Consider the following 55,177-nt stretch of genomic DNA (forward strand, 5'->3'; position numbering starts at 1 on the left):
CTGAGAAAACGCGGCCAGATGCAGCGCTGACCCATGCGCTGCGGCGCCGGGCACCCGTCGCGTTTCATCGCGTGGCCCAGCCGCGTCGTGAGAATGGCCCCCATCGCGCCGATCGGGTGGCCATGGGCAATCGCGCAGCCATCGACATTGATGATGTCGAGCGGAAGGCCCAACTCTTGTGCCACAGCAAGCGGCACGGCGGCGAAGGCATCCTGGCCCCGGATCCGCAGACCCGGTTGACCGTCAGCACCGGAACCGTCACGGGCAGCCCCGCGCCGATGGCCGCCTGCCGCGCCGGGTTCATCCGGTTCCCGGCCTGCATGACATTGCCCATGATCACGCTGTCGATCCTGTCCGATGCGAGGCCCGCCCGGCGCGGCGTCTCACCGGTGGCGATGGCGCCGAGTTCGGTGCGAACGGGATGGACGAGGATGATCTGCGGCGTGGACATGGGCGGTTTCTCCGCTGTGATCAGGCGATGGGCGTGATGGACGGGCGCGGGGTGGTCAGCGCGACCACGACCTTGCCCTTTGCCCGCCCGGTATCGAGATAGGCAAAGGCGTCGTTGGTCTGGTCGAACGGGAAGATCCGGTCGATCACCGGGCGGATGGCGCCTGCCTCGATCAGCGCGGCCAACTGCGCCAATTGGCCACCATCGGCGCGCATGAACAGAAAGTCATAGCGGATGCCCCGCGCGCGCGCCTTGCGGCGGATGCCAAGGCTGAGCAGCCGCATCACCTGCTGCATCAGCCAGGTCATTCCCTGCCGTCTGGCAAACTCTGGCGTTGGCGGGCCTGAAATCGAGATCAACCGCCCGCCGGGCTTCAACACCCGCAGCGATTTCGCCAGCGTGTCGCCATCCAGCCCGCAGACCACCAGATCATAGCCCGACAGCACGGTCTCGAACGGCTCCTTGCGGTAGTCGAGGGCCAGATCGGCGCCCAAAGCACGCACCATGTCCAGATTGCCGGTGCTGGTGGTGGTGGCCACCGTCGCCCCCAGATGTTTGGCGAGCTGGATGGCGATGCTGCCGAAACCGCCCGATCCGGCGTGGATCAGCACCTTCTGGCCGGGTTGCACGTCGGCCAGTTCCACCAGCGCCTGCCATGCGGTCAGGCCGACAAGGGGGATGCCCGCCGCCTCAGCCATGGTCAGCGTCTGTGGCATCAGCGCGAGGTCGTCATGATCGACCGCAATCCGCTCGGCCAGCGTGCCGATGCGGCCGTCCCTTGGCCGGGCAAATACCGCATCGCCGGGCGCAAAGCCGGTGACGGCAGCGCCGACCGCCTCGACCACCCCGGCCAGATCATGACCAAGGATCAGCGGCAGCTTGTAGGGCAGGATCGGCTTGAACGCCCCATCGCGGATCTTGCTGTCCAGCTGGTTCAAACCCGCCGCATGGATGCGCACCAACACCTCCCGCGGGCCGGGTTGCGGATCGGGATGATCCGTCAGGCGCAATCTGGCCGCTTTGGCATAGGCGTCGAGGACGAAGGCTTTCATCGGATACTCTCGTGGACAGGGTCAGGCGCGGTAGCGGGCCGCGGGTTGGGTATTGCTGAAATCCGGCAGCATGGCCTGCCGCGCGGCCTGATAGGCATCCCACATCGCGGCATCGGACAGCGCGGGAATGGTGATCGCTTCGCCCGCATCGAAACCCGCAAGGGCCGCATCGACCAGATCGTTCACGTCCATCATCGGCGGCAGGGCGGCGGGATCGGCACCCGCGCGCGCCCACAGCTCTGTCCGGGTGGCGGCGGGCAGCACCGCCTGCACGAAGACACCCTTGGGGCCAAGCTCGAACGCCAGCCCCTGCGACAGGAAGATCGCAAAGGCCTTGGTCGCGCCATAGGCCGACATGCCGAATTCCGGCACCAGCCCGACGACCGAAGCGATGTTGATGATGGCGCCCTGCCCCTGGCGGGCAAAGCGGGTGGCGGCAGCATGGGCCAGCCGCGCAAGACTGGTGGTGTTCAACGTGATCAGCCGGGTGATCTCGGCGCTGCTCTGCTCAGCAAAGCTGCCGCTGAGGCCCGCCCCGGCGTTGTTCACCAGAATGCCGATGTCGCCATCTTCGCGCAGCCGGGCTTCGACCCGGGCAATGTCGGCATCCTGTGTCAGATCGGCGGGCAGGATGTCGATGGCAACGCCGGTCTCGGCGCGCAGCCTTGTGGCCAAGGCCTCCATCCGGGCGGTATCGCGGGCGACCAGCACAAGATCGTGCCCGCGCCGGGCGAAACGGTCGGCATAGGTGGCACCAATGCCGGTCGAGGCGCCGGTGATCAGGGTTTTTGCGGGCATAGCGTTGCACTCCGACAGGTTCACATCTACATTCATGACGATCATCATGATTGGTTCCAAATATGATGATCGTCATGAATATGTCAAGCCCTGAGAGGAACGAGGTCGCTGATGAAAGTCTCGCGTGAGCAGATGGTCGAAAACCGCAGCCGGATCCTGGCACAGGCGGCACGGCTGTTTCGGGAGAAAGGGTTCGAGGCGGTCTCGGTGGCCGAGGTGATGAAGGCCGCCGGTCTGACCCATGGCGGCTTTTACGGCCATTTCGCCTCGAAAGATGACCTGATCGCGCAGACCATGGCGCATGCGCTGGCCGGTGAAGAGGCGCAGGCACGCGGGTTTGACGCCTTCCTGTCAGCCTATCTGTCGCCCGCCCACCGCGACGCCCCGGCGACGGGCTGCCCGACCGCCGCCTTCGCATCCGACGCGCGCCGACAGACGCCAGACGCCCGCGCCGCGATGGCCGCAGGGGTCGGGGCACAGATTGCACGGATTGCAGAGTCGCTGGAACAGCAGGGCGCGGCCGATGCCCGCACCGCCGCAATCGGCAGCTGGTCTGCGGCGGTCGGTGCCATGATCCTGGCGCGTGCGGTCGAGGACAAGGCCCTGTCGGATGAGATCCTTGCCCAGACAAAAAACTGGATCACGGCGGCCCTGAACCCCTGACAGAGAGTCTGCTTCCCTTGGGTCAGCTGGGATGACACAGCGCGGATGATCCGCTGGGTGCAGCCTTTGTTCAGACTTCGAAGGCCGCCAGGATCGGGCAGGCGCTTGATGTGCCTGCGGCGCATTCGGACGCCAGCCGTTGCAGACTGTGGCGCGCACGTTGCAACTCGGCGATCTGCTCATCAAGCTTGGCCAGACGCTTCTCGGCCATCTCATGCGCACGGCGGTGATCATGCCCTGCGTCCAGTGCGATCAGTTCGCGGATTTCTTCAAGCGTGAAACCGGCCTGTTGCGCCTTGCGGATAAAACGCAGTCGCCGCAAGTCGTCGTTGCCATAGCGGCGGATGCCGCCAGCACGCTCCGGGGTCTCCAGAAGATCCTTGCGCTGATAGAAACGAATGGTCTCTACACCGACATGACCAGCCTCGGCGAGCTTTCCGATCGTCAGCATTTTTTCCTCTTGATACCGTACTATGGTACGGGACTTATATACATGCCGACCACTCCGAATCAAGGATGAGAAGGGGACATGACAATGTCGGAATCTGCCAAGACCACCCACGCCATGAAAACTGCGCAGCTTTACCGGATGGTGATGCCGGACCACAGCTGCCCCTATGGTCTGAAATCGCTGGACCTGCTGAAACGGGCGGGCTACGTGGTCGAGGATCATCACCTGACCACGCGCGCGGAGGTCGATGCCTTCAAGACCGCGCATGGTGTCCCGACCACTCCACAGGTTTTCATCGGCGGCAAACGCGTAGGGGGCCATGACGATCTGCGCCGCTTTCTGGGCAAACCCGTGGTGGACCCGAAGGCGACCAGCTATCGCCCGGTCGTTGCCTTGTTTGCCATGACCCTGTTGATGGCACTTGCCACAAGCGTCGCGGTTTACGGCACGCCATTCACCATCAGGGGGGCTGAGTGGTTCATCGCTTTCAGCATGACGGTTCTGGCACTGCTGAAGCTCCAGAATGTCGAGAGCTTCGCGACCATGTTCCTGAACTACGACCTTCTCGCCAAGCGCTGGGTGCCCTATTCCTACATCTATCCCTTCGCAGAGGGGCTGGCGGGTGTCCTGATGGTTGCCGGGGCTTTGACATGGCTGTCGGTCCCCGTCGCGCTGTTCATCGGCACCATCGGCGCGGCCTCGGTGGTCAAGGCAGTCTATGTTGACCGCCGCGAACTGAAGTGTGCCTGTGTCGGCGGCTCAAGCAATGTTCCCCTCGGCTTCCTCTCGCTGACCGAAAACCTGATGATGATCGCCATGGCGGTCTGGATGGCACTTGCCGCTTTCGGCCTGCTGCCCGTCTGGGCGCACGGGATGTAGTCCCGTCAACCCTCTTGCCCTCTACAAGACCCATGCCATGGGCACAGACAGCCTGCTTCGCTACCGGCGGGGCGGGCACTCGGCCTTCTCTTGTCCAATGCGTCCGATGACTGAGGCGGAGCTTCATCGGGCGCGGGGGGCAAGGCCTGTCAAAATGATCGCCTCAGGTGTGAAACCGCCGCCTGTATTCGCCCGGTGACAGGCCGACGATCCGCAAAAAGACTTTTCGGAATGCGCCGGGGTCGGAATAGCCGACCTCCCATGCGATGCGCTCGATGGGGTGCTGCCCGAATTGCAGCAACTCCTGCGCCTTCGCCACACGCAGCCGTTGGGCGTAATCTGTTGCGGTCAGTCCGGTGGCCTTCTGAAACCGCCGCAGGAAGGTGCGCTCTTCCAACCCCGCCCTTTCGGCAAGGGCACAGAGCCGTGCCTCGCGCCCCTCACTTGCATGCAGAACATGCTGGGCTTTCAGGATTGCAGTATCCCCATGGGTCAGCCGTGGCACGAAAGCACTGTAATACCGCTGTTCGCGCCCCGGCAGGTCGACCAGCATCATCCGGGCGGTGGCAGCCATTGCAACCGGACCCAGAAACCGTTCAACAAGTTTCAGGCCCAGATCGGACCAGGACATCAACCCACCTGCCGAGAGTATGTCACCGCCATCAATGATCAGCCGATCCGTATCGACCTGCGCTGCGGGAAACCGGTCCCGCAAGGCCTGCGCATGGGTCCAGTGGGTTGTCAGCGCGCGCCCTGCCAGCAGCCCGGTTTCCCCGAGAAGGAACGCGCCCGCGCAGATCGATGCCAGCGCGGCGCCCTCGGCGTGGCGCGCCCGCAACCATCTTGCGAAGGGGGCGGCGCTTTCCCGGTCCATCGGTGGCAACAGCGAGGGCGGCAGGATCAACACGTCATGGCGGCTGGCCTCCCCGGGTGCCGGATCACTGGAGAAAACGCCGCGGGCAACGCCGTGTTCAAGGCTCAGATGTCGCACGCACAGGCGGGGGACGACTGAGGTTGGCTGTTCGGCGATCCCATCAGCAATCAGAAACAGATCGGTCAGCCCCAGTACAGCTGACATCTGGGCACCGGGATAAAGCAGGATTCCGATCTCTGCCACCATTGTCGATATTGCCCCTATCTCTGTCGATTTCGCCAATAGCAGCGATCTGCACCTGCGCCGATATTCCTTTCAAGCTGGAACTGACACCGGAAGGAAATCTCTCATGTCGAAACGCGCCATTCTGGTCGTTGACCTGCAAAACGAATACTGGCCCAGCGGAAACTTCGCGCTTCAAGGAATAGAAACCGCCGCAGCCAATGCCGCACGCGTCATGGCGCATGGTCGCGCCATGGGGGATCTGGTGGTCAGCATCCGCCATGAAATGCCCGGTGGACCAATCTTCGTACCAGGCACCGACGGGGCGAGGATCCATGACACCGTCCTGCCGCAAGCCGACGAACCGCTTATCACCAAGAACTTCCCCAATTCCTTCCGCAACACCGGGCTGAAGGATCTGCTTGATGGGCACGGAGTCGCGGAGGTGATTGTCATCGGTGCCATGAGCCATATGTGCGTGGATGCCACCACCCGCGCCGCCAATGACTTCGGTTACAAGACCGTAACTATCCATGATGCCTGCGCCACCCGCGATCTGGAGTTTGCCGACGTGACCACCCCCGCCGCGCAGGTCCATGCCGCGCTGATGGCGGCGCTGGCCTTCGGCTATGGTGAGGTCATCAGCACGGACGCATTCCTGCACAGACCACGCCACTGAACCGCGCCGGGCTTTCAGACGACTGAGCCACGTCCCGGAGCGCGGACAGGATCAGCTGCTCGCCGTACCGCTTGGGGGTACAAGCCAGCTTGCGGGCTGTACTTTGTTGGGTGCAATGATGCTGTCATGTAACCCGGTATTCAGGCCATAGGTGCCGTAATATACGTCTTCGACACCGATCATGGTATTGCTGACCACAGTAATGCCGCTGGATGCCATTTTATAGCGTGTAACCTCATTCGCAATCAGAACACCTGCGGGCGGGCGCTTGTGGCGAAAGAAGGTCTTGTTCCCTGTCGACCCGATCGTATTGGCCTGAACATAGGATTTCGGAGCATTGTCCAGATAGATGTTCACGCTGAAATTGTCATAAACAACATTGCCATGTACTTTGACATTGCTTGACGACAACACGCCGATGCCCTCGCCATGGTTTTCATACACACGGTTTGCGCGCACGATGCTTTGATCCGAAACGGCAATGGCGATTCCAATCGGCCAACCGGAGTTTCGATTGCGTGCCCGGTTCATCCGGCAATTGTCGCGCACTATGTTGTATTCCACAACATTCTTGCCCGATCCGCCGCGACGGTCATGCCCGACCCAGATCCCTGCCCCCTGGCTGCCAACGACGACATTCTTTCGCACAACGGTATGGAAGGTTCCCCAGAGCCCGATCCCGGTGCGCGAGGCGTTCCGAACCTCAAACCCTTCAAAAATGATATGATCGCCGCCAATGTCGACCAAGGTGTCAACTTTGGTTCGGCTGCCATCAATGACCGCTCCGCGCTCGCCCTTGATGACGATGGGCGCGCCCAACCTGCCGCTTGTGTTGATCTTTACCTTCTCGCTGTAAACGCCGCGACGCACGAGAACCGTGTCCCCCGGACGGGCACTTTTGGCGGCATGGCTAATCGAATTGAACGGAGCAGTGATGCTGCCGGAGCCAGCGGTACTTGAAGCATCGACATACAAGGTGCGCGCCACGGATGGGCACGCCAGGATGGGCAGGAAGACCAGCGCCAGGAAGGCGTGCTTGAAGGATCCAAAGCAAACGAAGAGCACCTGCGCACATAGCTGTGCGAGAGTGCCGGTGCGGCCGCTCGTCATCGGTAAACTCCTGTATACTGCTTGCAGCTTTTGACTGTCTTGGCTCAACAATGCCCCAAAACTCGGGCGCAAACGTGTCAAAATCGGGAACAAGCGGCAGCGGAATCTTCCTGCAGACGAATTGTTGCATCTCGGTAACGGCAGGCCCGGGCATATCCCGGTGACAGGCCGCCAGAACGCCGATCCAACCCCGGCGAACCCGCGCAATCGTACCGGCGCGCTGATTTCATATTCCCCTTTGGGTGTCTATCGAATGATGCCGTACCCTTGTCACACCGGCAAAGGACCGCGCATAGGGCATGCTGAGATCAACGAAGGTCAGGCCAAGTGCCTTGCCACAATGCTGGCTAAACGCAATTTCCGCATATAGGCTGACACTGAGCGCGGGTTGCCCAGTCGGGCCCAGCCCCCGCTTTTGTCGAGGAGGAGAACCGGTGTATTGCCGCTCACTTATCGTGCTCGCCGCCATGGCCGGGCTTTGGCCGAACCTGCTGGTGGCACGGTCCTACTATGTATCCACCTCGGGAAACGACCAGTGGCCGGGCACGATCGAGAAGCCCTTCGCAAGCCTGAGCTTCCAGGCCGGTCGTCTTGCACCTGGGGCGGATGTGATCGTGATGGAAGGCACCTATCTGGGGCCGGTTCGCATTGATTTGGCAGGAACAGCCGCTAAACCGATCAGTATCAGTGCTGCAAAAGGTGCAACGGTCATCATAGACGGAAGCAAGACAGACGCCGAAACAGACCTAGTTGTCATTTCCGGCAAACATGTGGTTTTCGAAGGGTTTGAAGTCCGGAATGCGCAAGGCTCGGGAATTACATTGTGGGGCACAGAGCATGTAACCGTTCGCAACAATACAGTGCATGCCAGCCACAAAACAGGAATTTGGGTTGGCCATGAAACACGCGGCGTTTCGCAGAACAATCTTGTCGAATTCAATGTCGTTTATGGCAACGTGCTGGAAAACAAACAGCGCGACATGGAGCGTCTCTGGGCATCCGGTATCGAAATCTCTGCCTCTGACAACTCAATCGTCAGACGCAACAAGACTTACAAGAACTATGGAGAGGGCATCAGCGTCATGTCGTCCATAGAAGGGCTTGTTGAAGAGAACCTTTTTTACGACAATTACAGCGTCAATATTTATCTTGACAATGCGCAAGACATAAGAGTGCTAAAGAATACTGCCGGGACTTCCGCAGATGCCGCTTTTTATCGCGATGGCGAACCAGCCTATGCAGCCTCCATAGGAGACAAAGAGGCCCCGATCGTCTTGCCGTCGAAGGGCAATATCATTGCGGATAACCGATGGGTGGGTGGCCGCGGTGTATTTATTGAACCGGACCTCATCCCCGGGGGTGTACTTCTGGAGACAGGTCCGCCAAACAGAAGCCAACCTGGCTTGATCCGACTCGAGAACTAAGGGGAATGTCTGGCAAAGCGCGATGTCGCGTTCACATGCCGCATCGTAGGGCTTGCTGGCTTTGCGGCACCGCCGCAATCTCAGGTGGCCTGACGGCGCAAGCACTTCACAAAAGGACCTTTTCATATATCTGAAGTGCGGGATTAACGTCTTTGGCGCGGAATCAAACGTCGATTCGCACCGGCATCAAATCGTAAAGCGCGCTCTGGACGCCACACTAATACGTTAACGATTTTCCACCTTAGATTGAACATATAGAATTTAAGTCATGTCAGGGCTGCAACATTTTCTCGCTTTTTCACAATTTCAAAGTGAATCTGCAATGTTACTTGACTCAGACCCAGCCAAGGCAGCCAGTTAATGCTCAGTTGAATGCAGGATCGCAGTGCGTTGACCGGAGCATTTCAGGGGCCGCTTTCTTGACGCACTCTTTATATTTCAGGGGGGATCTTATGGTCCTTTTCAGTCTGTATCGGGAGCATGTTCTTGAGGTTTCCAGTCTGGTCTTCGGACCAGATCCGATACAATGTACCCCGATGCATCTTGAAGAACAGATTACTTCGACGTCAGCGCAGGATCTATGGAACAAGCCTGCAAAATCGGCTTCAGGAGATAAGTCTTGGCGGCGCAGGACTGTCTATGCGATCTTCGGAAAAAGAGTGCTTGATATCAGCCTGGTCGTTTTGATGCTGCCGATAATTGCAATCCTCCTGATCATCATGTTGCCGATTGTTATACGCGACAATGGGCCGTTTATCTACCGCCACCCGCGTGTCGGGCGCACTGGCAAGATGTTTGACTGCCTGAAGGTTCGCACCATGCGGACAGATTCCGCCGAACAACTCGCCAAGCTTTTGCAATCCGACCCGGAAGCCGCCCGCGAGTGGGCGGAGACCCAAAAACTGCGCAAGGATCCACGCATTACGCGGGCCGGACAGATATTCCGCAAAACCAGCTTGGACGAATTGCCGCAATTATGGAACGTCCTGCGGGGCGAGATGAGTTTGATAGGCCCGCGCCCCGTGACCCTGGAAGAAATCGAGCGATATGGGGATGCACGCAAAGACTATATTTCCGTGCGCCCGGGCATCACAGGGCTATGGCAAATTGCATCCTCGCGTTATGAGATGACCTACGACGAGAGGGTCGCTGTGGATGCGTCCTATGCAAAATCGGTCAGCTTTATTGGCGACATGCGGATTTTTTGGGGCACTGTAATCTGGGCAATGAAGCCTAACGGAATTTAATGGCGGTATTACGGTTTTTTTTGACATATACCAACTCACGGTAAAGCTGTGCAAGCCGTGATGCCGTTACCTCGATACTGTAATTGCTGACCACGACATCACGCGCGTGTTGTGCCGAATAACTTGGCAGGCCTTGCAATGTGGCGATCAGCGCCGACACCAGACCACTGTCGTCATCGACATCAACCAGACACCCCAATCCTTGCGACAAAAGTTCGGGCGCAGCGCCCACTTTGGTGGCTACGCAGGGCAAGCCTGTTGCCAGTGCCTCCAGCATTGCATTTGACAGGCCTTCCGCTTCAGACGGCAGAACAAACACATCCGCAGCGGCATACCAGTCGCACAGGTCAGCTTGTGCCCCGGCGAGGATAATACCTTCGGTCCGGGCAGCGGCCAGAGCGTGGGCAAGACTGCCCGTCCCGGCAACCACAAGCGTCGCCGCAGGGATCACAGACCGCACATGAGGCCAAAGGGCGACAAGGCGATCAATCCGTTTTTCCCGTTCAAGCCGTCCGGCGAACATGGCAATCGGGCCATCGGGAAGACCCAACCCTGCGCGGATGTGTATTTTCCTGTCCGGCTCAACGGGATGAAAACGCGCCAAATCAACGCCATTTGGGATAAAACGGCGTCTTTCGGACGGAACACCATGGTCGGCAAGTTCCGCATCAATTTCGCCGCTGATCACCGAAAAGGCATCGACCCGCTGCAACAGGCGCGACAGACGAAGGCGGCCGATCCGACTGCCCTCAAGGACCGCGATGTCGCCCAGACTGCCGCCGCGCAAAACCTTGGCTGCAACCGCCGTTCCACACATCACTTTATAGGCAATGGCCGTGGTGGTGGGTGATAGCAGTTCATGGGCGTGTACCACGTCTGGCCCAAAGCGGCGCAGCAGGCGCAGCGCTTGCGCGGTGTAACTGAGCGACGCAATCACCCGTGGACCATGAACATCAATACGATGAACCGGAATACCGTTGACCAGACTATAGGGCGGGCTGTCGTCGTGTCGGCGCGTGATGACGGTGGCATCAATGCCCAGATCGGGCAAACGCTGCAATACGGCAGAGAGTTGCTTTTCAGCGCCCCCTGTGAAGGGAATGTAGCGCTGTGTCAGCATGGCCACGCGAATGCGGTCCGGAACGGATTTCGCGCTCATGCCTGCGCCCCGGCGCCATGTTGCCGCAGCCAGGATTCCAGAATGAGAAGGCGCCAGAACTGGTCGCCGTAGTCACGCCTGCCTTCAATATGCTCTGTCAACAAGGCCTCAACGCCGTCAACCCGCCATAGCCTGGATATATTGGTCGACGGAGCCAAAAGCCGTTCACGTACAAACGCCGCGCCAGCGGGGGTGCGGATCCAATCGCCGACGGGCACACCAAAGCCACGCTTGCCACCTTTTGCAACCTCTGCTGGCAAGCGCCGTCTTGCCAACTGGCGCAACATCCGCTTGCCCTGACCCGCACGCAACAACAGGCGGGCGGGCAGTTTTGCCGCGAACTCTGCTACTCTATAGTCTAGAAAAGGGGATCGCGCCTCGGTGGAATATGCCATCGAGGCACGGTCAACCTTTACCAGCACGTCATCCGGCAAGTAATGCGCATAATCGAACATTCTTTGGCGTGAGAGAAGATCCTTGTGCGTCGTACCCGCCCAGGTGCGCCGGACCGAGGGAACAAGGTCACGCGTTGTGTTTTCCTCCATGTGGATCAGCTGACCCAAGGCCGGATCGCGCGCAAGTCCCAGCCCATCAAAGGCCGCACCCAACATGCTGCCCGGCAGCGTTGCCTTGGCAAGACGGTAGGCCTGTTGCGCGGACAGCCGTCTGCGACCCAAAGCCCAGATCATCCCGCGAACGCCATCGGGCAAGGCCATGATCGCGCGATATTTCTGGATCTCGACATAGCGGCGGTAGCCACCGAACGCCTCATCCCCGCCATCCCCTGTCAACAAGACGGTTGCATGCGCGCGCGCGGCTTCGCAGATATACAGCATTGGCAAGGCCGAAGGGTCGCCAAAGGGCTCATCATAGACCATAGCCACCCGGTCTACGCCTGCCAAGTCGCTTTCGGTCAAAGTCAATACCGCAACCCGCATCCCAACGTGTTCTGCAGTTTTGCACGCCAAATCGGATTCATCGTAATCCGCGCGATTGAAACCTGCCACCAGCCCAAGTGGTGCGCCCCCTGATTGCGCCATGTAAGACCCGACCAGACCGCTGTCGATCCCACCAGACAGTAGCAGCGCAACGGGGACATCGCTGCGCATCCGAAGGGCCGTTGCGTCTGCCAAAAGCACATCAAGCTCTTCCAGTAGGGCTTCCTCCTGCCCCATCAGCCGATGATCCGGGGCGATATCAAGCTGCCACCAGCATGTTGCAGCCATCACCGGGGTTTCAAGATCACCTGCGATGTAATGGCCGGGCGGCAGTTTGGTGTAGCCCTTGAATATGCACATATCGCCCGGCACATACCCAAGCGCCATATACTCGACCGCAGCGTCAGGGTCGATCTGCCTGTCTGCATCCGGCCACTGCAAAAGGCCACGCAGTTCGGAGGCAAAGCGTAGTGTCCCTCGGCCAAAGCGCAGATACAGTGGCTTCACGCCAAATCGGTCCCGGGCCAGAAGATAGCTGCGTTTTTTCAGATCCACATAGGCAAAGGCAAACATGCCGTTAAGGCGGTTCAGGGCTTTGGCCCCCTCCCGCATGAGCAGGCGCAAGACCACCTCGGTATCTGTGCCACTCCGAAAGCATTCGCCCTCGGCCTCAAGGGCTTTGCGCAGTTCCAGATAATTATAGACCTCGCCGTTAAAAACCAGAATATGCTGACCGTCTTCTGATCGCATTGGCTGATTACCCTCGGCTGACAAATCCAGAATTGCCAACCTGCGGAACCCCAGCATCCAGTGCTCGCCTCTTGCAAAACCGCTTGCATCAGGCCCGCGGTGCCGGATACTTTCCGAGATACGGTCGATTGCAGACGCATCCTCCAAGCAATGCGGACCGAATTCGCCGAACATTCCACACATGGACAGACTTTCGCTAGGGCCACAGCATTCTTCAGCAGGCTGGGCTACATCTCTCTGAAACGCAATAATTCAAATGACAACGCCCTCTTGTGCGCATCAGCTTGACCTTCGCTCCGGCATGGCATCAGCGCTTGATGGCAAGGCCCTATGCATTGCGCATTCACCATGACAGAGCTGGACCGCATGAGCCGGGCCATACGCAGCGGCGCCATGGTATCATATTTCGGCTTTTTCGCAGGCAAGCTGATCGCGTTTGCAACCATGGTGGTTCTGGCCCGCCTTCTGACGCCAGAAAATTTTGGTCTGGTTGCTATCGGTTTCCTTGTCCTTGCCATAAACGAGGCCTTGACCGAGGCCGGTGCCGGGGCAGTGATCGTCTGGCGCCGCGGCGATCTGAACGTCACAGCCGCTGTGGCGCTGTCGTTATCTCTGGCCTCGGGTGCGGCGATGGCGGGTGTGGTCTATCTGGCAGCCCCCATGTTGTCGATTTTTTTCAAGGCGCCTGACGTATCGGGGGTGATCCGGGCTTTTGCCTTTTGCATATTGCTTGGCAGCCCATCCGCCGTGTTTTCCGGAATTCTTCAGCGTCGGATGGAATTCGGGCGCAGAATCGTCCCGGAAATCGCGAAGGCGGTGACGAAGGCAATCGTCGGCATTCCGATGGCCCTGGCTGGCTTTGGGGTGTGGAGTCTTGTTTACAGCCATATTGCATCCATCGCCATTGGCCTGATTCTGGCGATGTTGCTCAGTGGATGGCGCCCACGCCTGTCGCTCGACCGATCCGAAACAAAAGCCATTTTGCCCTATGCCGTACAGATTGCAGCGATCGGCCTGCTGGGCGTCGCCATCAGAAAACTGGACGTAGCGATCGTTGGTTATCGCTTTCAGACCGAGATGCTGGGCTACTACACGCTGGCCTTTTCACTTGTTGAGCTGGTCGTTCTGGGCATCTGCTGGTCCGCCAGCCAAGCCCTGTTTCCTGCGCTCAGCCAGAGCGTGGATGATGTCGCGCGCCTCAGACAGGTCTTTGCCCGCGGGCTGACGGTGCTGTTGGCGGTCACCCTGCCCGTCGCCGTTGGTATGGCGCTGGTCGCGGAACCCTTTATCCTCTCGGTTTTTGGCAGCAAATGGGCATCTGCCGTGCCATTGATGCAGATCCTTGCATTCTATGCCCTGATCTATTCGACAGGCTTCAATCTAGGTGATATTTACAAGGCAACGGGCCGACCGCAGGTGCTGACATTGATCGGCGCATTTAATCTGGTGCTGGCAGTGCCGATCCTTCTCGCAGGATCCTTGTGGGGGGTGGCTGGTATTGCGGGGGGGCAAGTTTTGGTTGCCTGCGTGATTTCGGCCGTGAACTGGATTGTTGCTGGGCGGCTGATCGGCGTCGGCAGTGATGTCCTTTTTTCATCTTTGCTACGCCCATTCATCGCGACCGTTGGCGGGGCTCTTGGATGTGTGACGGCGGGTTGGGCTGTTCAGGGTAATGTGTCCGAGCCCATGCGCCTTGTGTTGATGTGCCTTGCAGGTGGCCTACCCTATCTGATGTTCCTGGCCCTGCTGATGACCAGAATGTCGCCATACCGGACACGCCCCCCGGCGCAGGATCGGCCATCGGGCGGGGCAGAAACCAAAGGACCGCAATGAGGCGTGGCAAGAGATACGGCGGTGCAATCACAGCATGACATTGGTCACCTTGATCATCTTGTCAGCAGTGATTGCTTGCGGGACCGTGGTTCTGGCCCTGCACTGGCCCATGCTGGCCGTCTGCCTGTTTCTTGGCATCACCTTGACCAACACACCCGCCATTCTTGTCCATGAACACGGGTTGCCATCAATCGGCACACTGCTTGTGCCCACCCTGACGGCCCTTTTGGCCGTCCGAACCCTGTTGCGCCGCGAGAAACCCGTCACCGCACTTCGGTTACTGCCACTGATGGGGCTTTTCTTTGTCGTCATTGCCCTGCGCATTCCCTGGGTCACCAATACTGAGGCCGCAATATCCGTGGCCAGCGAACTGGCCAAAAACCTTGTCATTTTTCTGGTTCTGGTGGGCTTTCTGACCACACCTGAAAGACTCCGCATGACGGCCCGAACGATGTCAGTGACCATCGGCGGTGTCGCTGCCCTTTCCGTCTATCAATACGCCACAGGGCGCTTTGACATAAATTTCTGGGGCTACGCAAACGCCGCTTACCTGCATATCCAGGGCGAAACCCATGGCTGGCGGTTGACCGGACCTTTGCCCGATGCGAACTTCTTCGCTCAACTGCTGCTGACCACGCTGCCCATTCCAATTGCCCTGATGATTTCGGATCAACGATGGGCCATGCGCGCCCTCGCCGCGATCTGCGCCGTTGTCATTCTGGTCAGCATCGTGCTGACCAATTCACGCGGCGCGCTTCTGGGGCTTGTGGTCGTGGCATTTGCCACACTGCTTCTGTCGCACCGCAGGACGTTCATATTACCTGGCTTTTTGGTTGGCATGGCATTGGTCGCACTTGTGGGGCCGATTGCCACTTTCGAGCGCGCCTTCGCCGGGATCGAAACCGCCCGCCTGTTGCTGGGTGACGAAGACATCACGGGCGATCCGGCGGTGATCCAACGGGTGTCGGTGATGCGGGCAGCGTTGCGCATGTTTGCCGACAACCCGTTTCTTGGGGTTGGTCCGGGGCAATTCGCCACACATTATGAAGTCTATGCGCTGCGCTATGCGTTGGACATGACTGCGCCCCCCGCCGCCCACAGCCTGTATCTGGAGATTGCTGCGGAACAAGGCCTTGTCGGTTTGATCCTGTTCATGGGCTTTGTGCTGACGGCTTTGACACTTGCAGCGCGGACATTGCGGCACGGTCACCAAGATCACGCTGCGCCCGACACCTACCTGTTGCGCGCCATCATGCTCTCGGTGATTGGCTATCTTGCCACATCCATTTTTCTGCATGACGCTTACCCAAGGTTTTTCTGGGCGTTCATGGCGCTTTTCATTGCCACTTTGGCAGTAACAGCGGCTGCCTCGGACAAACGCACCCCTCTATCAAGGAGTTCTGACATGCCTGAGCATTCGCAGGAAAGGGCTGTGTCACCTGCCATCCGCCAGCCCCATACGCTCCAGTCGGCGGCGGCGGCGGCACTGCGCAAATCCATGGTTCTTATCCTGCTGGGCGCAATTGCGTTTGGCGGCCTTGCCACCTATCAAACCCTGCAAACCCCGGTGCAATACAGCACGGACTCCAAACTGCTGTATCGGTTCGGTCGTGAATATTTCCCGATCACGCCGACAGAGGTTCGGCGCAATTGGGGTGAAAACATCACAGTGTCACTCGACAATGCGCTGGCCACCGAGTTGCAATTGCTGTCGTCACACAAAGTCGCGGAAATGACGCTCGACAAGCTGGAGAACCCCAGTCTGGCGCTGGAGCAGACGGCGCCTGAAGCGGAGATGACCGATGCAGAACGGGTCACCGCCTTTTCCAAACTGCTGGACATTCGGCGGGTTCAGGGAACCACGATGCTGGGGGTTCGCTTGACATACCCAGACCCCAAAATGGCCGATCAGCTTCTGCAAACCTTTCTGGAATCCTATATGCAACGGCGGGACATGCTGTTCCACGTCGATGCATCTGCCTATTTCAGCAGCCAGCAAGAAAGCCTGAAAGCAAAGGACGAAGCTGTTCAGGCCGAATTGAACAGACTGCGCGTTGAGCGTAGCGCAGTCGAATCTCAGGCTGACGTCACCGAGTGGACGCTGACCCCGAGGCTCGATCACATTCCGGTGGACATGGCGCAGATCACCAGACAACTCTTGTGGCTCGATGGCCTGATAGATCAGCAAGAAAAACGCAGCGAGGTGTTCCGAACACGCCTGATCGCACTGGAAGCCGAGCGGCAGGATTGGGAAATGTCACGCGCTTATACCCAGTTGGTGGGCCCAACGGTGGAGATCGCGGATCGCACACCGGCTGCACGGGTCTCCACCTCCACGCGCTCCATTGCACAGATCCTCTCTGCGGCGATCGCGGGTGCGATCCTGATCTGGGGTGTATTTGCCGCGCATCTTTGGCTGCGCGGTGCAAGAGAGGAGATCTTGTTCCGTCGTGCAAGGGCTGAAGCGAACCGCAAGCCCGATGCGTAACGCGACAGATCCGGCGGATCAGATTACGCCGCCCTGCCATGTGTCAAACTTTCTATGAGGTATGAGCCCAGCGTTAAGCTTGGCTCATTGCTGTGCCAAGGATCTGCCGCCAGGTCTGCGTCAACACCTCGGGACTATAGTGATTTTGCGCCCACATCCTTGCAGCCCGTGCCATCGCATCAAGATCATATGCGCCTTGCCGAAGCAGGCGAAGCTGTTCCGCCAACTCGGCACTGGTTTCCCAAGCCAGAACATCCACACCATGTTGAAGCCCCATGCCGTACAATGCCGTCCGATGCGCAACAACAATTGTTCCGTTCAATGCCCCGACAATTATTTTGGTCTTTACACCGCCCGGCACAACCTCTGGCACCAGCATGGCCCGATAGCTTTGCACGGCTGCATCCAGGTCGTCGACATACCCATCCAAAATCACCGCATCAGAGAACTGCCCCGATTTTCCCGCCGTATGGCCGATAACGTGCAGTGACAGATCTGCCTGTCCGACATTGGCAAGAGCAGGATAAATAAGCTTGTCGAATTGCAGTACACTTTTCAGGTTCGGCCCGTAATCAAGCCCCCCCACAAAAACGAGACCCTCTGAACGTCCGGTCAGAGCGGGCAATTCTGCCGGTCCCGGCACAGCCATTGGCGCATTCCAGACCTTGCACCCAGAGGCCTTCGTCAATGCTGCGGCTTCGGTGGTGCTGACCAGGGTCGTCACATTTGCGAGCCGTGCCACCTCGATTTCGCGCCGTTGGGCCGCCGCCGCCTCGCGCCGCAGCACAGATGGCATCAGCCGCGCGCCGAACTTGAGCACAACCTGTCCGAATCTTGACTGATAGTAGCCCAGAAGATTCGACTGTGCGGTGTACCCCTCGGCAAGGTTTGCATATCTGCGAGACAGCAGATCATCGAGATCGGCCACCCAAGGAAGACCAAGGCGGGCGCCGTACTGGGCCGTGCGCAGCATATCGGTAATCACAACATCGGCCTTGCTGGTGTGCGCCAGATGGATCAGGGCGGCTTCGGCGCGACGGCTGTGGTAAAGCGCTTCGTTCAGCGAGACCGACCCCACGAAAAGCCAGCGAAGCGCACCCGGCAGCCGGTCAAATAGTGACGGATGCGGTAGAGCAACGTAGGTATTCTGATCCGTATCTGGCCCCGCGCCATGGACCTCCGGCTCTCCGAAATAGGCAATCGTCACCTGATGCCCCAGCGCGACAAGGCTTTCGATGATCGTGCGCAAAACCATCTTGCGTCCGCTCATTCTCCCACGTGGATCGCGTGTGCAAACAAGCAGCACCTTGACAGGGCGGTCCTCCAGCCGTGGATCAGTTTCAGCCGTCATGACGCTGCCTTGCTTGGGCGTAGACAGTTTTCAACTCATTGACAAAACCTGCGACATCCGTGTGCTTTCGGCTGGCCAAAGATGCTGCCTTACCCATGCGCGCCCGCAAGTCCGCATCCCCGACCAGCCGCACCAGAGCTGTCGCAAGCGGCTTGGCCTCTCCTTGGTCAACCAGCAGGCCGCAGCTGTCATCCAGCAATGTTTCCACATCACCAACCCTTGTAGAGACAATGGGAAGCCCGGCAGAAAGCGCCTCGATCAAGACAAGAGGAAGCCCCTCATGGCGCGAGGACAGGACAAAGGCATCTGCAATCTGCAACATCTGACCCAGATCGGCAACCGGGCCAGGGAAACGGAGCCGATCCCCCAGGCCCAAGTCTTTTGCCTGCTGTTCCAGTGCCAGACGGTCAGGACCGTCACCGACAATGAAAAGCAATGCCTTGGGCGCGGCCTTTATGACCTCGGCGAAGGCAGAGACAAGGATATCAAAACCCTTTTGCGGCATCAATCGTCCGGCGGCCAGCACGAATACATCCTCGGGAGCGATCCGCGCCGCCTGGCGCAATGCAAGGCGTTGCATGGGTGGCAGCGCTGTCAAAGGCCTTACCCGGTTGGCAACCGTGATCAGCAAGGTCTTCCCGGTGCGGGTTTTTTGAATTTCTGCAATTCTGGGTCCGCAGGCGATGACAACCTCTGTCAGGTGACGCAGAACCATGCGCTCAAGCCAGCTTCTTGTCAGGTCGCTGACCCTGGCGGAGTCTGACCGTTCGTTGTGCAGGGTCGTGACATGCGGCACCCCCAAGGTACGGGCCATCAGCGACCCGATCAGAGTGGCATACAGCAGATGAGTGTGAATAAGGTCCGGTGCCCAATCCGCCAATTCCCGCCGCATCCTAACCAACGCTGCGACATCCTTGAGCTGGACCCCACCCTTCGAGACGACTTCGACACCATAGCCCGCAAGACTGCGCGCGAAATCCGTCTCCGGCCCAAGATTGACGATCCGCAGAGCATGCGTTCTGGTCATCTCTGCGACCTGAACCTCCAGAAGTTTCTGCGCACCACCCATGCCAAGGTTGTCGATCATGATGAGAAGCCGGGGCACATCATGGGCGTTTCGGTTCATGGCGGTCAGACCATGTTTCTTCTGGCCGGTAGCGTCTTGCGAATGTGATCCAGCAGCACCTTGGCGTTTTTCTTCTGATCAAACTCGGCCTCAACCAGGGCGCGGCCCGCATCGGCCCATTGCGCCGCGCGAGGCAAGTCTGCGGCCATGCGGGTCAGTGCTGCAGCAAGGCCAGCCTCGTCCTCCATTTCAAACAGCAATCCGGTGACTTCGTGCAGCACAATTTCGGGGATACCGGTCAGACGGGTAGCCACCACCGGCAGGCGCGCGGCAAAAGCTTCGACAATCACGGTCGGCAATCCCTCTGTCTGATTGCGCGCCCCGATGCGGCTGGGCACCACCAGCAACGATGAGCGCAGCATCGCCGACCGCACCGCCTCGTTGGATTGTGCGCCCCGGAAGACAATGCTGCCAGACAGTTCGTTTTTCTGTGCCATCGCTTCAAGGCGCGCACGTTCAGGCCCATCACCAACAATCTCAAGGTGCCAGTGCGGCTGCCGCGCCTTGGCAAACGCGCCGATCAGCAGATCGACGCCCTTTCGGGCTTCAAGAGACCCGACATACAGGATCCGGAAACCATCAATCTTTTCCAAAGGAACCCGGGGCGCGTCATCGCTCAGATATGTGCCGACATGGATCACTTCGGGGGGCCGGGTGGCGAGGTCAGGCACATGATCCAAAATAAACCGGCGATTGTAATGGCTGATCGTGCGCACCAGATCCGCCTCGGGCAGTTTCGTCGCCAACAGGGCCTGCGTTTCGAACAGATCATGGGCGTGGCTGCTGGTGCTAAACGGAATGCGGGTCATACGCTTCACAATCCAGGCTGTCGTGGCCGGATGACCGGCATAGGCGGCATGAACATGATCAGCCTGCCATCGCGTCAGCTCTCGCGCAATCCGCAGGGATTTTGGCAGAATGAACAAGGATTTCAGCAATGTGACGGGATCACGCACACTGCCGCGCAGAATATCGAGGACGATGCGCCCCAGCGCACCCGGCGACCGCCACAGGAAATGTGCAACGGCACCAAGCACATCACGCGACGCCAGATAAGCATAGTCTCTTGCCCAAGCCCGGGTCGGCTTGGCAAAGTCGTGCAGAAGATCGTGCTTGTTGAAATGCGTCAGTGAGAAAATCAGCAATTCACACCCATTATGACTAAACTCCATCACGTCGCGCATGATGAATGTCTCCGTCGTTTTGGGATATTCGGTAACGATGAATGCAATTCGAAGAGGTCGGATTTCAGACTGTGCGGAAAATTCCTCAGGTGTCATTGCATCCCGTCAATCGCTGGATCAGCTTTAGGTTGCCTACCTAATTATCCTGATTAATAGCAGCTTGGTCTCCAAATGGCAACATACACGTGCCCCTTCCGTTCATTCGGATGCCCCGCCATCTGGAGCGTTCCTGTCATTTCCGAATGTGCTGGGCACTAACTTTAGCGAAAGATCTCGCCCTTTATATCAAGGGCCTTATCCTTGGAAATCGCAGGGTGATGATGGGTAGGGCAGCGCCATTCTTCGCCAGCTTGCGCCCCTGCCCGCTTGGAGTGGAGACCAACACGCCGTCGCACTTTCAGGCACGCATGGTTGACAATCGGGGGCCGGTGCGGCCGAACATTTCTCTTGGTCGGGCGATGCCCGGCGCGACCGAAGCCGATCTGCTCGGGGCCTTGGAGATCGCAGTCGGCATGGGCGGTGAAGCAGCGATCATCTATCCTGGCAAGGCGCTGGTTGCCTTCGATCTCTCTGATCTGCGAAAGCCTCCTTGCATCCTCAGCCCCCGTTTCGGCTCAGCCCAGCTCTTCGCGCAGGCCGACGCGGATCAGATCGGCCAGCGTCTGCACCGACAGTTTGCGCTTGAGCAGCGCGCTGAGGTTGGCCGCTGTCTTGTAGCTGACCGACAGACCTTCGGCCACGGCACGCAGATCGCCGCCTTGCGCGAGGATTTGCAGCATCTGCCGTTCCCGCGCATTCAGCACCGGGGCGGGTTTGGGGGCGGGGGCTGCATTCAACAGCGCCACCCGCCGCGCCATCGCATCGTCCAGATAGATGTCATCGGCCAGCACCGCGCGGATCGCCTTGCGGAATTCCGCCGGCAGCGCCTCTTTCGACAGAAAGCCCTGCGCGCCGCGCTGCAAGGCATGGGCGGCAAAGACCGGCTTGTCATTCATCGAAAAGATCAGGATGCGCGCGCTTGGACTGGCCACCTTCAGCGGCGCGACCAGATCCAGCCCCCAGACCTCGCGCAGCGCCAGATCCAGCAGGATCAGGCCGGGCTGATGCGCCGTGGCCAGCGCCAGCCCCTCGGGGCCGTCAGAGGCGGCCAGCACGGTCTGGAACTGCTCGGCCAGCATCTGCTGACAGCCGACATGGATCGCGGGGTGATCGTCGATGACAAGGGCGGTGCTCATGCGGCCACCGGCAGCAACAGCCCCAGTTCCACCCCGCCGCCGGGCCGGTCGGTCACGCCGAACTGGCCGCCGATCGCCTCGGCCCGTTCACCCATGCCCATCAGACCGCTGCCCTTGCGCCAGCCCTGTGCGAGCCCGCGCCCGTCATCGCGCAGCACCAGACGGATCGCCTCCTTCTGATCATGCAGGGCGCGCTGCAGGCAGATCTGCACATGCCCTGCCCCGCCATGGCGCAGCGCATTGGTGACGCCCTCCTGAATGGCGCGATAGATGGTCAGGGCGATGGACTCGCCGCCCTGCGGCAGATCGGGCGCGACCGACAGGTCGATCTGCACATTGCGGTGCAGATCCACCAGATCGCCCACCAGATCGCGCACCACATCGGGCAGCGCCATCCGGTCAAGGGTGACAGGCCGCACCGCGGCCATCACTCGGCGGTTGATGCTGCGGATGCTGTCGACATGCGACAGGATCGTATCCAGATGCGGTTTCTGCTCTGGCAGGTCCGCGCGGGCGATGGCATCGGCGGCCACGGTCAGGCCGAACAACCGCGGCCCGAGTTCGTCATGCAGATCGCGCGCAATCTGGCGGCGTTCGGAATCGCGGGCATCCAGCAACCGGCGGGCAATCTGACGGCGCGATTGCTGTTCCATCGCCAGAGTTTCGGCCAGCGCATCAATGCGCCGGGCCATCGGGGCCAGCTCTGCCGTGCCGACCCCGCCCGCCCGCGCCGACAGATCGCCCGCCTCAAGGGCACCCAGCACGCTGTTCAACCGCTGCAAGGGCCGCAGCGCCTGCCCGACGATCAGCGCCAGCAGCGCCATCTGCACCAGCGCGGCAAGCCCCCAGACCACGCAGAGCGCCGTCATATCCTCCCAGACCTCGGCGGCCTCGTCATGGGGTTCGGCCAGAACAAGGATACGCCCCGCCGCACCCTGTGGCGGAATGATCTCGACCGGAGCAATTTCGGGCGCGACCCAGCGCAGGAACCAGTCCGGCGCGGCATCGGTGTCGATGGTGGCTGGGGCCGCATCCGGGGCCGGGCCATCGGGCAGCAGGATGCGCACATGGCGCGGCTGGGCCAGCCCCGCAAGCCCGGTCTGCGCCCCGGCGGCGAGGCTCGACTGGATCAGCGCCACAGCACTGTCGCGCGCAGCCAGAACCTCGGTCCGCACGGCGAATTTCGCGTTGAGCAACAGCACCGCCCCGGCGGCGATGAACACAAGCGCATTCACCACGCCGACCCACAGCAGGATTCGCCCCTTCAAGGTGACTGTGCTCATGCGCGCCTCCCGGATCTTGGCCAGAACCCTCCCGGCTGAAGGACATAGCTACCATGACGGCGGCGCGGACCGGATAAGACTTTGGTTGCATCCGGTCCGCCGCGGGCGGGGCCGGGCCATGCCAAATCTTCCCGGCCCGGTTTTATGCGTGTTTCAGGGGGTGGAGGGGCGTGGCGGATCGGGCGGCATTGGATAAGGCGTTACGGATTTTAACGGGAATCCTTCCGAATTCCATTCATCCACACCGCCAGAAAACCAAAAGACCTGATCATGGCCATATTCGGCAATACGGCGGCTGGCATTCCAGCTGAGCCAGCAATCCAATTGGCAAAACACTACAAGGGCGCGGGTTTTATCGCCTGCGGTGACCTGGGCCAGCGACTGGCGCAAATAAGTCTCTTGCGCCGGGGTCAACTGGCCCCAGCCGACGATGGGCAGCCAGACCGCGCCGGGCAGGCTGGCATGGCTGTCAGGCGTGATCCATGCGCCATTTTTATCTATTTCATAATGCTTTAGCGGGAATACATCCAGCAGGATCGCGCCGGCCTGCGCCAGATCGCGCACCGCCTTTGCCCCGACCTGTTGCACCCCCGCAGGCGGGGCTAGAACCACCGCCCGATACTGCGCCACCCGATAGCCGGTGGCCGGATCAAACAGCGGCGCATCGCTGCCAGAGGCCATTGCGGGAATAAACAGCAATAATAGCCGGGAAAGTTTGGCACCTATTTCGGGAATTAATCTTGAGCCTGTCACCGTGATATCCCTTCTACGACTTTTGGCGAATTTGGATTGCCCGACATTTTTGCCAATTCTGACCTCGAACCGTCAATTCGACCAAGATCGCCTCAAGGAACTATTCGCCATGATCCGCCTCTCCATCACCTGTGCCACCCTGTTGATCTGTTCGGCGCAACTGGCGTTTGCGCATGGCGATACGGTGCCACAAGCGGTGGATACGTCAGGCCTGCCCGATCTGGGCGAGGCGATGGCCAGCGAGAACCCCTGGCGGACCGCAGAGGGAGATCTTCTGTTCTCGGCAGTCAAGATCGGTGCGAAAGGCTTCAACAGCAATTGCGCGCGCTGTCACGGGCTGGAGGCGATTGCAGGCGGGCTCGCCCCGGATCTGCGCTACCTTGAAGCCAGCGAATGGGGCGATGAATGGTATCTGTCGCGGGTGCTGACGGGATACGAGCAGAATGGCGCGGTCAAGATGCCGCCCTTTGCCGATATCCTCAGCCCCGAGGCGATCTGGGCGATCCGCACCTATATCGAAACCCGGCCTGATCAGGAGGAGATGACAGCCCGCCAGCCGGAGCTGAGCGCCGCCCATGCGAAGGTCGAGGCGCTGGCCGCAGGTGGGGATGCAACAGCCATCGCCGCCGAGCTGGACGCGCTGGGTGACAGTTTTGCGGTCCTGTCGGGCGCGGCGCGGTCGGTGACGGCGCTGCATCAGGCGGCACATATCCTGCGGGCCGATCCGGCCCGGGCCCCGGCAGCGGCAGAGCTGATTGCCGCCACCTTGCGGAACTGAGGCCGGGATGGGCGCGCTTCTGACAGACCGACTGCCCGGCGGCGCGCAACCCGTGTTGCAGGCCCGCACGGGCCGGGCCGCAGTGGGCGGCGACGCCTTCGACAGCGGCATGTGGCCGCTGCACCGCGAGGCGCATCTTGGCCCCGGCGCGCCGTGGCGGCAGGATCCGGCGGTGATGGTGCTGGCGCCGCTGTCGGCCGAAGATTCGGCGCATGTGCCCTTTGTGATCGACGCGACGGCACTGGCAGGCCCGGTGGGCCGGATCGTGGTGACGATTGATTACAGCCCGTTTTCCAAGGCCCTGACCTTCCACCCCGGCCGGGCGCTGCCCTTTCTGGGCTTCGGCGTGAAATATGAAACCGCCGGGGCGCTGCGGGCGTCGGTGCAGGCTGGGCCAGACCAGATCTGGCACGTCGGGGCGGCCTATGTTTCGGCGCTGGGGGGCGGGTGCAGCGCGCCAGCGGTGTCGCATGCCCGGCCCGACTGGCAACGCGGTTTCGGCGAAATGCGCGCCCGGCTCTGGCCCGACAGCGGGCGGTTGCGGCTGTGCATCCGGCATCCGCAGGATACCGGCCTCGCCGATGGCATCCCCGCCCATCACCTGACCAGCCTTGCGCTGCACGACGCGCAGGGGGCCGAGATTGCCCGGCTCGATCTGCATGAGCCCGTCGAAGAGAACCCGTCTTTCACCTTTCTGCTGCCTCCGCATCTCGCGGCGGAGCCGGTCACGCTGCATGCGCAGGATACGATGGGCAACCGTCTGTCCGGGCGGGTGGAGCCTTCGACATGACCGGCTTTCGCTCCCTTACCCGCCGATCGCTGGTGGCCGGGGCAGCAGCGGCAACGGCACTTGCCCTCCCTCGTGCCGTCGCTCAAGCGCAGCCCCGTGGTTATGACCTTCTGCCTCAGGAGGTGGCCGCGGGGCTGTGGATGATTACCGGCGCGCCCGAAAGCTTTGCCCGCAGCAATGGCGGGGCGATTGTCAATATCGTGCTGCTGGCCAGTGCCGAAGGTGCCATCATCATCGACACCGGATCGACCGCCCGCATGGGGGCCGAAATCCGCGCCTTTGCCGACCAGCGGCTGGGCGGGGTGGCGCGTGTAATCAACACCCATCACCATCCCGACCACTGGTTCGGCAATATCGCCTTTGCAGACCGCCCGATCCTCGCCCTGCCCGCGACTGGCGATCTGTGCCGCAGATCCGCGCCCGACTATGCCGCCTCGCTCTATGCACTGCTCGGGCCGTGGATGGCGGGCACCACGCCCACCCCGCCCGGCCAGCGGATCGAGAGCGACGAGTTGGTGATCGGCGGGCGCACGCTGCGGCTGCTGGCCCTGTCGGGGCACAGTGCTGCCGATCTGGTGGTGCAGGATGTTCAGACCGGCGTGCTGATTGCGGGGGATCTGCTGTTTCTGGACCGCGCGCCCAGCTTTCCCGATGCCGATGTGGCGCGCTGGCTGCGCGCGCTGGACCGGCTGGCGGGTCTGGAAACCTCAGGGGTGGTGCCCGGCCATGGCCCGTTTCACCGCTCAGGGGCCGCGCTGGCGCAGACCCGGCAGTATCTGGAACTGACCCGTGACCGGCTCGATCAGGCCGCAGCTCTGGGCCTGAGCCCGGTCGAGGCGATGGCCGCAGGCCCGGCCCCGGCCTTTCGCGCCCTTGGCGCCAATCCCGAAGAATACATCCGCACCGTCGCGCAGCGATGGGCGGATCACGAGCGCACGGCCCTGCCCGTCATCGGCGGGCTGTGATCCGGCCCCGCAAGACCAAACCGCAAGAAGTGGGCTCCAGCCCGACAGATTCACGCCAAGGAGGAGACAGACATGACCCTAATTCGCAGCCTCACCGCCGCCAGTGTGCTTGCACTGGCCTGCATGGGCAGCGCAGGCCCCGCGCTTGCCGCCGATGTGACCTGGGATGACATCCTGAACGATCATCAGACCACGGATGACGTGCTGATGTATGGCATGGGCAACAATGCCCAACGCTATTCGACGCTGAACCAGATCAATGCCGAAACGGTGAAACATCTGCGCCCGGCATGGGCCTTTTCGTTCGGCGATGAAAAGCAGCGCGGCCAGGAGGCACAGGCCATCGTGCATGACGGGGTGATCTATATCACCGGATCCTACAGCCGGATCTGGGCGCTGGATGCCAAGACCGGCAAGCGGCTGTGGAAATTCGAGGCGCGGCTGGCCGAAGACATCCGGCCCTGCTGCGATGTGGTGAACCGTGGTGCTGCGATCTATGGCGACAAGGTGTTTTTCGGCGCGCTCGATGCCTCGATCTATGCGTTGGACAAGAACACCGGCAAGGTGGTCTGGCGCGAGAAATTCGGCGATCACAAGGTCGGTTATACGATGACCGGCGCGCCGACCATCGTGAAGGACAAGGAGACGGACCGGGTCATGTTGATCCACGGCTCGTCCGGCGATGAATTCGGTGTGGTGGGCAAACTGTACGCCCGCGATCCCGATACTGGCGCGGAAATCTGGATGCGCCCCTTCGTCGAAGGCCATATGGGGGCCAAGGACGGCAAGGACAGCACGGTCACCGGCGATCCGGCGGCCCCCAGCTGGCCCAACAATGCCGATGGCAGCAAGGTCGAGGCCTGGAGCCATGGCGGCGGTGCCCCCTGGCAATCGGCCAGCTTCGATGTGGAAACCAACACCATCATCGTCGGGGCCGGCAATCCTGCGCCGTGGAACACCTGGGCGCGCACGCCGGGCGACAGCCTCTATACCTCGGGTCAGGCCTATGTCGATCCGTCGAATGGCGAGTTGATCGGCTTTTACCAGCACACCCCGAATGATGCCTGGGACTTTTCGGGCAACAATGAAATCGTGCTGTTCGACTTCACCGACAAGGATGGCAAACAGCACCGCGCCGGCGCCCATGCCGACCGCAACGGGTTCTTCTATGTGACCGATGTTGATGCGCTGTCAAAGCGCGGCGGCGAGATCAACCGCCCGACGGCGCTGCTGAATGCCTTCCCCTTTGTCGATGGTATCACCTGGGCCAAGGGCATTGATCTGGAAACCGGTCGCCCGATCGAAAACGAAGGCCAGCGCCCGCCGCTGCCGAAAGAGGGTGAAACCAAGGGTGAAACCATTCAGGTGACGCCGCCCTTCCTCGGTGGCAAGAACTGGAACCCGATGGCCTATAGCCAGAAAACCGGCCTGTTCTATGTGCCCGCCAACAACTGGACCGAAGATTACTGGACCGAGAATGTCACCTATCAGGCCGGGGCCGCCTATCTGGGCCAAGGCTTCCGCATCAAGCGGCTGTTCGATGACCATATCGGCACGCTGCGCGCCTATGATCCGGCCACCGGCGAAAAGAAATGGGAACATAAAGAAGAGTTCCCGCTCTGGGCCGGGGTTCTGGCGACGGCGGGCGATGTGGTGTTCACCGGCACCTCGGATGGTTTCGTGAAGGCCTTCCATTCCGAAACCGGCGAGGTTCTGTGGGAGTTCCAGACTGGCTCCGGCATCATCTCGCAGCCGGTGACATGGGAACTGGATGGCAAGCAATATCTGGGCATTGCCTCGGGCTATGGCGGCGCGGTGCCGCTCTGGGGCGGGGATATGGCGACGCTGACCACACAGGTCAGCCAGGGGGGATCGTTCTGGGTGTTCGAGATCCCGGACGAGCTGCTCGCCTCGGCGCAGTAATCCCTTCGGTCGGGCGGGGCCCCCAGCCCCGCCCGATCCCCCCCCCTTTTTCCGTGTTCTGAAAGGATTTCCCATGCCACAGCCGCTTTTGCCGCTGGCCCTTGCGCTGATGGTCGGCACCGGGCTGGCCACCGCCGCCCTGGCGGATGTTCCGGGCCAGCAAGCCGATTATCCCGTCATCGTTGACTCCGATCCGCCGCGCGAGGGGCCGCTGGTGCTGAATGGCTGCACGCTTGCCCCCGGTGCAGTCTGCCCCGGCGTCGATCTGCGCCATGCCGATCTGCGCGGGATCAAGCTCAACGGGGCCGATCTGCGCGGCGCGATCCTGACCCGCGCCAATTTCTTCGGCGCCGAGTTGCGCGGAACCGATCTGTCCGGCGCGGATCTGCGGGGGGCCGATCTGTCGATGACCCAGGCGCAGGGCATCAAGCTGCGCAAGGCCCGGATGACCGGGGCCAATCTGGATTACGCCCGCCTGTCGGGCGCTGATCTTTCGGGCGCCGATCTGACCGCCGCCACGCTGGAGGCGGTGATGGCCCCGAAGGCGCGGTTTGTGGGGGCAACGCTGGTCAGCGCCAATATGATGGAGGCGAAATTCTACAATGCCGATTTTGCCGAGGCGCATCTGGAGGGCAATCACGCGCCCTATGCGATCTGGGAAGGCGTGCATATGGAGAATTGCACCGGATGCCCCGTCGACTGGTGAGTGCGGCCCTGCTGGCCTGCGTGCCGGGCATGGCCCCGGCGTCGGATCTGGCCCCGGACCTGGCAGGCGGGCTGCGGGCCTGCCGCACCCTGACCGCGGCGGCAGCGCGGCTTGCCTGTTATGACGCGCTGCCCGCCGGGGCCGCCACGCTGACCTTTTCGGGCCATGGCAGCCACATCACCCCCGGTTTTCAGATCGACCAGCCGCAACGGTTGCGGTTTGAAAACACCGATGCGGTGATGGTGATCTATCTGCTGGATGCCGCCGGGGCGGTGGTACAGAACCTGCATCAGGGTGGCGTCGGCACTGGCGCATTCCTGATCGACGAACCCGGACAGTATCGCGTGCAGATCAATGCCACCGGCGGCTGGCGGATCTGGCTGGAAACACCCGAGCCGCCCGGCTGACCCGGGCCAAGGCAGGGGCCGCGCGACAGTCACGATGCGGTGAGGGGCGCAAGCCCGGCAGATGCTTTCCCACTCGGGCTGCTTTAGGGTCGCATCCAGGCGGGGGTTTCCGCTTTGCGTCTTGAACAGATGGGGTGAGATGTGATCGCGCGTGCAGCTATTTTGGCCTTTCTGGTGCTGACCGGTCCGGGGGCTGCGGAAACCGTCACCATTCGCAATGATGGCGGCGGCAATGTCACCGCCTACATCGAACGGCGGGCACAGCTGGCACGGGTGGACTCCGTCAGGATTGCGGGCAAGTGCCTGTCATCCTGCACAATCTTCACCACCCTTCCCAATGCCTGTGTCATGCCGCGCGCCGTGATCGGCTTTCACGGCACATTGCCGCGCGTGCCGTTCATCCAGATGCAGCTGGATATGAGGCTGGGCGATTTCTATCGGGGCGAGGTGCGCAGGCGCTATGCTGCGGAATGGCGGCACCTGCGCGGCGGCAATGAGATGCACGTCATCAGCGGCCGGGAACTGGCCCGGCTCGATCCCGAAGTGCGGCTGTGTCGCAAGCGGCAATAACCTGAGGGGCTTGGGTGCCCCTTGCCGCCGCCCGCATTCGGCTGCGCACTTCAGCGCGTTGGGCATCCGTGCTACGCTCGCGGCATGGCCAGCTCGTCCACCTTTCATATCCGCCAGTCAAGCACGGCACTTTTCCGTGCCCTCGTCTCGCAATACCCGGCGGTGATCCTTGTGCGCGCGGGCACGAAACGGGTGCAGCAAGGCACACGGCAGGTCACGATCACCCCGGCCTCGATCGGGGTGCTGCCCGCGCATGTGCCGCTGACGATTGAAAACCAGCCGTCTTTGACCGGGCCCTATGCCGCCAGCCTGCTGATCCCGGCAGAGAGTGTTCTGGACAGCTTGCGGAAAGAGGCCCTGCCCGACGGCGACCCCTGCAAGACGACCCGCCATGACCGCGCCCTCGCTGCGTTCGAAAGGGCGCTGACGGTGCTGGAGGATCCGTTGACGCCAGACCGGCTGCGCAACCATGCGGTGCGCGAGGTCTTGCTGTGGCTTGGAGAAGAGGGCATCGGCTTTGGTCCGGTGCGGCCGGTGTCGCTGACCAACAGACTGCGATCTGCCCTGTCGCAAGACCCGGATACGCCCTGGCGTTCCGCGGACGCCGCCCGGGCCTTGGCGGTCAGCGAAGCTACGCTGCGCCGGCGGCTTGCGGCAGATGGCACGAGTTTTGGCGATCTGCTGGTTGATGTGCGGATGACCCATGCTCTGGGCCTGCTGCAAACCTCGGATCTTGCGATAAATCGCATTGCGCTTGAGGTGGGTTATGCCTCTGCCTCGCGCTTTGCCGTGCGCTTCAAGGCGCGGTTCGGGGTCAGCCCTTCGGCCATCCGCAGCCCAACCCAGCCTGCCCGCACGGGGATTGAGCGGATCGGCACAGTCAAAGACCCGAGCGGCACCGCAGAGCAGGGGTGATCAGCCTAGGATCAGGGGGTATTCGCAACAGGAGACCCCGATGACGAAGATGCCCCGCCGTCCCGCCGTGATTGCCCTGACCCTGCTGGCACACGCATACGCCCCGCCTGCCCGTGCCGACATGACCCTGATGTCTGCCGATATTGCCGACGGGCAGATCGTGACGACCGATCAGGTTCTGGACGGGTTTGGCTGTGCGGGCAGCAATATGGCCCCCTCCCTGTCCTGGGATGGCGCGCCCGAAGGCACACAAAGCTTTGTCGTGACCGCCTATGACCCCGACGCGCCGACAGGCTCGGGCTGGTGGCACTGGTCGGTGTTCAACATCCCGGCAGAGATCACCAGCCTGCCCGAAGGCAGTGGCAGCCCTGAACATCCGCTGCCCTCTGGTGCCATCGCCGCGCGGAACGACTTTTCGCGAAACGATTTTGGCGGCTTCTGCCCGCCCGTCGGCGATGAACCGCATCACTATGTCTTTACGGTCTATGCCATGCCGCAAGCGGCCCTGCCGCTGGATGAAACCGCCTCGGGCGCGATGGTCGGCTATTATACCAACAGCGGCAGCCTCGCCCGCGCCTCGATCACGGCGGTCTTCGGGCGCTGAGGCGGCTGGAGAACATCAAGCCACGGATACAAAAGGACAGATCCATGCACCCGTCTGACCACCTGCTCACTGCCGACCAGATCGAGAATATGGAGGGCCTACACAAGACCCATTTCCTCAATCCCAATGCGGTGCGCATCAACAAATCCCTCGGGGATCGCACCGGCCTGACCGGCCTCGGCTTTCACATCATCGAAGTTGACCCCGGGCATGAGACGACAGAGCATCATGTGCATTACCACGAGGATGAATGCGTTTATGTTCTGGAAGGCCATGCCACTGCGTATATCGGGGACGCCGCGTTTGCGGTCGGTCCGGGTGATTTTCTGGGCTATCCGAAAGGCGGGCTGGCCCATTCGATCTGCAATACCGGCTCTGTGCGCTTGCGCTGCATTGTGGTTGGTCAGCGGCTCGCGCAGGATGTTGCCGACTATCCGCGCCTGAACAAACGCATCTATCGCAATGCGGGACTTCCTTGGAACCTGGTGGATCATGCCGCCATTGCAGAACCCAAGGCCGGTGCGAAATAGCGGTGTTATGCCCTGTGTCTCGTGTCGGGGTGTCCCTGCGAGAGGCAGGATCAACGGTCCACAAGACAAGAGGTGATCCATGATTTTGAGTGATGCCCATCGCAGCCCCCGCATAGATCCAACCGCACGGATCGCCCCGAACGCGGTCATCAGTGGTGACGTTGAGATCGGGCCAAACACCTCGGTCGGGTTTGGCGCGGTGATAGTCGCCGAAAGCGGGCCGGTGCGGATCGCCGGCAACTGCGTGATCATGGAAAACGCCGTGCTGCGCGGCATCCGGGGCTTTGCGCTCGACATCGCCGAATATTCGCTGATCGGCCCGCGCGCCGTCCTGAACGGCTGCCGGGTGGGGCGGGAATGTTTCATCGCCACGGGTGCCACGGTGTTCAACGGTGCCGTGATCGGCGACAGGTCAGAGATCCGCATCAATGCGGTGGTGCATCTGCGCAGTTGTCTTGCGCCGGGGACCATGGTGCCGATCGGCTGGGTGGCCGTCGGAGATCCGGCCAGAATCCTGCCGCCCGACCAGCGCGAGGAAATCTGGGACATTCAAAAAGACCTCGACTTTCCGGGGCAGGTTTTCGGTGTCTCACGAGCTGCGGCAGGAGAGACGTTCATGCCGCAGGTCGTGCCGAAATATGTCGAGTTTTTGCGGCGCCGACATGCGCTGGATGCAAACGGCGGCGACGGCCTGGTGCGAGATTGCCCCGCACCAGGGGAGCAACCTCAAGAGCCGGAATAGACCGGCGTGCGGCGGGCGATCCAGGCATCCAGCCCCTCGCGCGTGTCCTGCGTCACCGCCATGCGCGCGAATTGCTCGCTTTCAATGGTCAATCCCTCTGCGATGGTTGTGTTCAGGCCGCGGGTGACGGCAGAGATGATCCGATGCGCGGCAAGCGGGGAATGGCGGATGATCCGCCGGGCCAGCGCAAAGGACTGCGGCAACAGATCCTGATGCGGCACCACCTGATTGACCAGACCCAGCTCATAGGCCCGCTCCGGGCCAAAGCTGTCGCCGGTCAACAAAAGCTCCAGCGCGCGTTTGCGACCGGCCAGACGCGGCAGCCGCTGGGTGCCGCCAAAGGTCGGTGGAATGCCGATGTTGATTTCAGGCTTGGCGAAAAGGGCGCAGTCCGAGGCAATGGCCAGATGAACAGCTTCGGTGATCTCGCAGCCACCGCCAAAGGCGATGCCATTCACGGCGGCAATGATCGGTTTGCCGAAGGCCTCCATCCGGGCCGTCATCGTCTGCCCCCGCCGGACGAACGCCTTCACCGCGACCTCGGCCCCCCGTTTGATGCTTTCGGAGAACTCGGGGATATCCCCTCCCGCCGAAAAGGCGCGCTCGCCTGCCCCGGTCAGGATCACCACCCGGATCGCGGGATCTTCTTCGATCAGATCCAGAAGCGACAGCAACCGATCCACCATCCGGTAGTTCAGCGCATTGAGCTTTTCCGGCCGGTTGAGCGTCAGCACCGCAATATCGCCCTCCACCTTCATCAAGACAGTTTCAGTCATCGGTTCCACCTTTCCTGTTGGCATTGACTGAAGGCTAGAAGACGTGACAGCGTTAGGAAACTCACTGGTAAGTATACATGTCCGACCAACCCATCCCGACCACGCGCGACCGTATCATCAATGCGGCAAATCACCTGTTCTATGGCGAAGGCATCCGCGCCGTCAGCGTCGATGCCGTGGCCGAGAAGGCGGGGGTGACAAAGAAAACCCTCTACTATCATTTCACAAGCAAGGATGACCTGATCGCGGCCTATCTGACATCGCGCGATCAACCCAATCTGGCGCTTTTCGCCCTGTGGTTTGCAGAAGCGCCGGGCACGGTTGCCGACAAGACCGCCGCCATCTTTCTGCATCTGGCCAGAAATGCGCGCCACCCGAAATGGAAAGGCTGTGGCTTTCTGCGAACAGCGGCAGAGCTTGCGAACATGCCGGGCCATCCGGCCATGGCCATCGGATCGGCACATAAAAAGAAGTTCGAACAATGGCTTGCCACGGAATACGCGGCGGCGGGCATTGGCCAGCCCGATCTGGCGGCGCGCAGCATTGCGCTGCTGATGGACGGTGTGTTTTCAACCATGCTGGTGCATCGTGATCCGGCCTATGCCGAGGCCGCCGCCGAGACAGCGCGCCTGATCCTGACGACCATGGCCCCGAGCGTTTCGGCGCAGGGGATCAGGGGCAATTCACAATGAACATCCGGGCGTCCTGCGCCTCCTGCCGCTCTGCCTTGATCGGGGCATAGTCTGCCGACTGATAGAAGGCGCGGGCGTCGTCGAGCGTTCTGAACGCGAAGACCCCGGCCAGAGGCAAGGGTGCCACATCGCCTTCCAGATGATCCTCAACAGGCCCGAAATGCACGATCCGCCCCCCGGCCCGTTCCAGCGCAGCTTGAAACCGGGGGGCGAGACTCGCTTGTCTGGCAGGGTCGATGACCCGCAGATTGATATGGACATAGGCCGTCATGGCGCAAACTCCTGAAACGCTTGATCAAAGGGTGCCAAGTTCGATCTGGTGCAGATACAGGAACTCGGGCGCCTTCACGCCCGCTTCACGGCGGATCCTGACCAAAGCCTCGGATTCAAAGAACACTCTTGCAGCCTCCAGCGAACGCCAGCGGGAAAAGTGAACGATTTTGCGGTCGTTGCTGTTTGCGCGCAGCAGGTGATAGTCGATCTCACCCGCGTTACGCCGGATGTCTTGCGCGGCATCGAAAACCGCCTTCCACTTCGGGTAGTCCTCGACCTCGTGGATGATCAGCACATGCCCGGCATTGGCGATAGTGTGCATCTTCACGCAGCCTTCTGTGGCCGGTGGAAAATGGCCAGCTTGTTGCCATCAAGGTCGCGCAGATAGGCGAACTCGCCCCACTCCGCCCGGGGTCCGGGCGCACCGGCGCAGCTGCCCCCCAGCGACAGCGCAAGGGCGTGCAGGGCCGCAACCTCGCGACGTTCAGCCACGCGGAAGGCCAGCATCGTGCCATTGCCGGGGGTGGCCCGCTCACCGTCATAAGGCCGCACGACCATGATGGCCGCCCCGGTTTCCAGTGCGTAAAGAATGCCGTTGGGCGTCGGCATCAGCCGCTTGCCCCCCATCGCTGCGAAAAACGGGTCATAGAACCCGAGCGCATGGTCGAAATCATTCGTTCCGATGCAGGTATATCCAAGACAGGCCATCCGATCCTCCGTGATGAGCGACAGCGGCGGGGGCTGCTGCCGCGTGCCGTCATAGCCTGTCGGCCCTCTGGCCCAAACGACACAGATCTGATATTTTGCGACAATGGCAAAATCCGGTCCGATCGTCATCGTTGTGTTTCCAGGGGTGGAGCCGCTGGATGTTGCCGGGCCCGCCGCGGTTTTTGCACGCGCGCGGGCGCTGTGCCCGGATGCCCCGGACATGATCTTTGCATCGCCCGAGGGCGGCACCGTGCGGGCGGATGGCGGCCTGTCTTTCGCGGATACCGCAGCACTGTCATCGCTGACGGGTCCGTTCGACCTGATCCTGATCGCTGGCGGGACCGAGCAAGGGCTGATCGCCGCAATCCACGGGCAGCTCAGCGCTTGGCTGCGGCAGGCCGCCCCATCGGCGCGCCGCGTCGGCAGCGTCTGCGGCGGTGCCTTTGTGCTGGCGCGCGCAGGGTTGCTTGCCACGCGGCGGGCGACAACGCATTGGAGCGCCACGGCGCGGCTTCAGGCGATGTATCCCGACACCATTGTCGAACCCGATGCAATCTTCACCATCGACGGCCCGGTGTGCACCTCAGCGGGCGTCACCTCCGGCATAGATCTTGCGCTGGCCCTGGTCGAGGCCGATCATGGATCGCAGGTCGCCGCCAATATCGCACGTCAGCTTGTGGTGTTTCTGCGCAGGCCGGGCGGGCAATCGCAGTTCAGCGAGGCGCTGCGGGCGCAGGCAAAGGGCGGCAGTCTGCTGGCCGCCGCGCTGGATGAAATCCAGTCGCACCCGGCGCATGATCTCTGTGTGGCGCGCCTGGCCAGCCTGTGCGCCATGAGCCCGCGCACCTTCACCCGTCGGTTCACATTGGAAATTGGGTCGCCCCCAGCCGCGTTCGTTGCCACCGCGCGGCTGGATCACGCCAAGCGGCTTTTGCTGACCACGCATATGCCGGTGGCGTCCATTGCCTATGCCTCAGGCTATGGCAGCGCCGAGGCCATGAACCATGTCTTCCGCAACCGTCTTGGCGTTGCACCCTCTGATCTGCGCCACCGCCTGCAATCGGCACAGGCCCCCGCGGCGGATTGAAAGCGGGCGCGATGTCACCCCATGGGGGTATCATCCCAAGAGGCGGCAAATCTTGTGCCGCCTGCGATGGTCAGTGTTGCAACCACATCGGAATCCAGCAGCAACCGTTCGGCCCTGTTGGCCTTGCCATCCAGATCACTGTCCTTGGACACATCATAAAGATGCCAGCCCTTTGAGCCCTTCGTGATCATGTCGAGGTCGACAATCCCGAACTTGATCTGCTCGGCCTTTTCAGCGGGCTTGTTGGCCGCGATCTTCACCGCAATATCGACCGAGGATTTCAGGACATTCGCAGTCGTCGCCCCGATGCGGACGCCGTAAATCGCGGTCCCGTCTTTCATACCCTCCAGCCAGACCGTGCCATGGCCCCCGCCATTCGCCGCCGGGCTTTCGCCAAGCTTCGCAAAGCTCCAGTCCACGCCCAGCTTGGCGCTGCCCGAGACCTTGAAGAACACGTCCAGCGCCTTGTCGCGGATGCGGTGTTCATCATGGTCCACCTCGAAGGTCAGCTTCCGGCGGGTGCTGCCATCGGCGGCAGGGGCAACCGCTTGCTGCACGTCGACGCCCCGGATTTTCGGCTGTGGCGCGTCGCCATTCACTTCAACAGTGACCGGGATGATCGGAAAGTATTTCCGGTCCGACATCAGGCGCTGGAAATCCTCGCCATAAAGATCGGCAAGCGCGGCAAAGGCCGTTTCGCGGAAACCCGCGGCCTTTCCCGTCAGAAAACACCCCTCCGACAAGCCGTTCCTGCCACCCGAATGAATAAGAATATCGGTGCGATCCGTATCGCCCTTGCCATCCGACAGGCCGGTGCTCTGGGTCAGGGTGCCCAAGGGCCGGTCCCACCCGGACAGCGCGATGGTCTTGTTGAGCGTGGAAGAGAATTTGTAATGGCCCGAGTAGCTGTCGCTGTCGATGGGCGTCAAGGTGTCATACCACATCCCGCCGCCCTTGCCGTCCCGCAGCAAGGCAGAGAGTTCGGCATTTTCCTTGCCGTCGACCATCACCGTTCCGCGCGCAGTTCCATCCGCGTTGCGGTCAATGATGATGGCCAGCTTCATCAGCGGCATATCGCCCAGCATCTTGCCAGCCTGAAAATCGGCAACGGTCTTGGCGAATTCGACAAATTCGATCCCTTTCAGGATGACATGACTGTCGGGCGCGACCGAGGTGGCGACCGCGATGCCATCAGACGGGTCGATCAGCCGGTTCTCTGCCGCCCTGCGCTGCAACTCGAACACTTTTTGCCGCGTCGCCAGATCGCCGGTTCCGACAAGATCGAAGAAGTCGAGGATGGCCACGAAGGAATCTTCGCCCTTGCCGCCGTCGACCGTATCCGAGGGATCGGCGTCGAACAGAAAGCGGTCATCCCCCGCGCCGCCGTAATAGCTGCCTGAACCGGGGCCTCCGATCAGGATGTCATGCCCGGCACCGCCATAGATGAAATCATCGCCGTTCCCGGCAAAGATCACGTCATTGCCGCCGTTGCCATAGATCGTATCGGCCTCGCCCGGGACGGGATCGCCGGTGCCATAGGCCAGCACACCGCCATAGAACGTGTCGTTCTTCGCACCGCCGGTCAGCAGATCCGCGCCACCACCACCACTGGCCAGACCGCCGAAGGCATCGGGAAGGGTGATCGTATCATCAAGATCGCCGCCGCTGACCGTCACCGGGGCAGAGGAGAGCAGTTGCTTTAGCGTCGGCCCGAGGATGTCCCCCAGACTGGCGCCCGCGCCGCCAAGAAAAACCTCATAGCCGCCGGGCAGCGTTGCGCCCCCGACGGTCTGAGCCATATTGATTTCCGTCCAGAAATAGGTGCGCTCGCCCTCGGACAGGATGCTGCGCAGATGAAAGATCTTCAGGCTTTCGGAACTGATCGGCGGGCGATCGCCGCTGCGTTCAAACGAAAACACCCCGTTCAGATCCACCATGCTGCCCGCGATGCTGACGCGCACCACAGCAGCCCCCGCGCCCCGCTCAGGCGCGACAAGCGAAAATCTTGCGGAAAAAAGCGCATCGCCGGGAAAATCGAGTCGTTGGTCGTCTGGCCCCGATAAGGAAATCGCCATCTCAAAACTCCGTGTCAAAAAGCTGCGCCGATCATCACCAAATTGCCTGTGATCAAAGGGGATCAAAGCGCCATCTTGCCTGCGGCTCAAGCGTTTTTATGTGACACTGATCTGCCATGGATTGCCTGCGGGGCGATGTGCCCGGCAGGACCAGCAAACCGCCTCTTACAAGGGCGGTGCGGCGGTCGAGGCGCGTTCGATCAGCCTGCACCCCAGCTCGACCTTGCGCGGCACGGGGGGTTGATCGGACTGGCGGTTGCGGGCGTTTTCCTGCACCAGTGCCAGCGCCTCGGCACCGATGCGGCGCATCGGAATGGCGATGGTGGTCAGCGCGGGCGCGGTAAACTCGCCCTGCGGCAGCCCGTCGATGCCGATGACCGAAATGTCGCGCGGCACGGACCGACCGCTTTCCTGAATCGCGAAAATGGCCCCGGCGGCAAGGATGTCGCCCGCCGCCACGATCGCGGTAAAGCCTGGCCCGCTGCGCAGCGCCTCGGCCACCCGGTTGCGCGCGGCCTCCGCCGTCCAATCCTCGACTTCGAGGATATGATCGGCGCGCAGGGTCGCGCCCAGCACATCCCGCACCCCCTCCAGCCGCCGGGCGATGGTGCGTCGGCCCGGTTTGGTCAGAAACATTATGTCCCGATGCCCCAGCGCCTTCAGATGCCCCGCCGCCAGTGCCGCTGCCGAGCGGTTGCAGGGCGCGACGGAATCGATCTGCATCAGCGGATCATCGTCATTCAGCAGAACGACCGGACAGGGCAGTGAATGGGCCAGACCGATGGTCGCATCATCCACCGTCATCAGGATGATGCCCAAAAGCCCTTTGGGCTGGTCCAGCACCATCGGCGGGATCTCGGCCGGATCGGAATAGCCTTGCACCTCGACCTCGATCCCCAGCCCGCTGGCGCGTTCGCGCAACCCCTCCAGCACATGCAGGGTGAACTGGCTGCGCTGCAAATCCAGCAGCGCCGCATGCGAGGCGACCAGCAGCACGCGCGACCCGGCAGTTTCTTCGCGCAGGGGATAGCCCAGCTCTTGCGCCTTGGCGTGGATGCGCGCCGCCACGTCTTCGCGCACATAACCACGCCCGCTGAGCGCGCGCGACACGGTGGCGGTCGACAGATCCAGATCCTGCGCGATGTCGGCAATGGTCGGTCGCTTGCTGGGCATGGCTCCTCCGGGTCTCCCTCGGGCTACAATGTGCAAGAAAATTACATATTGCAAGATAAATTGCAGATATGCAGTTTTGTTGCAGAGGGGGAGATGATGAACACCGTGATTCCATCTGCAAGAGACCGCATCGACGGCACGCTGGATCTGCTGGTCACCGGGTTGACCTGCCTGTCCGACACTGGCCGCTTTGAAGAGCCGAACCTGGACGGCAGCGCCGGGGATTACATCAGCTTTGACAGCTGGGAATGGCCGCAAGGCGTCGGCATGTTTGGGCTGGTGCAGCTGTGGCGTGCCAAGGGCCATGATGCCGAACTGGGCCAGTTGATCGGCGACTGGTATCACCGCGCGCTGGCGCGGGGTCTGCCGGGCCTGAACATCAACACCACCGCCCCCATGCTCGGGCTGGCGCTTTACTGGGACAAGACCCGCGATCCGGTTCTGCATGCCGCGCTGGAGGCCTGGGCCGAGGCGCTGATGACCCGCGCAGGCCGCACCGGCTTTGAAGCCTTTCAGCACGATGTTTCGGACAAGCTGAACGAGGGCGAGCTGTGGGATGACACGCTGTATATGGTCGGGCTGTTTCTGGCCGCCTATGGCCAGGTTTCGGGGCGGCGCGAGTTGGTGGACGAGGCCGAGCGGCAGTTTCTGGCCCATGCGCATTTTCTGGCGGATCGCAAGAGCGGGCTGTGGTTCCACGGCTGGACCTTTGCCGGGCGCCACAATTTCGCCGAGGCGCTTTGGGCGCGCGGCAATGCCTGGATCACGGCGGGTTTCGTCGATCTGTTCGAACTGGCAGAGCTGACGCCTGCGGTGCGTCACCATCTGGCGGCCCTGCTGACCGAACAGGTCGAGGCGCTGCTGCCGGTGCAGGCCGCATCGGGCATGTGGCACACGCTGCTGAACGAAACCGACAGCTATCCCGAAACCTCGGCCACCGCCGGCATCGCCTATGGTCTGCTGAAGGGCGCGCGGCTGGGCTTGGGTGATGCGCGCTGGCGTGCCGCCGGTCTACGCGCGCTGGAGGCCGTGATCGGCGCGGTTGACACGGATGGCGTGGTCACCGGCGTCAGCTATGGCACCCGCATGGGCCATGACCTGCAACATTACCGCGACATTCCGATCCAGCCCACCGCCTATGGCCAGTCGCTTGCCATTCTGGCGCTGGTCGAAGGCCGCCTGCACCTGCACGAGGAGACGATCCAATGACCATGCTGCAACGCTATGGCGCGGGCCCCGATCAGATCGACGCCATGCTGACCGATGATCTGCGCGCGAATTTCATGGTCGAGGGCCTGTTCCGGCCGGGGGAAATCGGCTTTTGTTACACCCATTATGACCGCATGATCGTCGGCGCCGCCGTGCCGACCGATCAGCCGCTGGCCTTCGGGGATGGCGCCGATGTCGGCACGCCGCATTTCTTTGATGCGCGCGAAATGGGCATTGCCAATCTGGGCGCTGCCGGCTGGATCGAGATCGACGGCACCCGGCACGCTCTGGCCAATCGCGATGCGCTTTATATCGGGCGCGGCGCGCGCGCCGTGCGGCTGGGCAGCGACGATGCGGCGAAACCCGCGCGGTTCTACATGAATTCGGTTCCGGCAGGGGCCGATATTCCGCACCGGCTGATCCCCCGGGCCGAGGCCAAGGCGGTGGAATTCGGCGTCAAGGAAAAGTGCAATCACCGCCGGTTGCGCATGTATATCCACCCCGAGGTTGCACCGTCTTGCCTGCTGCTCATGGGCATCACCGATCTGGCCGAACAATCGGTCTGGAACACCATGCCGCCACACCTGCACGAGCGCCGGATGGAGGCCTATTGTTATTTCGACCTGTCGGAGGAGGATCGCGTCTTTCACCTGATGGGCCGCCCCGACAACACCCGGCATCTGGTCGTGGCCGATAGCGACATCGTGCTCTCGCCGTCCTGGTCCATCCATATGGGGGCGGGAACCGGCCCCTATGGTTTCGTCTGGGGCATGACCGGCGAGAACCAAGCCTATAGTGACGTTGACCCTGTCGCCATCAAGGAGTTGCGCTGATGACCCTGCGCGCCGGTGATCCCCTGCCCTATTGGCAGACCACACCCATGATCGAGGCGCCGTATGACGTGCCCGACAGCCCGATGCAGGGCGAGATGGATTCGACCTTCTTCCTGACCAAGGACAAGAACTACATCCCGCATACCTACCCCTGCCGCACCGCCTATATCGCCGCGTTTCGCGACAAGGAGCCGGTACCGGGCTTCGCGCCCGACTGGGCTGCGGCGCAGAACATCCTGCCGATGGGTGCGGCCTTTCTGGACCTGTCGGGTTTCTGGTTCCGGGCCACGCGGCTGTGCAACTGGCAGCGCACCGCCGTCCATGCGGCGGCGGCAGGCCCGGCGCGGCTGCGGCTGGGCATCTGCGGCGCGGCAAAGCTGTTCGTGAACGGGCAGGCGGTTGGCTGGCTGGCCCCGACCATCCGCAACGCGATGACCAAGGCCGAATTCGACGTGACCCTGCGCGAAGGCCATAACGAAATCGCCGTCTGGCAAGAGGATCTGGCCGAACGTGATGCGGTGATCCGTATTCTGGTCGAATGGGTCGCGGGTCCGGCGGCCCGTGCCGCGCGCCCTTACGGTGTGGATGATGCGCTGGTCGATGGTGTCGAACGCGCCATCGCGGCCATGCACCTGGACCGCAAACACTACGATGATCCCGACATGATCCGCCTGATCCTGCCGCGCGCCTTCCCGCAGGCGGCCCGTGCCAGTGTCGTGGTCAGCGGTCATTTCATGTCGCATGACAGTCAGGGCGTGGCGCTGGCCATCCCGCAGGGGGCCACGGCGGTCGAGATCGGCCGGGCGGGTGATTTTCCCGCCGATTACCGCTATTTCCACTTCGATCTGGACTGCGGCGGCTTTCGCACCCGTGCGACGCTGGGCGCGGAAATCTCGTGGCGCAGCCGCAGTGGTGCGGCCCCCGATACGCAAGCGGCCCGCATCGCCGAGGCGCTGGCCTGGATTGCCGCCCATGCCGAAAGCGACACCGAGACCGCGCTGGCCTGTCTGGACCAGAACGCGACCGAACGCGCCGCCGCGATCTACCGCGCTGAACTGCCCGGCATCGAGGCCTGCTTTGACTGCGCCGATTTCGCGCTGGTGCCGATGCTCTGGGGCCGGATCGTCTATGGCGACCGCATCCCCGCAGATCTGCGCAACAGGATGGACGCCGCCGTCCGCGACTTCCGCTATTGGATGGATGAGCCGGGCAATGACGTACAGTGGTATTTCTCGGAAAACCACGCGCTGCTGTTCCATACTGCCGCCTATCTGGCCGGGATGTATCAGGCCGGGGCTACCTTCCGACGCTCGGGCCGGACAGGTGCCGAGCAGCATCGCGTCGGCTACGCGCGGCTGTGCGACTGGTTCGACCATTTCGAAAGGGCCGAGATGGCAGAGTTCAATTCGTCGCCCTATTTCCCCATAGACCTCAAGGGGATGACCGCGCTTTACGCGCTGGCACCGGATGACGATATCCGCGACCGCGCGCGCCGCGCCATCCTGCGCCTGATCGAGATCGTGGCCAATTCCGCCCATCACGGCGTGAACACCGCCGCCGAGGGGCGCAGCTATGAACACTCGCTCTGCCCTGCCGATACGTCAGAGCTGACCGGCATGGCGCGGCTGCTGTGGGGGCGGGGCTGGTTCGGCGCACATGTGAACTGCCTCAGCCAACTCGCGATCTGTCTGCGCGATCATGGGCTGGCGGTCGATCCGGCGCTGAAGGACCGCGCGCTGTGGACCGGCGCGGGCGAACAGGAATGGCGCTTTGCGCAGGGCAACGCCCTGTTCGCGCGCCTTTACCATTACAAGACCGCCGATGTGGCCATGGGCAGCACCGCCGCCTATCGCTGGGGCGAATGGGGCTATCAGGAGACGCTGATCCATGGGCGGCTGGGCGATGAACCGCGCGCGCAATTCTGGATCAACCACCCCGGCGAGATGGTGCAATCGGGTTATGGCCGCCCGTCCTATTGGGGCGGCTCGGCCAGTGTGCCGCGCGTGCAGCAATATCGCGGACTGGCGCTGGTGGCCTTTTCGGGCACCGAGGGGCATCTGGGCTTCACCCATGCCTGGTTCCCGACAGAGGCCTTTCAGGACTGGCATGTCGCGGGCACCCGCGCCCGCGCCCGTCATGGCCGGGGCTGCGTCGCCCTGCGCGGCAATGGCCCGCTGACGCTGATGACCGAGGGCGGATCAGCCCATGCCGAACTGCGGCTCGCGGGCCTCACTGGCCTGTGGCTGGTGCGGCTGGGCAGCGGCGATGATGCAGCCGCCTTCGAGGCCGCGCATCCGTTGCAGGCTGTCGCGGATGGCGCGGGCAGCTTTACCGTCATGGACCCGGACTATGGCTCGGTCCGGTTTCTGGCGGATGGCCGGATCGAGGCCGAGGGCCGGGTGCTGGCCCCGCTGGACTGGACACTTGAGGGAGAGCGGCTGAGCCCGACACGTTGACAATCACGCGCGGCCATCCGTCGAGGAGGGCGGACCCGCGACCACTGGGGAGGAGGACAAGATGAAACGAGCCTGTCTGCGCACGAGCGTCGCGGCTGCGGCACTGATGATGGCTTCGGCGGCGCTGGCCGCCGACGAAGTCCGCATCATGTGGTATTCCGACGGCAATGAAGGTCAGGTCATGGCCGACCTGCTGAAACGCTTCGAGGATCAGAACCCCGACATCACGGTGGTGCTGGACAATGTTTCTTATCAAGTGGTGACCGAGCAGTTGCCGATCACGCTGGAGGCCGGCAAGGGCCCCGATATTGCGCGCACCACCAACCTCAAGGCGCTGTCGCAGCACTGGCTGGACCTGACGCCCTATCTGGCCGACACGGCCTATTGGCATCAGAACTATGGCGCGCAGGCCGACTGGCTGCGCCCCGATGGCTCGCAGGCGATCACCGGCTTCATGACGCAGATCACCCTGACCGGCGCCTTTGCCAACAAGACCCTGTTCGAGCAGGCGGGCGTGGCGCTGCCCGGCGCGGGTGCGACCTGGGATCAATGGGTCGAGGCGGCAAGCGCGGTCGCGCAAAGCCAGCAATTGCCCGCAGCCTTCTCGCTGGACCGTTCGGGCCACCGGCTGAGCGGGCCGAACATCAACCACGGTGCCAATTACATTGCCGCCGACGGATTCCCCGCGCCCGTCGACGAGGGCGTCAAGGCCTTCATCGGCAAGCTGGTCGGCTGGACCGAGAGCGGCCAGAACCTCAAGGATGTCTGGGTCAGCGCGGCGGGCGCGTCCTATCGCACAGCCTCCGAGGATTTCATCAACGCGCAGATCCCGCTGTATTTCTCGGGCAGCTGGCAGATCTCCAACCTGTCGGGCAAGATCGGCGACATGTTCGACTGGATTGCAGTCGGCAATCCCTGCGGCCCCAAGGCCTGTAGCGGCATGCCCGGCGGCGCGGGTCTGGTCGCGGTGAAATACACCGAACATCCCGAAGCCGTGGCCAAGGTCATGGACTATCTCGCCTCGGAGCCGGTGATGCGCGAATTCACCGAAAGGACCCTGTTCATCCCGTCGAACGCGGCGCTGCGTGCGGCGGGTGATCTGACATACCAATCCGAGGATCCGCAGGTTCAGGCCGCGCTGGCCGTCTTCAACGAGGACGTGAAGAACCTGACCCCCGAGGCCAACACATTGCCCGCCTGGAAATGGTCTGCCGCCTATTACACGGCGCTGGTCACCCGCACCGGGCAGGCCATGGCGGGCGAGTTGTCGCTGGACGAGGCGTTCTCCCGCATGGACAGCGATGTCGCCGAACAGGTCGCGCAGGCCCAGAAATGACCTGGGGGCGCAGTCGGTCCATTGGCGCGGTCGTCACCGCACCGCTCGGCGCGCTGGCGAACCTGCTGGATGTGCCGATGCGCCTGTGGCAACGCCTGACCGGAAAAGGCGGCATGATCGCCTTTTTCCTGCTGCCGAACATGCTGGTCTTCACGCTGTTCGTCATCGTCCCGCTGGGCATCAACATCGTCTATTCGATGACCGGCGGCACCGAACTGTTCCTGCCCGCGCGCAGTTATGTCGGCGGCGACAATTTCGACCGGCTGCTGAGCTGCACCGACCACACGACCCCCGCCACCTGCCGCGACGACCTGTTCTGGATCGCGGTGTGGAACACGGTGCAATTCGTGCTGTTGCAGGTGGTCGTGCTGGTCATCGTCGCCATGGCGACGGCGCTGATCCTGAACAGCAAGATCCGCGCCCGCGGCTTCTGGCGCGCCGTGTTTTTCTTTCCGGTGCTGCTGTCGCCGGTCGTGGTCGGGCTGATCTGGAAATGGATCTTCCAGCGCCAGGGCCTGCTGAACTACATCCTGTTCCAGTTCGGAGCCGATCCGGTCAACTGGCTCAATGAACGCAACTGGGCATTTCTTGCCGCGGTCGGGGTATCGGTCTGGGCGCATGTCGGCTTTTACGCGCTGATCCTGCTGGCCGGGCTGCAAGCCATTCCGCGCGACATCTACGAGGCCGCCGAGATGGACCGCACGCCGCCGACCCGCGTGTTTCGCCGCATCACCCTGCCGCTGCTCTGGCCCAATCTGCTGGTGGTGATCGTGCTGGCCCTGATCCGCGCCGTGCAGGTCTTTGACGAGGTCTATGTGCTGACCGGCGGCGGCCCCGGCACCTCGACCATGTATCTGACGCAATACATCTATGAGACCGGCTTTGCCTCGGTCCTGCGCAATCCCGGCGTGGCCTCTGCCGCATCGCTGTTGATGGGGGGTGTGCTGGTGGTGCTGACGCTGGTGCAACTGGGCCTGACCCGCTGGAGGGACCGCAAATGAGACTGATCCCGTTTCTGACCCGTCGGCGTGGCGGCAAGGCCTGGCACTGGACCGATATCGTCACCTGGGGCTGGCTGGCCGCCGGTCTGGTGGTGATCTTCGGCCCGGCGCTGTGGCTGCTGCTGTCCTCCTTCAAGACCCCGGCGCAGCTGGCCGAGTTTCCGCCCACGATCCTGCCCTATGCCAGCCAGACCGCGCTGGTCGAGACCAGGAGCGGGCCAAGACACCTGCCGCTGTTCACCGTCGATCTGCCCGAGGGCGGCACCGCGATCATGGCCGAGCTGAACCGCATCGGCATCATGGCGAACATGGTGCATCCCGAGACCCCAGAGCAGGTGATCAAGGTCAACATCAACGCCCGCACGCCGCTGCGCGAGATTGCCTTTGCTACCGATAACTATACGAAACCGCTGAAGGAGTTCGACTTTGGCCGCTATCTGTGGAATTCGGTCTTTGTCACCGTGGCCGCGACGCTGATCACCCTGATCACCAATTCCATGGCGGCCTTCGCCCTGTCGAAATACGAATTCCGCGGGCGCAATTCGGTCATGCTCATCATCGTGGCGACACTGATGATCCCGCTGTCGGTGAACCTTGTGCCGCTTTATTCGGTCGTCTCGTCGCTGGGTCTGCTCAACAACCTCTGGGGGGTGATCCTGCCCACGGTTGCGACGCCCACCGGGGTGTTCATGCTGCGCCAATACATGCTGACCATCCCCGACGAGCTTTTGGAGGCGGCGCGCATGGACAAGGCAAGCGAATGGCAGATCTACTGGCGGATCGTGCTGCCGCTGACCGCGCCCGCGCTGGCGGTGCTGGCAATCTTCTCGGTGGTCTGGCGCTGGAACGACTTCCTATGGCCTCTGATCGTGCTGAGCCGCAAGGAGCTGTTCACCTTGCAGGTCGGTCTCAACACCTTTGCCGGAGAGCTGAACGTGCAATGGCAATTCATTCTGGCCATGACCGTCGTGTCGATCATCCCCGTGCTGATCGTCTTCATCTTCCTGCAACGCTTCATCACCGCCGGCATTGCCGGAACCGGACTGAAATAAGGGGAACCTTCGATGGGACACATCAGGCTGCAAGACATCCGCAAGAGCTTTGGCGGGCTGGACGTGCTCAAGGGGATCGACCTTGAGATCAACGAGGGCGAATTCGTGGTTTTCGTCGGGCCTTCGGGCTGTGGCAAATCCACGCTGTTGCGCCAGATCTCGGGGCTGGACCGCCCTAGTGCGGGCCGGATCGAGATTGATGGCCGCGACGTGACCACCGTTGGCGCGGCCGACCGTGGCCTTGCGATGGTGTTCCAATCCTATGCGCTTTACCCGCATATGACGGTGCATGACAATCTGGCGTTCGGCTTGCAGAACAACAAGATGCCGAAGGCAGAAATCGCCAGCCGGGTCGCCGAGGCGGCGCGGATGCTGGAAATCGGCCATCTGCTGAACCGTCGCCCGGCACAACTGTCGGGCGGGCAACGCCAGCGCGTCGCCATTGGCCGCGCCATCGTGCGTGACCCCACCGCCTTCCTGCTGGACGAGCCGCTGTCGAACCTGGATGCCGAATTGCGCGTGTCGATGCGCGCCGAGCTTGCCGCCCTGCATGACCGGCTGAAGGCGACGATGATCTATGTGACGCATGACCAGATCGAGGCGATGACGCTGGCCGATCGCATCGTCGTGTTGCGCGGCGGCCAGATCGAGCAGGTGGCAACCCCGATGGAGCTGTTCAACCGCCCCGCGAACCGCTTTGTCGCGGGGTTCATCGGCGCGCCCAGCATGAATTTCCTCAGCGTGGCCGAAGCGGCGGCGCTGGCCCCGGCCATGGCGCTGCCCGAAGCGGTCACGACCGTGGGCATCCGCCCCCAGAACCTGCGCCCCGCCGACACCGGCATCGCGCTGACGGTCGATCTGGTCGAGGCGCTTGGCACCGAAACGGTGATCCACGGCCATCTGGCCAGCGGCACCAAGATGATCGTGACCCGTGCAGGCCAGCTTCCGGCCCATCCGGGCGAGCTGCTGCATTTCACCGCCGAGCTGGGCAAGCTGCATGTCTTTGACGCCGCAGACCGCCGCATTGATCTCTGACAGGAGCAGGCCATGATCCCCCATCCTTTCGATCTGACCGGCCGTGTGGCACTTGTCACCGGCGCAAATACCGGCATCGGGCAGACATTGGCCGTGGCGCTGGCTGCGGCGGGTGCAAGCCTTGCCCTTGTCGGCCGCTCGGCCATGGACGAGACGCGCGCCCTGCTGCAAGGGCCGGGCCGCGTGCACGAGATCCGCGCCGACCTTTCGACCAATGCGCCGCTGCAAGCCGTGGTGGCGGAGACCCTCGCCACGCTGGGCGGGCTGGACATTCTGGTCAACAACGCGGGCATCATCCGCCGCGCCGATTCCGTCGATTACACCGAGGCGGATTGGGATGCGGTCCTCGACACCAACCTGAAATCGCTGTTCTTTCTGTCGCAGGCGGCGGGGCGGCACATGATCGCGCAGGGGTCGGGCAAGATCATCAACATCGCCTCGCTGCTGTCGTTTCAGGGCGGCATCCGCATCCCGGCCTATACGGCGGCAAAAAGTGGTGTGGCAGGGGTGACGCGGCTGCTGGCCTGCGAATGGGCGGCCAAGGGCGTGAACGTCAACGCCATCGCGCCGGGATATATCGAGACCAATAACACCGAGGCGCTGCGTCAGGACGAACAGCGCCGCACCGAGATTCTGACCCGTATCCCTGCGGGGCGCTGGGGCAAACCCGCCGATCTGGGCGGCGCGGCGGTGTTTCTCGCCGCCCCCGCCTCGGATTACGTCAATGGCGTGGTGCTGCCTGTCGATGGCGGCTGGCTGGCGCGCTGATGACCCGCGCGCCCCGGATCGCCTGCATCGGCGAGGTGATGATCGAACTCGCGCCCGCCACGCCCGAACTGATGCGGCTGGGCGTGGCGGGTGACACCTATAACACCGCCGTCTATCTGGCGCGGCGGATCGGGCCCGGGGCTGTCGCCTATGTCACAGCACTGGGTGATGATGCGCAATCGGACCACATCATCGCGGCCCTCACCGCCGAGGGCATCGCCCCCGATCTGGTGGAGCGCGTGCCGGACGCTGTGCCGGGGCTTTACATGATTACGCTGGATCCGCGGGGCGAACGCAGCTTCAGCTATTGGCGGTCGCATTCGGCGGCGCGCGGCCTGTTCTCGCGCCCCGGCGGGTTGCGGCCACAGCAGCTGGACGGGATGGAGATGATCTATCTTTCGGCCATCAGTCTGGCAGTGATCACGCCCGAAGCGCGCGACCGGCTGTTCGACTGGGCGCAGGGCTATCGGCGGGCCGGTGGCCGCATCGCCTTTGATTCCAACTATCGCGCCCGGCTGTGGCCAGATGTCGAAACCGCACGGCACGAGGTCGCGCGCTTCTGGTCGGTGACCGATATCGCCCTGCCCTCGCTGGACGATGAACAGGCGCTGTTCGGCGCGGCGACCGAGGCGCAGGTCATCCGCCGCCTGCACGAGGCCGGAGTGCGCGGTGGTGCGCTGAAACGCGGCGCGGCGGGGCCGGTGGCGCTGGACGGCAGTGTGCTGACGCTGGCCCCGCAGCCCGAAATCCCCGTGATCGACAGCACAGCGGCGGGCGACAGTTTCAACGCGGGCTTTCTGGCGGCCCTGCTGGCAGGCGAGACGACCGCCGCCGCGATGGCCGCAGGCCACAGCCTCGCCGCGCGGGTGATCGGGCATCGCGGCGCGATCATGCCCCGCCAAACTGACCAGCCCGCCTAGCCCCCGGCAGGCATCACCCGCGCTTACAGACGGCCTGCCCTCTCCCGCACCATGGCGAGGAAGGCCGCAAATCCGGCTGAAGGGTTGCGCCGGCCGGGATAATAGAGGCTGAAGCCGGGGCGCGGCGGGGTCCAGTCGGCCAGCAGGCGGATCAGACGACCGGCGGCGATGTCTTCGGCCACATCCTGTTCGATGAAAAAGCCGATGCCCGCGCCGTCCAGCACGGCGGCGCGGGCGATGGCGGCCTCGTCCAGCGTCAGGCGGCCTCTGGCGTCGACCAGAACCTGTTCGCCGTCCCGCTCGAACGGCCAGCGGAACAGCGCCCCGTTCGGCAGGCGCACGCGGATGCAGTGTTCTGCCGGAAGGTCGCCGGGGGTCATGGGTGCCGTATGTGCCGCCAGCCAGACGGGGGCGGCGACAACGGCATAACGCTGCGGGCTGCCCAAGGGCAGCGCGATCATGTCGCGCGGCACCAGATCGGCGGGACGGATACCCAGATCAAAGCCTTCGGCCACGATATCGACCAGCCGCCCCTCGGTCACCAGATCGACCTGCATGTCGGGGTAACGGCGCAGGAAGGCCAGCACCAGCGGCGCGATTTCCCGCCCCGCCTGAACGGAGGCGTTGATGCGCAGCAAACCCGTCGGCGTCTCGCGCTGCGACCGCGCGCCCTCCATCGCGCCACGGATCTCGGCCAGCGCCGGGCCGACCCGTTCGACAAAATCCCGCCCGGCATCGCTGAGCGCGACACTCCGCGTGGTGCGGTTGAACAGGCGCACGCCAAGACCGGCCTCCAGCCGCCCGATGGTATGGGACAGCGCGGTGGTCGACATGCCGAGGTCAAGCGCCGCCGCCCGGAACGATCCCCGGCGCGCGACGGCCAGCACCGCCTCCAGACCTTTCAGCCCCGCATCCATCATTGTCCCGTTTTTGTCATCCTGAGATGCCGATTTATCCCGATTATTCTTGCACTCGTCGAGCCTCATATTCCAGTGGCAAGACAAGGAGCACCGCCATGGACCTTCCGACCCCGATCCGCACCTATTTCACCGCCCTGCCGCCGCAGGATGCCGCAGCCTTTGCGGCGGCCTTTGCGCCGGATGCCATCGTTTACGACGAGGGCCGCACCCATCGCGGCCCGGAGGACATCTGCGTCTGGTGGCAGGCCGCCCATGCCAGATACCGCCACCGGGCCGAACCGCTGGATCTGGCCGAGGGGGCGGGCAAGACCGTGGTGCGCGCGCGGGTCAGCGGCGATTTTCCCGGCAGCCCGGCTGTGCTGCGCTTTACTTTCGGGCTGGCGGGCGCGCGGATCACCGATCTGGAGATCGGCGCATGACCGGCTTTCTGACGCTGACGGGCAAGCGCGCCCTGATCACCGGCGGCACGCAAGGCGCGGGTGCGGCCACCGTGGCGCTGTTCCGAGACCTTGGGGCGCAGGTGCTGACCAGTGCCCGCACGCAGCCCGCCGACCTGCCGCCCGAGATCTTCGTCGCCGCCGATCTGACCCGCGTGCAGGGATGCGAGACGCTGGCCGAGGCGGTGCAAAGCCGCATGGGGGGCGTGGACATCATCGTGCATATGCTGGGCGGTTCCACCGCGCCCGGCGGCGGCTTTGCGGCTTTGGGCGAGGCGGAATGGCAAGCCGAGCTGAACCTGAACCTGCTGCCCGCCGTGCGGCTGGACCGCGCACTTGTGCCGGGCATGGTGGCCCAAGGGTCGGGCGTGGTGATCCATGTCACCTCGATCCAGCGCCTGTTGCCGCTGCCCGAGGCGACCACCGGATATGCAAGCGCCAAGGCCGCGCTGTCCGTCTATAGCAAGAGCCTGTCGAAAGAGGTCGCGCCCAAGGGCGTGCGGGTCGTTCGCGTGGCACCCGGCTGGATCGAGACCGAAGCCTCGGTCCGGTTGGCCGAACGGCTGGCGGTAGAGGCGGGCACCGATCTGGCGGGCGGCAAGCAGATGATCATGCAGAGCCTTGGCGGCATCCCCCTCGGTCGCCCATCAACGCCTGCCGAGGTCGCGAACCTGATTGCCTTCCTCGCCTCGGACCGCGCGGGCAGCATCACCGGCACGGAATATGTGATTGATGGCGGCACGGTGCCGACGGCGTGAAACGGGAAGTTGGGGTCATCTGTCCCGGCCAATCGGGCCAAGATGGGTCACACCGAACCCGGCCTCGGATTTCAGCCCATAGCCGAGGGCACGATCCACCCCGATATGCGCGAGCCAGAGGGCGGCAATTGGCAAAACGGACGGCGTGAGGAGAAGTCCGAGCGCCGTCAGCAGCAGCGGCAGGGCATAGCTATGCGCCACATTGTAAAGCCGCGCGCCAAACCTTGGCCCCCAGGCATAGGCGAGGATCGTGAGGTCGGGTGCGAGGGCGGTGATGGCGATCTGCCAGCCCGTCGCCGCGCAGACCCAGGCGCCGGTTGCACCGACAAGGGCCATCAACAGGCCTTCGAGCCGCAACAGGCTCCGCAATTTGGGGTCGAGCGGGGCGCGCATGGCCTGCCCCCTATCGCCAGGCTGTCATGGCGATCATCGAGATCGCTTCGGGGCGCCCGACGCGCTCCCGCGGATCAAGCCCGATGTCGCGCAACAGCCGGTTGTCCAGATGCCGCGTCGCGGTCACCCTGCGCTTGCGCTGCCACCAGAGGGCTAGGGCCGGAGGCGGGAGCAAGTGGAGCAGGGTCGCAAGGTCTGACCGGATCAAGGGAAAACTCATGGGTTTCATTGTCTTGCCTTCTGGTTCAGGGGTGCAGGGTATCGCCGGATCACGAGCGGGACGAGCCGAGGGCGAGGGTTGCGGCCAGAATCGTGCCCAGAACCCCGAGGATCTGCACCGGGTTCACCGGGCGCGCCGCAAAGCCGAACAGGCCAAACCTGTCGGTCAGCACGGCCATGACCATCTGCCCGACAAAGACCAGCAGCAGATAACTTGTCGCGCCGATGCGTGGCGCGATGACAATCGCCCCCGTCACAAAGAACGCGCCCAGCAACCCGCCGGCCCATGCCCAGATCGGCAGCGCGTGCAGGGCAGCCGCAAAGGCGCCTTGCCGCAAGGACGAAAAGCCGATCACGATCAGCACCACCGATGCAATCGCCATCGACGCGCCCGCCGCCACCAGCGGGTTTTCCAGCCGGACGGCCACCATGCGGTTCGCCCCGGTCTGGATCGGGATCAGCGCGCCCGCCAGCAGCGGCAGACCGATCCACACAAAAGATTGCCACGACATCCCGTTCCCTCACTGTCTGCATCCCGCGGTGATAAATCATTGATTGAGGGAATTGAAATTCGGGTTTTATATGTCTTAAATTCACAAGATGAATAATCTGCGCGGCATCGACCTCAATCTTCTGGTTGTCCTGCATGCCCTGCTGGACGAACGGCATGTCTCGCGCACCGCGCTGCGCCTGAACATGAGCCAACCTGCGGTCAGCCATGCCCTGACGCGGCTGCGTGCCCTGTTCGCAGATCCGCTGTTCCTGCGCGCCGGTGGCGGCTTGCAGCTGACGGCGCGGGCGCGTGAATTGCAGCCGCTGCTGGCCGAGGTGATCCGGCTGTCGGGCACGCTGGTCGGGCAGGACAGCTTTGATCCCGCCAAGGCCGAGCGGGTGTTTCGGTTGGGCATGTCGGACTATGGGGCGCTTGTGGTCTTGCCCGCGCTGATGCGGCGGCTGCGCACCGAAGCGCCGGGGGTTGCGCTGCATGTCAACCAGTTCGGTCGGGCGGACACCATCGACCGGGTGGCAAATGGCGTTCTGGATCTGGCCCTCGGGGTGTTTCCGGGCGCGCCGGGCAACCTGACCTTCCTGCCGCTGTTCCGCGAGGAGTTCATCTGTCTTGCGGATGGCGACCGCATCCCGCAGGAGCTGACGATGGCAAGTTACCTCGCGGCGGCGCATGTGTCGGTTTCCATGCAGGGTGAACCGGATGGCGAGGTGGAACAGGCGCTGCGCGCAATGGGCAAGACCCGCCGGATTGCGCTGGTGCTGCCGCATTTTGCACCCGCCTTGGCGATGCTGCCGGGATCAGACCTGATCCTGACGGTCGCCCGCCGGACCGCCGCCGTCGCGGCTCCCGCAAACACGCTGAAAACCTTCGCCCCGCCGTTTCCGATCCCGGCCTTTGACTATGGGCTGCTGATGCGCTCCACGGCGCAGCGTGACCCGGCCTTGGGCTGGCTGATCCGGGCGATCCACCAGACCGTTGCCAGCGGCCCTGACGGGCCATCCCTTCCGCCCTGCCCCGCCGACCCCTGAAACGCGCCGGGATCATTCTGCGCTGCCAGGGCCTGTCCGCGCCATGCCGGGCATGATCGGCAACTGGTTCGACGATTTCAGCTCGCGCAACGAGAGGTTCGAGCGGATGCTGGTGACGCCCGGCAGATGCCGCAGCACGGTTTCAACGAAACGGCTATAGTCATCCAGATCCCTTGCGACGACGATCAGCAGGTAGTCCGCTTCCCCGGTGGTATTGTGGCAGGACAGCACATTGGCGCAGGCCTGAACCGCGAGGTGAAACGCCTTGGTGACTTTTTCATCATGCTGCGCGCAGCCAAGCTGCACGAAAGCCATGACCCCAAGCCCGAGCGCGCGCCGGTTCAGGACCGCCTGATAGCCTTCGATGATGCCGCTGTCCTCCAGACGCTTGAGCCGACGCCAGCAGGGTGTTTCGCTCATCGACAGTTGCGCCGCGAGCCTGGCGTTCGAAAGCCGCCCGTCGCTTTGCAACCTTGCGAGGATTTCTGCATCTATCCTGTCGAGATCGTGCATTGCGAAAGACTCCTCCGCGTTTTCTAACATTTCTGGCAGAGTGCTTCGGAAAGTGCGGAATGGATAGGGATTTTGGCAGGGTTCTTGCGGGCATCTGCCGCTATGATTGCGCCATGGTCGATGC

Annotated in this window: 56 protein-coding genes and 2 pseudogenes (1 of these 58 only partly in view); 33 read left to right on the forward strand and 25 right to left on the reverse strand. The window is 62.7% G+C overall.

Annotated elements, in window-relative coordinates:
• A protein-coding gene (locus KM031_RS18060; RefSeq protein WP_246567058.1) for a DUF1330 domain-containing protein crosses the window boundary here: on the forward strand, nt 1-4 show its 3' end. The gene continues 284 nt to the left of window position 1, outside the view; the window shows 4 of its 288 coding nt (coding positions 285-288); the start codon falls outside the window, past its left edge; the stop codon is at nt 2-4.
• 49 nt (nt 5-53) lie between these two features.
• Here the strand turns inward: KM031_RS18060 and KM031_RS22710 are convergent.
• The 4 genes and pseudogenes from KM031_RS22710 to KM031_RS18075 form a co-directional block, all read right to left on the reverse strand.
• Nucleotides 54-212 (reverse strand): annotated as a pseudogene (locus KM031_RS22710) (acetyl-CoA C-acetyltransferase); the annotation flags it as partial.
• Nucleotides 212-451 (reverse strand): annotated as a pseudogene (locus KM031_RS18065) (thiolase family protein); the annotation flags it as partial. The pseudogenes KM031_RS18065 and KM031_RS22710, both read right to left, overlap by 1 nt.
• A 20-nt stretch (nt 452-471) precedes the next feature.
• A complete protein-coding gene (locus KM031_RS18070) occupies nt 472-1,503 on the reverse strand; it encodes an NADP-dependent oxidoreductase (RefSeq protein ID WP_215505123.1) in 1,032 nt (343 codons plus the stop codon).
• 21 nt (nt 1,504-1,524) lie between these two features.
• Nucleotides 1,525-2,346 (reverse strand): SDR family NAD(P)-dependent oxidoreductase, encoded by an 822-nt coding sequence (locus tag KM031_RS18075; protein ID WP_260692181.1) that lies wholly within the window; start codon nt 2,344-2,346, stop codon nt 1,525-1,527.
• 66 nt (nt 2,347-2,412) lie between these two features.
• Between KM031_RS18075 and KM031_RS18080 the strand changes: the two genes are divergently transcribed.
• The gene (locus tag KM031_RS18080) at nt 2,413-2,964 is read left to right on the forward strand and encodes a TetR/AcrR family transcriptional regulator (RefSeq protein WP_215505122.1); all 552 of its coding nucleotides are present in this window, start codon (nt 2,413-2,415) and stop codon (nt 2,962-2,964) included.
• Nucleotides 2,965-3,034: 70 nt separating this feature from the next.
• Here KM031_RS18080 and KM031_RS18085 read toward each other — a convergent pair whose 3' ends face one another.
• Complete coding sequence (locus KM031_RS18085; RefSeq protein WP_215505121.1) at nt 3,035-3,415, reverse strand: MerR family transcriptional regulator; 381 nt, start codon at nt 3,413-3,415, stop codon at nt 3,035-3,037.
• 78 nt (nt 3,416-3,493) lie between these two features.
• Here KM031_RS18085 and KM031_RS18090 point away from each other — a divergent pair, with 78 nt between their 5' ends.
• Nucleotides 3,494-4,294, forward strand: a complete 801-nt coding sequence (locus KM031_RS18090; protein ID WP_215505120.1) for a glutaredoxin family protein — start codon at nt 3,494-3,496, stop codon at nt 4,292-4,294.
• Between the two features lie 163 nt (nt 4,295-4,457).
• On the opposite strand, the gene KM031_RS18095 is transcribed toward KM031_RS18090, so the two are convergent.
• On the reverse strand, nt 4,458-5,372 hold the full coding sequence (locus KM031_RS18095; protein WP_246567056.1) for a GlxA family transcriptional regulator: 915 nt from the start codon (nt 5,370-5,372) through the stop codon (nt 4,458-4,460).
• A gap of 145 nt (nt 5,373-5,517) precedes the next feature.
• Between KM031_RS18095 and KM031_RS18100 the strand changes: the two genes are divergently transcribed.
• The gene (locus KM031_RS18100; protein ID WP_215505118.1) at nt 5,518-6,069 is read left to right on the forward strand and encodes a cysteine hydrolase family protein; all 552 of its coding nucleotides are present in this window, start codon (nt 5,518-5,520) and stop codon (nt 6,067-6,069) included.
• A gap of 51 nt (nt 6,070-6,120) precedes the next feature.
• Here the strand turns inward: KM031_RS18100 and KM031_RS18105 are convergent, their stop codons facing one another.
• A complete protein-coding gene (locus tag KM031_RS18105; RefSeq protein ID WP_215505117.1) occupies nt 6,121-7,179 on the reverse strand; it encodes a right-handed parallel beta-helix repeat-containing protein in 1,059 nt (352 codons plus the stop codon).
• Nucleotides 7,180-7,613: 434 nt separating this feature from the next.
• On the opposite strand from KM031_RS18105, the gene KM031_RS18110 reads away from it, so the two are divergent.
• Nucleotides 7,614-8,603, forward strand: coding sequence for a right-handed parallel beta-helix repeat-containing protein (locus KM031_RS18110; protein WP_215505116.1), 990 nt, complete (start codon nt 7,614-7,616; stop codon nt 8,601-8,603).
• A 452-nt stretch (nt 8,604-9,055) separates the two neighbouring features.
• The gene (locus KM031_RS18115; RefSeq protein WP_215505115.1) at nt 9,056-9,850 is read left to right on the forward strand and encodes a sugar transferase; all 795 of its coding nucleotides are present in this window, start codon (nt 9,056-9,058) and stop codon (nt 9,848-9,850) included.
• Here KM031_RS18115 and KM031_RS18120 read toward each other — a convergent pair.
• Nucleotides 9,837-11,009, reverse strand: a complete 1,173-nt coding sequence (locus KM031_RS18120) for a glycosyltransferase family 4 protein (RefSeq protein ID WP_215505114.1) — start codon at nt 11,007-11,009, stop codon at nt 9,837-9,839. The genes KM031_RS18115 and KM031_RS18120 overlap by 14 nt on opposite strands.
• The gene (gene asnB, locus KM031_RS18125; protein ID WP_307742832.1) at nt 11,006-12,880 is read right to left on the reverse strand and encodes an asparagine synthase (glutamine-hydrolyzing); all 1,875 of its coding nucleotides are present in this window, start codon (nt 12,878-12,880) and stop codon (nt 11,006-11,008) included. Before asnB ends, KM031_RS18120 begins: the two co-directional genes overlap by 4 nt.
• 165 nt (nt 12,881-13,045) lie before the next feature.
• Here asnB and KM031_RS18130 point away from each other — a divergent pair, with 165 nt between their 5' ends.
• On the forward strand, nt 13,046-14,530 hold the full coding sequence (locus KM031_RS18130) for a lipopolysaccharide biosynthesis protein (protein WP_215505112.1): 1,485 nt from the start codon (nt 13,046-13,048) through the stop codon (nt 14,528-14,530).
• A 34-nt stretch (nt 14,531-14,564) separates the two neighbouring features.
• Nucleotides 14,565-17,018 carry an O-antigen ligase family protein gene (locus KM031_RS18135; protein WP_215505111.1) on the forward strand — a complete coding sequence of 818 codons (2,454 nt, stop codon included), beginning with the start codon at nt 14,565-14,567 and terminating at the stop codon, nt 17,016-17,018.
• A gap of 73 nt (nt 17,019-17,091) precedes the next feature.
• Here the strand turns inward: KM031_RS18135 and KM031_RS18140 are convergent, their stop codons facing one another.
• From KM031_RS18140 to KM031_RS18165, 6 genes are all read right to left on the reverse strand, one after another.
• Nucleotides 17,092-18,369, reverse strand: a complete 1,278-nt coding sequence (locus KM031_RS18140) for a glycosyltransferase (RefSeq protein WP_215505110.1) — start codon at nt 18,367-18,369, stop codon at nt 17,092-17,094.
• Nucleotides 18,359-19,456, reverse strand: coding sequence for a glycosyltransferase (locus KM031_RS18145; protein WP_215505109.1), 1,098 nt, complete (start codon nt 19,454-19,456; stop codon nt 18,359-18,361). The genes KM031_RS18140 and KM031_RS18145 overlap by 11 nt, the downstream gene beginning before the upstream one ends.
• A gap of 44 nt (nt 19,457-19,500) precedes the next feature.
• On the reverse strand, nt 19,501-20,775 hold the full coding sequence (locus KM031_RS18150; protein ID WP_215505108.1) for a glycosyltransferase family 4 protein: 1,275 nt from the start codon (nt 20,773-20,775) through the stop codon (nt 19,501-19,503).
• A gap of 518 nt (nt 20,776-21,293) precedes the next feature.
• The gene (locus tag KM031_RS18155; protein WP_215505107.1) at nt 21,294-21,914 is read right to left on the reverse strand and encodes a response regulator transcription factor; all 621 of its coding nucleotides are present in this window, start codon (nt 21,912-21,914) and stop codon (nt 21,294-21,296) included.
• A complete protein-coding gene (locus tag KM031_RS18160) occupies nt 21,911-23,197 on the reverse strand; it encodes a histidine kinase (RefSeq protein ID WP_215505106.1) in 1,287 nt (428 codons plus the stop codon). Before KM031_RS18160 ends, KM031_RS18155 begins: the two co-directional genes overlap by 4 nt.
• 153 nt (nt 23,198-23,350) lie before the next feature.
• Nucleotides 23,351-23,950, reverse strand: a complete 600-nt coding sequence (locus KM031_RS18165) for a rhodanese-like domain-containing protein (protein WP_215505105.1) — start codon at nt 23,948-23,950, stop codon at nt 23,351-23,353.
• 109 nt (nt 23,951-24,059) lie between these two features.
• Here KM031_RS18165 and pedF point away from each other — a divergent pair, with 109 nt between their 5' ends.
• From pedF to KM031_RS18220, 11 genes are all read left to right on the forward strand, one after another.
• A complete protein-coding gene (gene pedF, locus KM031_RS18170) occupies nt 24,060-24,728 on the forward strand; it encodes a cytochrome c-550 PedF (protein ID WP_215505104.1) in 669 nt (222 codons plus the stop codon).
• Nucleotides 24,729-24,735: 7 nt separating this feature from the next.
• Nucleotides 24,736-25,518, forward strand: a complete 783-nt coding sequence (locus tag KM031_RS18175) for a quinoprotein dehydrogenase-associated SoxYZ-like carrier (protein WP_215505103.1) — start codon at nt 24,736-24,738, stop codon at nt 25,516-25,518.
• The gene (locus tag KM031_RS18180) at nt 25,515-26,483 is read left to right on the forward strand and encodes a quinoprotein relay system zinc metallohydrolase 1 (protein WP_215505102.1); all 969 of its coding nucleotides are present in this window, start codon (nt 25,515-25,517) and stop codon (nt 26,481-26,483) included. The genes KM031_RS18175 and KM031_RS18180 overlap by 4 nt, the downstream gene beginning before the upstream one ends.
• A gap of 72 nt (nt 26,484-26,555) precedes the next feature.
• The gene (locus KM031_RS18185) at nt 26,556-28,406 is read left to right on the forward strand and encodes a PQQ-dependent methanol/ethanol family dehydrogenase (protein ID WP_215505101.1); all 1,851 of its coding nucleotides are present in this window, start codon (nt 26,556-26,558) and stop codon (nt 28,404-28,406) included.
• 73 nt (nt 28,407-28,479) lie between these two features.
• Complete coding sequence (locus tag KM031_RS18190; protein WP_246567055.1) at nt 28,480-29,112, forward strand: pentapeptide repeat-containing protein; 633 nt, start codon at nt 28,480-28,482, stop codon at nt 29,110-29,112.
• Entirely contained in the window at nt 29,094-29,519 is a 426-nt protein-coding gene (locus tag KM031_RS18195; RefSeq protein WP_215505100.1) for a hypothetical protein, read from the forward strand. The genes KM031_RS18190 and KM031_RS18195 overlap by 19 nt, the downstream gene beginning before the upstream one ends.
• A gap of 141 nt (nt 29,520-29,660) precedes the next feature.
• Nucleotides 29,661-30,089: a hypothetical protein gene (locus KM031_RS18200; protein WP_215505099.1), complete on the forward strand. Its 429-nt coding sequence runs from the start codon at nt 29,661-29,663 to the stop codon at nt 30,087-30,089.
• An 84-nt stretch (nt 30,090-30,173) separates the two neighbouring features.
• Nucleotides 30,174-31,004 carry a helix-turn-helix transcriptional regulator gene (locus tag KM031_RS18205; protein ID WP_215505098.1) on the forward strand — a complete coding sequence of 277 codons (831 nt, stop codon included), beginning with the start codon at nt 30,174-30,176 and terminating at the stop codon, nt 31,002-31,004.
• 40 nt (nt 31,005-31,044) lie between these two features.
• Entirely contained in the window at nt 31,045-31,608 is a 564-nt protein-coding gene (locus KM031_RS18210) for a YbhB/YbcL family Raf kinase inhibitor-like protein (protein WP_246567054.1), read from the forward strand.
• A gap of 44 nt (nt 31,609-31,652) precedes the next feature.
• Nucleotides 31,653-32,138, forward strand: coding sequence for a cupin domain-containing protein (locus KM031_RS18215; RefSeq protein WP_215505097.1), 486 nt, complete (start codon nt 31,653-31,655; stop codon nt 32,136-32,138).
• A 79-nt stretch (nt 32,139-32,217) separates the two neighbouring features.
• Nucleotides 32,218-32,880 carry a gamma carbonic anhydrase family protein gene (locus KM031_RS18220; protein ID WP_215505096.1) on the forward strand — a complete coding sequence of 221 codons (663 nt, stop codon included), beginning with the start codon at nt 32,218-32,220 and terminating at the stop codon, nt 32,878-32,880.
• On the opposite strand, the gene KM031_RS18225 is transcribed toward KM031_RS18220, so the two are convergent.
• Entirely contained in the window at nt 32,865-33,656 is a 792-nt protein-coding gene (locus tag KM031_RS18225) for a crotonase/enoyl-CoA hydratase family protein (RefSeq protein WP_215505095.1), read from the reverse strand. The two genes, KM031_RS18220 and KM031_RS18225, sit on opposite strands and share 16 nt — an antisense overlap.
• A 77-nt stretch (nt 33,657-33,733) precedes the next feature.
• Here KM031_RS18225 and KM031_RS18230 point away from each other — a divergent pair, with 77 nt between their 5' ends.
• Entirely contained in the window at nt 33,734-34,348 is a 615-nt protein-coding gene (locus tag KM031_RS18230) for a TetR/AcrR family transcriptional regulator (RefSeq protein ID WP_246567053.1), read from the forward strand.
• Here KM031_RS18230 and KM031_RS18235 read toward each other — a convergent pair.
• The 3 genes from KM031_RS18235 to KM031_RS18245 are packed head-to-tail and all read right to left on the reverse strand — an operon-like array spanning nt 34,329 to nt 35,458.
• A complete protein-coding gene (locus KM031_RS18235; RefSeq protein WP_215505094.1) occupies nt 34,329-34,619 on the reverse strand; it encodes a DUF1330 domain-containing protein in 291 nt (96 codons plus the stop codon). The genes KM031_RS18230 and KM031_RS18235 overlap by 20 nt on opposite strands.
• A 24-nt stretch (nt 34,620-34,643) precedes the next feature.
• Complete coding sequence (locus tag KM031_RS18240) at nt 34,644-34,943, reverse strand: antibiotic biosynthesis monooxygenase (RefSeq protein WP_246567077.1); 300 nt, start codon at nt 34,941-34,943, stop codon at nt 34,644-34,646.
• 2 nt (nt 34,944-34,945) lie between these two features.
• On the reverse strand, nt 34,946-35,458 hold the full coding sequence (locus KM031_RS18245; RefSeq protein ID WP_215505092.1) for a VOC family protein: 513 nt from the start codon (nt 35,456-35,458) through the stop codon (nt 34,946-34,948).
• On the opposite strand from KM031_RS18245, the gene KM031_RS18250 reads away from it, so the two are divergent.
• Nucleotides 35,433-36,416 carry a GlxA family transcriptional regulator gene (locus KM031_RS18250; RefSeq protein ID WP_215505091.1) on the forward strand — a complete coding sequence of 328 codons (984 nt, stop codon included), beginning with the start codon at nt 35,433-35,435 and terminating at the stop codon, nt 36,414-36,416. The genes KM031_RS18245 and KM031_RS18250 overlap by 26 nt on opposite strands.
• Before the next feature lie 14 nt (nt 36,417-36,430).
• Here KM031_RS18250 and KM031_RS18255 read toward each other — a convergent pair whose 3' ends face one another.
• Together KM031_RS18255 and KM031_RS18260 are read right to left on the reverse strand one after the other, a co-directional pair.
• Entirely contained in the window at nt 36,431-38,491 is a 2,061-nt protein-coding gene (locus KM031_RS18255) for a calcium-binding protein (protein ID WP_215505090.1), read from the reverse strand.
• 165 nt (nt 38,492-38,656) lie between these two features.
• The gene (locus KM031_RS18260; protein ID WP_215505089.1) at nt 38,657-39,664 is read right to left on the reverse strand and encodes a LacI family DNA-binding transcriptional regulator; all 1,008 of its coding nucleotides are present in this window, start codon (nt 39,662-39,664) and stop codon (nt 38,657-38,659) included.
• A gap of 93 nt (nt 39,665-39,757) precedes the next feature.
• On the opposite strand from KM031_RS18260, the gene bglB reads away from it, so the two are divergent.
• From bglB to KM031_RS18305, 9 genes are all read left to right on the forward strand, one after another.
• Nucleotides 39,758-40,873, forward strand: coding sequence for a beta-galactosidase BglB (gene bglB, locus KM031_RS18265; RefSeq protein ID WP_215505088.1), 1,116 nt, complete (start codon nt 39,758-39,760; stop codon nt 40,871-40,873).
• Nucleotides 40,870-41,706: a 5-dehydro-4-deoxy-D-glucuronate isomerase gene (kduI, locus tag KM031_RS18270; RefSeq protein ID WP_215505087.1), complete on the forward strand. Its 837-nt coding sequence runs from the start codon at nt 40,870-40,872 to the stop codon at nt 41,704-41,706. Before bglB ends, kduI begins: the two co-directional genes overlap by 4 nt.
• Entirely contained in the window at nt 41,706-44,162 is a 2,457-nt protein-coding gene (locus KM031_RS18275; protein ID WP_215505086.1) for a hypothetical protein, read from the forward strand. Before kduI ends, KM031_RS18275 begins: the two co-directional genes overlap by 1 nt.
• Before the next feature lie 61 nt (nt 44,163-44,223).
• Nucleotides 44,224-45,498: an ABC transporter substrate-binding protein gene (locus tag KM031_RS18280; protein WP_215505085.1), complete on the forward strand. Its 1,275-nt coding sequence runs from the start codon at nt 44,224-44,226 to the stop codon at nt 45,496-45,498.
• Nucleotides 45,495-46,499 (forward strand): carbohydrate ABC transporter permease, encoded by a 1,005-nt coding sequence (locus tag KM031_RS18285; RefSeq protein WP_215505084.1) that lies wholly within the window; start codon nt 45,495-45,497, stop codon nt 46,497-46,499. The genes KM031_RS18280 and KM031_RS18285 overlap by 4 nt, the downstream gene beginning before the upstream one ends.
• On the forward strand, nt 46,496-47,551 hold the full coding sequence (locus KM031_RS18290; RefSeq protein WP_215505083.1) for a carbohydrate ABC transporter permease: 1,056 nt from the start codon (nt 46,496-46,498) through the stop codon (nt 47,549-47,551). Before KM031_RS18285 ends, KM031_RS18290 begins: the two co-directional genes overlap by 4 nt.
• Before the next feature lie 12 nt (nt 47,552-47,563).
• A complete protein-coding gene (locus KM031_RS18295; protein WP_215505082.1) occupies nt 47,564-48,586 on the forward strand; it encodes an ABC transporter ATP-binding protein in 1,023 nt (340 codons plus the stop codon).
• 12 nt (nt 48,587-48,598) lie between these two features.
• Nucleotides 48,599-49,354 (forward strand): 2-dehydro-3-deoxy-D-gluconate 5-dehydrogenase KduD, encoded by a 756-nt coding sequence (gene kduD, locus KM031_RS18300; protein ID WP_215505081.1) that lies wholly within the window; start codon nt 48,599-48,601, stop codon nt 49,352-49,354.
• A complete protein-coding gene (locus KM031_RS18305) occupies nt 49,354-50,274 on the forward strand; it encodes a sugar kinase (protein ID WP_215505080.1) in 921 nt (306 codons plus the stop codon). Before kduD ends, KM031_RS18305 begins: the two co-directional genes overlap by 1 nt.
• Before the next feature lie 23 nt (nt 50,275-50,297).
• Here KM031_RS18305 and KM031_RS18310 read toward each other — a convergent pair whose 3' ends face one another.
• Nucleotides 50,298-51,191, reverse strand: a complete 894-nt coding sequence (locus tag KM031_RS18310; RefSeq protein ID WP_215505425.1) for a LysR substrate-binding domain-containing protein — start codon at nt 51,189-51,191, stop codon at nt 50,298-50,300.
• Nucleotides 51,192-51,289: 98 nt separating this feature from the next.
• On the opposite strand from KM031_RS18310, the gene KM031_RS18315 reads away from it, so the two are divergent.
• Both KM031_RS18315 and KM031_RS18320 read left to right on the forward strand, forming a co-directional pair.
• Nucleotides 51,290-51,613, forward strand: a complete 324-nt coding sequence (locus KM031_RS18315; RefSeq protein ID WP_215505079.1) for a nuclear transport factor 2 family protein — start codon at nt 51,290-51,292, stop codon at nt 51,611-51,613.
• Nucleotides 51,610-52,389, forward strand: coding sequence for an SDR family oxidoreductase (locus tag KM031_RS18320; RefSeq protein WP_215505078.1), 780 nt, complete (start codon nt 51,610-51,612; stop codon nt 52,387-52,389). Before KM031_RS18315 ends, KM031_RS18320 begins: the two co-directional genes overlap by 4 nt.
• Nucleotides 52,390-52,404: 15 nt before the next feature.
• Here KM031_RS18320 and KM031_RS18325 read toward each other — a convergent pair whose 3' ends face one another.
• Nucleotides 52,405-52,782: a DUF4260 family protein gene (locus KM031_RS18325; protein WP_215505077.1), complete on the reverse strand. Its 378-nt coding sequence runs from the start codon at nt 52,780-52,782 to the stop codon at nt 52,405-52,407.
• A 269-nt stretch (nt 52,783-53,051) separates the two neighbouring features.
• On the reverse strand, nt 53,052-53,513 hold the full coding sequence (locus KM031_RS18330; protein WP_215505075.1) for a DMT family transporter: 462 nt from the start codon (nt 53,511-53,513) through the stop codon (nt 53,052-53,054).
• 88 nt (nt 53,514-53,601) lie between these two features.
• Here KM031_RS18330 and KM031_RS18335 point away from each other — a divergent pair, with 88 nt between their 5' ends.
• Nucleotides 53,602-54,540: a LysR family transcriptional regulator gene (locus KM031_RS18335; protein WP_215505074.1), complete on the forward strand. Its 939-nt coding sequence runs from the start codon at nt 53,602-53,604 to the stop codon at nt 54,538-54,540.
• Nucleotides 54,541-54,552: 12 nt separating this feature from the next.
• On the opposite strand, the gene KM031_RS18340 is transcribed toward KM031_RS18335, so the two are convergent.
• A complete protein-coding gene (locus tag KM031_RS18340) occupies nt 54,553-55,053 on the reverse strand; it encodes an Lrp/AsnC family transcriptional regulator (RefSeq protein ID WP_215505073.1) in 501 nt (166 codons plus the stop codon).
• Nucleotides 55,054-55,177: the final 124 nt, after the last annotated feature.

The organism is Gemmobacter fulvus (assembly GCF_018798885.1).
In the GTDB taxonomy this organism is placed as follows: domain Bacteria; phylum Pseudomonadota; class Alphaproteobacteria; order Rhodobacterales; family Rhodobacteraceae; genus Gemmobacter; species Gemmobacter fulvus.

Bases quoted from the DNA above. Each gene is read 5' to 3' on its own strand.
- KM031_RS18100 (WP_215505118.1), top strand. From the start codon at position 5,518: ATGTCGAAACGCGCCATTCTGGTCGTTGACCTGCAAAACGAATACTGG.
- KM031_RS18260 (WP_215505089.1), bottom strand. From the start codon at position 39,664: ATGCCCAGCAAGCGACCGACCATTGCCGACATCGCGCAGGATCTGGAT.
- KM031_RS18315 (WP_215505079.1), top strand. From the start codon at position 51,290: ATGGACCTTCCGACCCCGATCCGCACCTATTTCACCGCCCTGCCGCCG.
- KM031_RS18085 (WP_215505121.1), bottom strand. From the start codon at position 3,415: ATGCTGACGATCGGAAAGCTCGCCGAGGCTGGTCATGTCGGTGTAGAG.
- KM031_RS18225 (WP_215505095.1), bottom strand. From the start codon at position 33,656: ATGACTGAAACTGTCTTGATGAAGGTGGAGGGCGATATTGCGGTGCTG.
- KM031_RS18105 (WP_215505117.1), bottom strand. From the start codon at position 7,179: ATGACGAGCGGCCGCACCGGCACTCTCGCACAGCTATGTGCGCAGGTG.
- KM031_RS18090 (WP_215505120.1), top strand. From the start codon at position 3,494: ATGACAATGTCGGAATCTGCCAAGACCACCCACGCCATGAAAACTGCG.
- KM031_RS18190 (WP_246567055.1), top strand. From the start codon at position 28,480: ATGCCACAGCCGCTTTTGCCGCTGGCCCTTGCGCTGATGGTCGGCACC.
- KM031_RS18205 (WP_215505098.1), top strand. From the start codon at position 30,174: ATGGCCAGCTCGTCCACCTTTCATATCCGCCAGTCAAGCACGGCACTT.
- KM031_RS18255 (WP_215505090.1), bottom strand. From the start codon at position 38,491: ATGGCGATTTCCTTATCGGGGCCAGACGACCAACGACTCGATTTTCCC.
- KM031_RS18325 (WP_215505077.1), bottom strand. From the start codon at position 52,782: ATGCGCGCCCCGCTCGACCCCAAATTGCGGAGCCTGTTGCGGCTCGAA.
- KM031_RS18130 (WP_215505112.1), top strand. From the start codon at position 13,046: ATGACAGAGCTGGACCGCATGAGCCGGGCCATACGCAGCGGCGCCATG.
- KM031_RS18330 (WP_215505075.1), bottom strand. From the start codon at position 53,513: ATGTCGTGGCAATCTTTTGTGTGGATCGGTCTGCCGCTGCTGGCGGGC.
- KM031_RS18185 (WP_215505101.1), top strand. From the start codon at position 26,556: ATGACCCTAATTCGCAGCCTCACCGCCGCCAGTGTGCTTGCACTGGCC.
- KM031_RS18145 (WP_215505109.1), bottom strand. From the start codon at position 19,456: ATGATCGACAACCTTGGCATGGGTGGTGCGCAGAAACTTCTGGAGGTT.
- KM031_RS18080 (WP_215505122.1), top strand. From the start codon at position 2,413: ATGAAAGTCTCGCGTGAGCAGATGGTCGAAAACCGCAGCCGGATCCTG.
- KM031_RS18320 (WP_215505078.1), top strand. From the start codon at position 51,610: ATGACCGGCTTTCTGACGCTGACGGGCAAGCGCGCCCTGATCACCGGC.
- KM031_RS18095 (WP_246567056.1), bottom strand. From the start codon at position 5,372: ATGTCAGCTGTACTGGGGCTGACCGATCTGTTTCTGATTGCTGATGGG.
- KM031_RS18280 (WP_215505085.1), top strand. From the start codon at position 44,224: ATGAAACGAGCCTGTCTGCGCACGAGCGTCGCGGCTGCGGCACTGATG.
- KM031_RS18195 (WP_215505100.1), top strand. From the start codon at position 29,094: ATGCCCCGTCGACTGGTGAGTGCGGCCCTGCTGGCCTGCGTGCCGGGC.
- KM031_RS18245 (WP_215505092.1), bottom strand. From the start codon at position 35,458: ATGACGATCGGACCGGATTTTGCCATTGTCGCAAAATATCAGATCTGT.
- KM031_RS18335 (WP_215505074.1), top strand. From the start codon at position 53,602: ATGAATAATCTGCGCGGCATCGACCTCAATCTTCTGGTTGTCCTGCAT.
- KM031_RS18175 (WP_215505103.1), top strand. From the start codon at position 24,736: ATGGGCGCGCTTCTGACAGACCGACTGCCCGGCGGCGCGCAACCCGTG.
- KM031_RS18180 (WP_215505102.1), top strand. From the start codon at position 25,515: ATGACCGGCTTTCGCTCCCTTACCCGCCGATCGCTGGTGGCCGGGGCA.
- KM031_RS18150 (WP_215505108.1), bottom strand. From the start codon at position 20,775: ATGACACCTGAGGAATTTTCCGCACAGTCTGAAATCCGACCTCTTCGA.
- pedF (WP_215505104.1), top strand. From the start codon at position 24,060: ATGATCCGCCTCTCCATCACCTGTGCCACCCTGTTGATCTGTTCGGCG.
- KM031_RS18230 (WP_246567053.1), top strand. From the start codon at position 33,734: ATGTCCGACCAACCCATCCCGACCACGCGCGACCGTATCATCAATGCG.
- KM031_RS18290 (WP_215505083.1), top strand. From the start codon at position 46,496: ATGAGACTGATCCCGTTTCTGACCCGTCGGCGTGGCGGCAAGGCCTGG.
- asnB (WP_307742832.1), bottom strand. From the start codon at position 12,880: ATGTGTGGAATGTTCGGCGAATTCGGTCCGCATTGCTTGGAGGATGCG.
- KM031_RS18075 (WP_260692181.1), bottom strand. From the start codon at position 2,346: ATGATCGTCATGAATGTAGATGTGAACCTGTCGGAGTGCAACGCTATG.
- KM031_RS18310 (WP_215505425.1), bottom strand. From the start codon at position 51,191: ATGGATGCGGGGCTGAAAGGTCTGGAGGCGGTGCTGGCCGTCGCGCGC.
- kduD (WP_215505081.1), top strand. From the start codon at position 48,599: ATGATCCCCCATCCTTTCGATCTGACCGGCCGTGTGGCACTTGTCACC.
- KM031_RS18155 (WP_215505107.1), bottom strand. From the start codon at position 21,914: ATGAGCACCGCCCTTGTCATCGACGATCACCCCGCGATCCATGTCGGC.
- KM031_RS18275 (WP_215505086.1), top strand. From the start codon at position 41,706: ATGACCCTGCGCGCCGGTGATCCCCTGCCCTATTGGCAGACCACACCC.
- KM031_RS18295 (WP_215505082.1), top strand. From the start codon at position 47,564: ATGGGACACATCAGGCTGCAAGACATCCGCAAGAGCTTTGGCGGGCTG.
- KM031_RS18070 (WP_215505123.1), bottom strand. From the start codon at position 1,503: ATGAAAGCCTTCGTCCTCGACGCCTATGCCAAAGCGGCCAGATTGCGC.
- KM031_RS18340 (WP_215505073.1), bottom strand. From the start codon at position 55,053: ATGCACGATCTCGACAGGATAGATGCAGAAATCCTCGCAAGGTTGCAA.
- KM031_RS18215 (WP_215505097.1), top strand. From the start codon at position 31,653: ATGCACCCGTCTGACCACCTGCTCACTGCCGACCAGATCGAGAATATG.
- kduI (WP_215505087.1), top strand. From the start codon at position 40,870: ATGACCATGCTGCAACGCTATGGCGCGGGCCCCGATCAGATCGACGCC.
- KM031_RS18115 (WP_215505115.1), top strand. From the start codon at position 9,056: ATGGTCCTTTTCAGTCTGTATCGGGAGCATGTTCTTGAGGTTTCCAGT.
- KM031_RS18285 (WP_215505084.1), top strand. From the start codon at position 45,495: ATGACCTGGGGGCGCAGTCGGTCCATTGGCGCGGTCGTCACCGCACCG.
- KM031_RS18235 (WP_215505094.1), bottom strand. From the start codon at position 34,619: ATGACGGCCTATGTCCATATCAATCTGCGGGTCATCGACCCTGCCAGA.
- KM031_RS18220 (WP_215505096.1), top strand. From the start codon at position 32,218: ATGATTTTGAGTGATGCCCATCGCAGCCCCCGCATAGATCCAACCGCA.
- KM031_RS18305 (WP_215505080.1), top strand. From the start codon at position 49,354: ATGACCCGCGCGCCCCGGATCGCCTGCATCGGCGAGGTGATGATCGAA.
- KM031_RS18250 (WP_215505091.1), top strand. From the start codon at position 35,433: ATGGCAAAATCCGGTCCGATCGTCATCGTTGTGTTTCCAGGGGTGGAG.
- KM031_RS18240 (WP_246567077.1), bottom strand. From the start codon at position 34,943: ATGCACACTATCGCCAATGCCGGGCATGTGCTGATCATCCACGAGGTC.
- KM031_RS18160 (WP_215505106.1), bottom strand. From the start codon at position 23,197: ATGAGCACAGTCACCTTGAAGGGGCGAATCCTGCTGTGGGTCGGCGTG.
- KM031_RS18120 (WP_215505114.1), bottom strand. From the start codon at position 11,009: ATGAGCGCGAAATCCGTTCCGGACCGCATTCGCGTGGCCATGCTGACA.
- KM031_RS18135 (WP_215505111.1), top strand. From the start codon at position 14,565: ATGACATTGGTCACCTTGATCATCTTGTCAGCAGTGATTGCTTGCGGG.
- KM031_RS18210 (WP_246567054.1), top strand. From the start codon at position 31,045: ATGACGAAGATGCCCCGCCGTCCCGCCGTGATTGCCCTGACCCTGCTG.
- bglB (WP_215505088.1), top strand. From the start codon at position 39,758: ATGATGAACACCGTGATTCCATCTGCAAGAGACCGCATCGACGGCACG.
- KM031_RS18140 (WP_215505110.1), bottom strand. From the start codon at position 18,369: ATGACGGCTGAAACTGATCCACGGCTGGAGGACCGCCCTGTCAAGGTG.